The 45,487-nt window shown below is 33.5% G+C and carries 32 protein-coding genes and 2 pseudogenes; all 34 read right to left on the reverse strand.

Translation table 11 applies throughout. The features are described 5' to 3' along the window. Positions 1-377: pseudogene (locus tag HMPREF0631_RS10405) on the reverse strand (transposase); the annotation flags it as partial. Between the two features lie 235 nt (positions 378-612). Then, positions 613-2,361 carry an ABC transporter ATP-binding protein gene (locus HMPREF0631_RS02110; RefSeq protein WP_002843096.1) on the reverse strand — a complete coding sequence of 583 codons (1,749 nt, stop codon included), beginning with the start codon at positions 2,359-2,361 and terminating at the stop codon, positions 613-615. Next, the gene (locus HMPREF0631_RS02115) at positions 2,348-3,025 is read right to left on the reverse strand and encodes an ABC transporter ATP-binding protein (protein ID WP_002843106.1); all 678 of its coding nucleotides are present in this window, start codon (positions 3,023-3,025) and stop codon (positions 2,348-2,350) included. Before HMPREF0631_RS02115 ends, HMPREF0631_RS02110 begins: the two co-directional genes overlap by 14 nt. Positions 3,026-3,086: 61 nt before the next feature. Beyond that, the gene (locus tag HMPREF0631_RS02120) at positions 3,087-4,337 is read right to left on the reverse strand and encodes a radical SAM/SPASM domain-containing protein (protein ID WP_002843111.1); all 1,251 of its coding nucleotides are present in this window, start codon (positions 4,335-4,337) and stop codon (positions 3,087-3,089) included. A 176-nt stretch (positions 4,338-4,513) separates the two neighbouring features. Beyond that, the gene (locus HMPREF0631_RS02125; RefSeq protein ID WP_002843141.1) at positions 4,514-5,515 is read right to left on the reverse strand and encodes a radical SAM/SPASM domain-containing protein; all 1,002 of its coding nucleotides are present in this window, start codon (positions 5,513-5,515) and stop codon (positions 4,514-4,516) included. A gap of 1 nt (position 5,516) precedes the next feature. Next, entirely contained in the window at positions 5,517-6,749 is a 1,233-nt protein-coding gene (locus tag HMPREF0631_RS09550) for a radical SAM/SPASM domain-containing protein (RefSeq protein ID WP_002843116.1), read from the reverse strand. Further along, positions 6,749-7,459 (reverse strand): S8/S53 family peptidase, encoded by a 711-nt coding sequence (locus HMPREF0631_RS02135; RefSeq protein ID WP_002843136.1) that lies wholly within the window; start codon positions 7,457-7,459, stop codon positions 6,749-6,751. The genes HMPREF0631_RS09550 and HMPREF0631_RS02135 overlap by 1 nt, the downstream gene beginning before the upstream one ends. A 69-nt stretch (positions 7,460-7,528) precedes the next feature. Continuing rightward, positions 7,529-9,961 carry an FtsX-like permease family protein gene (locus HMPREF0631_RS02140; protein ID WP_002843117.1) on the reverse strand — a complete coding sequence of 811 codons (2,433 nt, stop codon included), beginning with the start codon at positions 9,959-9,961 and terminating at the stop codon, positions 7,529-7,531. 73 nt (positions 9,962-10,034) lie between these two features. Continuing rightward, a complete protein-coding gene (locus tag HMPREF0631_RS02145) occupies positions 10,035-10,232 on the reverse strand; it encodes a hypothetical protein (RefSeq protein WP_002843110.1) in 198 nt (65 codons plus the stop codon). Positions 10,233-10,698: 466 nt separating this feature from the next. After that, a pseudogene (locus HMPREF0631_RS09625) lies at positions 10,699-11,267 on the reverse strand (transposase family protein). Between the two features lie 65 nt (positions 11,268-11,332). Beyond that, positions 11,333-11,707 carry a RidA family protein gene (locus HMPREF0631_RS02155; protein WP_002843139.1) on the reverse strand — a complete coding sequence of 125 codons (375 nt, stop codon included), beginning with the start codon at positions 11,705-11,707 and terminating at the stop codon, positions 11,333-11,335. 116 nt (positions 11,708-11,823) lie between these two features. Next, positions 11,824-13,041, reverse strand: a complete 1,218-nt coding sequence (gene ilvA, locus HMPREF0631_RS02160; RefSeq protein WP_002843127.1) for a threonine ammonia-lyase — start codon at positions 13,039-13,041, stop codon at positions 11,824-11,826. Between the two features lie 303 nt (positions 13,042-13,344). Then, on the reverse strand, positions 13,345-13,749 hold the full coding sequence (locus HMPREF0631_RS02165) for a YhbY family RNA-binding protein (RefSeq protein WP_002843098.1): 405 nt from the start codon (positions 13,747-13,749) through the stop codon (positions 13,345-13,347). 114 nt (positions 13,750-13,863) lie between these two features. Continuing rightward, positions 13,864-15,144, reverse strand: a complete 1,281-nt coding sequence (gene obgE / locus HMPREF0631_RS02170) for a GTPase ObgE (RefSeq protein WP_002843122.1) — start codon at positions 15,142-15,144, stop codon at positions 13,864-13,866. A 123-nt stretch (positions 15,145-15,267) separates the two neighbouring features. Further along, positions 15,268-15,558 carry a 50S ribosomal protein L27 gene (gene rpmA / locus HMPREF0631_RS02175; RefSeq protein WP_002843119.1) on the reverse strand — a complete coding sequence of 97 codons (291 nt, stop codon included), beginning with the start codon at positions 15,556-15,558 and terminating at the stop codon, positions 15,268-15,270. Positions 15,559-15,571: 13 nt separating this feature from the next. After that, on the reverse strand, positions 15,572-15,889 hold the full coding sequence (locus tag HMPREF0631_RS02180; RefSeq protein ID WP_002843094.1) for a ribosomal-processing cysteine protease Prp: 318 nt from the start codon (positions 15,887-15,889) through the stop codon (positions 15,572-15,574). A gap of 8 nt (positions 15,890-15,897) precedes the next feature. After that, positions 15,898-16,206, reverse strand: coding sequence for a 50S ribosomal protein L21 (gene rplU, locus HMPREF0631_RS02185; RefSeq protein ID WP_002843130.1), 309 nt, complete (start codon positions 16,204-16,206; stop codon positions 15,898-15,900). A 161-nt stretch (positions 16,207-16,367) separates the two neighbouring features. Continuing rightward, positions 16,368-17,237 carry a sigma-70 family RNA polymerase sigma factor gene (locus HMPREF0631_RS02190; protein ID WP_002843118.1) on the reverse strand — a complete coding sequence of 290 codons (870 nt, stop codon included), beginning with the start codon at positions 17,235-17,237 and terminating at the stop codon, positions 16,368-16,370. 503 nt (positions 17,238-17,740) lie between these two features. Further along, on the reverse strand, positions 17,741-20,128 hold the full coding sequence (locus tag HMPREF0631_RS02195; protein WP_002843123.1) for a heavy metal translocating P-type ATPase: 2,388 nt from the start codon (positions 20,126-20,128) through the stop codon (positions 17,741-17,743). Between the two features lie 205 nt (positions 20,129-20,333). Further along, on the reverse strand, positions 20,334-20,735 hold the full coding sequence (locus HMPREF0631_RS02200; protein ID WP_002843146.1) for an ArsR/SmtB family transcription factor: 402 nt from the start codon (positions 20,733-20,735) through the stop codon (positions 20,334-20,336). A 155-nt stretch (positions 20,736-20,890) separates the two neighbouring features. Further along, positions 20,891-22,657, reverse strand: a complete 1,767-nt coding sequence (locus tag HMPREF0631_RS02205) for an ABC transporter ATP-binding protein (RefSeq protein ID WP_002843115.1) — start codon at positions 22,655-22,657, stop codon at positions 20,891-20,893. Next, positions 22,650-23,414 (reverse strand): TatD family hydrolase, encoded by a 765-nt coding sequence (locus tag HMPREF0631_RS02210; RefSeq protein WP_002843124.1) that lies wholly within the window; start codon positions 23,412-23,414, stop codon positions 22,650-22,652. The genes HMPREF0631_RS02205 and HMPREF0631_RS02210 overlap by 8 nt, the downstream gene beginning before the upstream one ends. A 109-nt stretch (positions 23,415-23,523) precedes the next feature. Continuing rightward, the gene (locus HMPREF0631_RS02215) at positions 23,524-24,036 is read right to left on the reverse strand and encodes a transcription repressor NadR (protein ID WP_002843134.1); all 513 of its coding nucleotides are present in this window, start codon (positions 24,034-24,036) and stop codon (positions 23,524-23,526) included. A gap of 161 nt (positions 24,037-24,197) precedes the next feature. Beyond that, complete coding sequence (mscL, locus tag HMPREF0631_RS02220) at positions 24,198-24,602, reverse strand: large conductance mechanosensitive channel protein MscL (protein WP_002843137.1); 405 nt, start codon at positions 24,600-24,602, stop codon at positions 24,198-24,200. 121 nt (positions 24,603-24,723) lie between these two features. Next, positions 24,724-26,505 (reverse strand): vWA domain-containing protein, encoded by a 1,782-nt coding sequence (locus tag HMPREF0631_RS02225; protein ID WP_002843114.1) that lies wholly within the window; start codon positions 26,503-26,505, stop codon positions 24,724-24,726. Between the two features lie 14 nt (positions 26,506-26,519). Beyond that, positions 26,520-27,431 (reverse strand): AAA family ATPase, encoded by a 912-nt coding sequence (locus HMPREF0631_RS02230; RefSeq protein ID WP_002843108.1) that lies wholly within the window; start codon positions 27,429-27,431, stop codon positions 26,520-26,522. A 183-nt stretch (positions 27,432-27,614) separates the two neighbouring features. Beyond that, positions 27,615-30,338 carry an SbcC/MukB-like Walker B domain-containing protein gene (locus tag HMPREF0631_RS02235; protein WP_002843125.1) on the reverse strand — a complete coding sequence of 908 codons (2,724 nt, stop codon included), beginning with the start codon at positions 30,336-30,338 and terminating at the stop codon, positions 27,615-27,617. Beyond that, positions 30,325-31,545: a metallophosphoesterase family protein gene (locus HMPREF0631_RS02240; protein WP_002843135.1), complete on the reverse strand. Its 1,221-nt coding sequence runs from the start codon at positions 31,543-31,545 to the stop codon at positions 30,325-30,327. The genes HMPREF0631_RS02235 and HMPREF0631_RS02240 overlap by 14 nt, the downstream gene beginning before the upstream one ends. Positions 31,546-31,560: 15 nt before the next feature. Then, positions 31,561-35,688 carry a UvrD-helicase domain-containing protein gene (locus tag HMPREF0631_RS02245; protein WP_002843138.1) on the reverse strand — a complete coding sequence of 1,376 codons (4,128 nt, stop codon included), beginning with the start codon at positions 35,686-35,688 and terminating at the stop codon, positions 31,561-31,563. Beyond that, positions 35,678-39,100 (reverse strand): PD-(D/E)XK nuclease family protein, encoded by a 3,423-nt coding sequence (locus HMPREF0631_RS02250; protein ID WP_002843128.1) that lies wholly within the window; start codon positions 39,098-39,100, stop codon positions 35,678-35,680. The genes HMPREF0631_RS02245 and HMPREF0631_RS02250 overlap by 11 nt, the downstream gene beginning before the upstream one ends. Before the next feature lie 129 nt (positions 39,101-39,229). After that, positions 39,230-39,952 carry a PD-(D/E)XK nuclease family protein gene (locus HMPREF0631_RS02255; protein ID WP_002843143.1) on the reverse strand — a complete coding sequence of 241 codons (723 nt, stop codon included), beginning with the start codon at positions 39,950-39,952 and terminating at the stop codon, positions 39,230-39,232. Then, complete coding sequence (locus tag HMPREF0631_RS02260) at positions 39,952-42,243, reverse strand: ATP-dependent helicase (RefSeq protein ID WP_002843145.1); 2,292 nt, start codon at positions 42,241-42,243, stop codon at positions 39,952-39,954. The genes HMPREF0631_RS02255 and HMPREF0631_RS02260 overlap by 1 nt, the downstream gene beginning before the upstream one ends. 12 nt (positions 42,244-42,255) lie before the next feature. After that, the gene (locus tag HMPREF0631_RS02265) at positions 42,256-43,923 is read right to left on the reverse strand and encodes a hypothetical protein (RefSeq protein WP_002843120.1); all 1,668 of its coding nucleotides are present in this window, start codon (positions 43,921-43,923) and stop codon (positions 42,256-42,258) included. Positions 43,924-44,174: 251 nt separating this feature from the next. Further along, on the reverse strand, positions 44,175-45,290 hold the full coding sequence (locus HMPREF0631_RS02270) for a cation diffusion facilitator family transporter (RefSeq protein WP_002843140.1): 1,116 nt from the start codon (positions 45,288-45,290) through the stop codon (positions 44,175-44,177). Positions 45,291-45,487: the final 197 nt, after the last annotated feature.

The following is a 45,487-nucleotide window of genomic DNA, read 5'->3' on the forward strand; positions in this document are numbered from 1 at the left end:
TACAGTGTCTATTTCCCAATGTCCAAATTCTTTTCTGTGCTCTATATGTTTTGGTCTTTGAGATATGATTTCTCTACAAACTTGATAAAATCTATACATTCTAATACCTTGAACTTCTTTTTTGAATTTTTTCTGTTTTTTTCATACTGTCTTTGTCCCGCATCGGGGTAGTACACTATGACCTTGTGTCCATTTCTTATTTGTTCTACCCTGCCACGTTTAAGCTCATTGTAAATAGTGGTTCTTGACCTTTTTAGGTGCCTAGCAATAGAAGATATTGAGCAACCTAATTTGATCATGGCATAAATTTCTCCTCTTTCATACTCACTTAGGTGTTTAAAGTTTCTCTTTTTTGTGTTAAAATTAAGTTGATTCATTGTGGACCCCTGTATGTATTTGTGTTGTGACTTATATTTTAACACAGGATTCGCAATGAATCATTTTTTATTTAGTTGTACAAATTGATTATACAATCAACCATAAATAAAATTTCATCTATCTTCTAAAATATGAGGGTTGGAATTTATCCATACTCTCCTTAGAACTAATAGCTTAAAAATTTCCGTATACTTAATTATCAATATATAACTCATATATTAATTGAATATCCGATTATTCATTGTAATATAACTTTTTGTATTGGTCTGAGTGCCTCAACAAATTTTTATGATTTCCCTTATCTATGACCTTACCATCTTTTAGGACGTAAATATTATCTACATCCCTGATTGTAGATAATCTATGAGCAATTATTACTACAATCTTATTATTCAAATATCCTTTTAAATTTTTTATTATATTGCTTTGTGATATGTTATCTAGTGCTGATGTAGCTTCATCCAAAACAATAATGTCACTATCATTAAGTATTGTCCTAGCAATTGCAATCCTCTGTTTTTGCCCTCCAGATATTTTAACTCCCCTTTCACCAATTTTCGTATTTATACCCTCCTTTAAACTAGATATATACTCGCTTAGACCTACCTTATCACAAATCAACTGTAATTGTTCATCACTTATCTTTTCTCCTAGGCAAATGTTTTCTTTAATTGTTGCATCAAATATTATACAGTCTTGAGTTACTATAGATATGTGTTTTCTTAGTGAATTTAAATTTACGCTTTTTATATTATTTCCATCGATAAGTATATTTCCTGAGTCAACATCCCAAAGTCTATAAAGCAAATTTATAATTGTTGATTTTCCACATCCACTATTTCCAACTAAAGCACATACACTGTCTTTACTAAAAACTAAATTAAGATTTTTTAGAACATATTCATCTTTTCTTTCGTGGCTGGTATAACTAAAACTAACATTATTAAACTCAATTTTTTCTATATTGTCTTTATTTAATATTATAGAGTCTTTAATATCTGTTATTTCACTTTTTTCATCTAATAGACTATACACTCTATCTACAGATACTTTTGCTTGCTGAATTCTATTATTTGCATTTACAATACTCATGCATGGTCCTAACAGCATCGCACTATAACTCTGAAATGCCAACAAAGTTCCTAATGTTAAATTTCCACTTATAATCTTATATCCACCATATCCATATAGTATCATTGTTATTGCTGAATTTATAGCTATTGCTACAGAAATATTACCACTATATAACATATCTGTCTTAATATTTTTATATATCATCTTACGTTCTCTTTTTATATAATCTGAGATAAAAAATTTTCTAGATTTTGATATAACTACACTCATAATGTTTAGCACATATTCTTGTACAACATTAGTAATTTCTCCATACTCCTTTCTTATTTTTGTTATATTTGCATGTATTTTCTTAGTAAAAATTCTCTGCAATAAGAATAATAATAGTTGTAATACTACAACCAACAAAAATAAGTCTAACTGTAGGCGAATCATAAAATATAATGCTGCTATGGCTGTAAAAAAATCTTTCACTAAAGAAAACACTAACTCTGCATCCAGACGTTCTATTGCATCTATATCCGACTGTATAATAGAAAGTACATTCCCTGTTTTTTTGTTTGTGTAATAATTTCCCGATAAATCAGATATATGTTTTAGTATCTTAAGCCTAATTTTTATTGCAATAGAGTTTCTCATCAGCGAATAAATATAATTAAGTATAAACTCAATCAAAATTGACATTAGTTGGATCAGAAAATATATTACAACAAACCTTAACAATATATTTATATCTTTCTCCATAATACCCTTGTCAATTATTTTCTTTAGTAAGAGTGGAAGATACAAATCAAATACTGTAACTAATATCACAAATATCGCAGATATACATATCTTCTTTTTATTATTTTTACACACATATTTTAAGAATTTTTTAATGTTATTAATATTTTTATCATTTTTTTTCATCACTTATTATTTTCCCATCACTTATAGTAATAAGCCTATCCGCCTGCCTTGCTATATTTTCATCATGAGTTATCATAAGTAGGGTCTGGTTTAGGTCCTTTACAGTAGACCTAAGCATACTCATTACCTCTTCAGTAGTCTTACTATCAAGGTTTCCTGTAGGCTCGTCTGCGAATATTATAGCAGGCTTGTTGGATAGGGCCCTTGCAATTGCCACCCTTTGCTGCTGACCACCCGATAATTCATTAGGGAACTTCTTTAGCTGGTCTTCTAGGCCAACCTTTTTTACTATAGACATAATATATTCCTTGTCTTCCTTCTTTCCATCTAACTGGATTGGTAGGATTATATTATCATAAACATTAAGGACTGGTATTAGGTTAAAGCTTTGGAATATAAATCCAAATTCTTGTCTTCTTATTTTAGATAACTCATCATCACTCAGTGTATAAATATCATTCTCTCCTAGATACACATTTCCAAATGTTGGTTTATCAAGGCCAGCCATACAGTGAAGTAATGTTGATTTTCCACTACCCGATGTACCTACAATTGAAGTAAACTTTCCACATTCAATTTCTAAAGAAATATCGTCAACCGCCTTTACTATACAATCGTCTTTGCCATAATATTTTTTTATGTTATTTGCTAATAATTTTTTCATAGTTTATTCCTCGTTCAAATATTAAAAATTTCAATACTTTTATAATTCAACAATACAAGCATTATTCAATTCCAAAAATCAATTTCATTTTATTACAATTATGTTCAAAAACTTCTTTATTTTCCCTTAATTTATCAACTATTGCAATACAATTAAAACAAAAAATAGATCTATTACATTTTTTGCATTTTTTCTGATTTGTAATCATTAATGCTTCTAATCTATCAAATATTTCATGTTTTTTATTGATGAATATTTCTATAATTTTTTCATTGGAGATAGAAGTTATATTACCAAATTTGTATTCTTCTTTTGCAAGCAATGGACATGGAAAAAGATCTCCCTTATTATCTATAAATACTTGGTTATATCCTGCCATACAATTAATTGATTTGTATTCATATATTTGATCAATCAAATTAATATCATCATAATAAATAGTGTCTAAATCATTGTTTAAATATTTCTTTTTGACATTATTCCCACGACCTAAAGACATAAATTGCTTAATATTAGGATTAACATCTATTTTTTTGCATAAATCTATAAATTTTTGTTCACTTTCCCTATTAAATTTTCCAATAACAGTTGATAAACTAATAGGAATATATTTTTCTTCCCTTAATAGGTTTATCCCTCTGATAACTGACTCATATACACCCTTACCTCTTATTTGTGAACATGTATTATCGTTATGTCCATCAAGTGAAATATCTATCCCATCAAAATAGTTTACTATCTTTTTTGAATTGAACTTATCTATTAATGTACCATTTGTAGAAAGACTCAATTTCGTATTAAATTCTTTTTTTATGCATTCACATATTTCAAATAAATTATCTTTCACTAAAGGTTCTCCACCAGAAATAACAATTTGCTTTGGTTTCAATATTTTAATCTTTTTAATTGTATCAGTATTAATAAAATCTTCTTCCTCTATATTATTGCTTGAAGAATCCATGCAACAATAGTCACACATCAAGTTACAACGATTAGTAATTTGTATAATCAATTTTTCCAAATTATAATTGCCTTTACAAATTTTATCGCCATTTTTTTTATGCAAATCTAACATTCCATGTAATTTCAATATTTCAATATATTTATAGTATATTTTTTTTTCATCTTCGAATATAAAATTATCTCCGATATATTCAACCGAAAAATTTTTTAACTCTTTATTAAACACAACTTTTTCAAATAATATTTTTGGCAATTCAACCCAATTATTCACACCTTTTCTTGTCAAATATACTTTTTTTTCATCTACAGAATAATACAATTCTTTGTTTGGTGGTATATAGTATTCCATCACAACCTCCTCATATGATGTTATTTAATAATGCATTTATCTTTCTAATTATTAATTTTATAGATTTTATTATCCTTACATAAGATAACTATTTATATTTTCAACTTATAAATTATAGAAAAATTAGTATAATGGCACTATATTCCATAAATTTAATTTCTAGTAATTTTTAAAGACTAATCTAATAATCTTGATGAAATCATATTTGTCAACAAACAAAACGATTTACAATATTCTGTATAAGAATTATTAACAGTAAAATTAATCAACTTACATCTTTGTCCACTGCATATTTCTTGCCCTGCACAAAGTTCACACTTCATAAATTCTTTACTTCTATTCATATGAAAATTGTTCATACGTGTTATAATCGCTTTATAATTATACTTAAAAATATTGCCTAATCTAAATTGTTTTTTATTTGTGACAAATATGCATGGAAAAATATCACCATTTGCGGTTACCGTAAATGACGTCAATCCACCAAAACAATCGCCTTGTTTTTTTATAATATAAGATTTATCAACAATAGATATATTAATATCTAGATTATTACTAATATTTATAAGCTCATCATATAAGTTTTCAACCTTATCTATAAAGTTGTTCCATTCTTTTTCATATATATCAAATGTAAGGGAAAAAATTTTAACCCCTAAACTGTATAGCTTTTTTATTCCTTTTGTTATTCCATTTATATTAAATCTATTGATCGTCATTCTACATCTCACTGTAACTCCATCATCTAAATACTTTTTATAATTTTTTAATACTATATTATAACTTCCCTCCCCATTAGCAAATTTTCTACATGCATTGTGAGTATTTTCATCTCCATCAAAACTAATAGATAAGTTTATATTTTTTTTTAGTATATAATCAGATATTTCTCTACTATAAATACTTCCATTCGTTGTCATATCAAAAAATACTTTTCTATCATTGAATTCACTCTCAATCTTATTTACTAATTCTTTTAAAATTGTAAATTTTAGTAAAGGCTCTCCCCCATGCAAATTTATTTTTAATACTTCATCGTCAACAAGTATCTCTTTTAAAAATGATATTAAGGCTTCTATTTTATTACTATTAAAAGAACTTTTATCTTTTAATAAACCTTCATAACAATAACTACATTTCATATTACATCTATTTGTAATGAAAACTGAAATTAACATATTAAATCGCTCTCCACACTATTTTATTTAACGGATTTTTCATTCTATCACACCATAGATTGATTTTATCACTTTTTTTTGCAACTTCAAAAATAGCAGGACAAGACCAACAAAATACATTGACGTCACATTTTTCACATTTTGTACCCTTAAAAGTGATGATTTTTTCAAATTCGTCCATTTTTTGAATATTAAAAATAATATCACTACTTGCTTTTATATCTCTTATATTAAACATTTTATAAAGATCGATGGTAGAGTATTTATGGCAAGGATATGCATCTCCACTTTCATCTATAAATAACATGTTTTTATAAATTCCACATGCACATGAACTAATTTTCCTGGAATCTATTATATCATCCTGACAATATATTTGAGTTGTATATAAAGGTAGCGTGTATTTTTGTTTATAAAAATCATTATAATTAGTATTCCCTCTTCCTATAAATTCAAAAGATCTGCATAATGGTGTAGTTTTTAGCTTTTTATTAAGCTTAAGGAAATCATCCTTCATAGCTTTATTTTTTTCACCAAATACCATTGATAATCCTATACTTTCATATCCATTTTTTTGTAATAAATCAATTTTTTCCAGTACTTTTTCAAAAACTCCTTCTCCTCTTATTTTTGAACATGATTCTTCATCAACTCCATCAATGCTAATTTCTACCTTATCGTACATTTTTATAAAATTTATATTGTTCTCATCTATTAATAGAGAATTTGTAGATAAAATAATAGTAGAATATTTAAATTTTTTTCTCAAATATTCAGTTATATAATTAAAATCTTTTTTCATGAGTGGTTCTCCTCCTGTAATTATCAACTTATTAACCTTTATTTCTTTAAGTTTATCTATAAAATCTAAAATACTATATAAGCCCAACTCTTCTTTTACTTTTTCTCCTGAATTTGTAATACAATGTGAACATCTCAAATTACAGGCATTTGTTAATTTTAGATATATTGTATCAATCATATTTTCAGCATGTAAACTTTTTTCATAAATATATTCTATTTTTTTTAATATATCCAAAACCTCTCCAACATATGTACGATCGTCTTTTTTAAAAAACTCTAAAAATTCATTTATAGTTAAACCAATCTCGCTTGCATATATTATTTGTTCTAATAACGATTTAGAAATAAATACATGCTTTCTTGAATTATATACATAGATATATGCAATATCATTCTTATATCTAATAATAACTTTTTTATTGAGTTTCATTAAAAAAACACCCCCTCTTTTTCTAGTTTATTTTCTATACTTTGTATATTTATTGTATTTATATTTGCATCTTTTATAGCATTTAAAAATATTGATAGTAAAACAATAGCACCTCTACTATTTTTTCTAAAAACCATTTCCTTATTTTTAAATATAAAAGTTTGACTTTTATTTGACACTTTAAATTGTATTTTTTTATCGCTATCATACTTAAATTCAGTATCATTTGATATTTCATTATCAGCTCTGACACCATATACATTTTCTAAGCATGCAGGAAAACAATCTTTTCCTACTATATCTTTGGGGTATTTATTAGAATCAGAACTTATAAATATAATATTTTTTTCTCTGAATTTCTTTGCTAGATCATAAAAATTTAATTTTACATTATAATTGAACGTTGAACTCATAGAAACAATTATATTAATATCTAAATCAAGTATTTTATCTAATACTTCTACCATATTTGTGGATGATACTATCCCTTTTTCTCCATAAATATTAATCGGTATAACACATACATCATCTTTTTTTAATAAAAGCTCATTAAGTTGTTTAATTGCAATAGTTCCATGTCCATTAATGTCACTCAAATTATAAAATGAGCTATCATCAAATGGCCTTGTTGTTTTCATTACAAATTTCATTCTTTTAACTTCTTCATCAAAAAAATCAACACCAGTATCTATAATAGCAACTAATAACATTACACCTCTCCTAAATCATATATTAATAATTTATTTAACTACATATTATTTATTTTAATGTATAATATTCTACTCTTCAATCCTCTTTTTTAAAACCACAATAAAAACCAAAACAAACAATACACTTACATATAATGTTGCTAATGATACCGTCTCAAAACTAAATATCATTTTATATCCGTCACCAAGATATTTTATATTAACTAAGTAGTCATGAATTGATTTATACGATACTATTCCAAACATTATTGCCCCTGAAAATATCGCCCAGAATACACTCTCCTTGATATACATAAGTATCATATTCTTTTTCGATAGACCAATATGCCTCATTATAGTATTTTCTCTTTTTCTTTGTTCAAAAATCATATTTAAGCTTGTATATATTGTTATTATTGACAGCACTGAAATATAAATAATATTTACAATAATTTTTTTCATTAATAATCTATGCTCATATTGATCAATATGCTTAAATTCGGTTTCGGATATAATTTTGTAGTTATTCTTTCCTAACACTTTATCCATATATGCTCTTAGATTTTTACTATTGCCATTATAATTGAAATTTATTTCATCAGCACCTCCATATCCTACTAATTTCTTAAAATTATCTGTATCAGTGATTATTTCAGGAAGTAGCAACTGTGAAACTACTTTTCTTGACCATTTTGAATCATCAATAAATCCACCAACAATAATTTTTTTCGTTTTGTAGGCTTCTCTTCCATTGGAGTATTGGGCAACTTTGATCTTTATTACATCTCCAACTTTTATATTTTTCATAGTTGGTATCATCTTCGTTTCTAATTTATTATAGACCTTCGATCTAAGATAGGCTACCGGGTATTCTAAAGTCGATTTAAATTTATTATTTGTTATAAATCCATTTCTTATTAGGAAGTCATCATCTACTCCTGTGATAACTGTTTCTATTTCTCTACCATTTAAATCTCTATTGTTTAAAAAGTATTCATTGAACATCTTTCCATTACTGATAAAATAGGCCCCTTTACTAGATTTAGTAACAATATTATTAATTCTATTATCATCTCTAAACCTACCTATATTTCTATCATTCAAGTTGGATTTTGGTCTATAAATATTACTTGAGTTTGTAAGGTTATATTCTCTTCCCATAAAAAAATTTACTGAAGAATCAACATTCTTATCAAAATAATCTCTATTAATATTAATTACATATCTAGACAGTGATAAGCTCAACATAATAACCGGTACCATCAAATATATAGCATTTTTTTGTATATTTATTAATAATAGTTTCTTATGTATTTTTGTAGTTGGTCTTAGTAAGATTCTATTGATTTCTTTTCTTCTATGATTATAGTTGGTTAAATCGACTACACTTAAATTATTTATCACATAAAATTCATATAAGAAAACAATTGCAAAAGGTATAATCGAAATAACAAAGGAAATTATGTAGGTTCTATAATCCATATGTATGCTTTTATCCATTAGTCTAAATAGATCGTCAGAAAACAAGGTGAAGTTTACTTTTTTCATATAAATTAACGATGCATAATATGATAAAATAAAGCTAATAATATTACTAATTAATATAATTAGTACATTTTCTAAACCAAAGATAAAAAATACTTTTTTCTTACTTGAGCCTACAACCCTAAGAAGGGCAGCATCTGCAAATACATCTCTAGATGCAATAAACAAGAAAACTAACGGAAATAGTATACCTGCTAAAATTAAATTTTTTATTTCTGGTGAAGCAATAAAAAATTGCTTATATGTATTTTCCGTATTTGTTAATATTTTATTATATGTGACTAGATTTTGAGGTAAGTTTAATTCTGTATTTAATCCATAAGATTCACCCTCTGGATCCTTAAATCCAGTCTTAAAACTAATATATGCGTTAAATTTGTCTGGAATTATATTTTTAAAACCATCTCCCATTTTAATGTATAATTGATCCATCCCCCTCATCTCAGTTGACTTAATCTTATTATATACAATGCCAGTTATTTTGATCTTTTTTGAAATATACCTAATTTTATTGATTCCATTTTCTTCATAATTTACTTTTACAACTCCATCGATATAGTCTCCGATTTTATGATTTCCAGTCCCATCTAACAATATGGCTTCCTCGTCATTAAATGGTAATCTCCCCAAAATCAGCTTGAGCTTGCTAATTTCATTCACCTTTTCGTTATACTCTTCTAAAAGTAATATCTTACCATTGTTCTCAATGAATTTTCCTATATTTTTTGTTTGATATACCTTATCTACACGTTTACTATTTTTTATATTATCTAGTGTTGTTTTATCTATATTATTTGCTACAGCTCCATAGAGTGCTGAATTTTCATCGATAAATTTCTTTGAATTTATCATTTGACTTTTAGTAGCAATAGATATTGAAACTAAACTTACCAGTGAAAATACTATGATTATACTCAAATATATAACCCTTCTTACGTGACTTTTTATATATTTCAACCCCAAAATATACATATTCATAAAATCATCTCCTATTAACTAACTGTTCATAAAACATAATAGGTGGTAAAAACCACCTATTATGTTGACTATTTTAATACTTATCAGTGCCATATGGACATCTTCTAACAATAGGGCCACATGCGGTACAATCCACGTCGCAGTCAACTCCGTGCCTTCTCCTATAGTCTCTCCAAACATAATAGCATGGATCTCCATTTATCTGCATATCTTCTATTGGTAATTCCTTTTCTAAAATACCCAACCTTATTTTTTTCTTATCATTTTTCATTGCATGTTCCTCCTTTTGGTTTTTTATTTTTATATTAATATATTAATATTACAACTAAATTATATGTCTATTATACAAGTATTTATAACACGCATAATATTTCTTATCTCGTGCTTTACGTCTTCTGATAGTGAATTTACACCACCTAAAACACAACTATTTTCTGCACTAAGTCTTTTGATTTCATCGCTTGTATTACTTGGTAGTTCCTCTTTATTTACACACAAAATCTATGTATCTAAATTTATGGTTGTTAGGTGAGCTATTAAATCAAATATTTTTTATGTTTTAATATCCTCCATAATTTTATTATTATTATTTGTTATATATAATATTTTAATATATTGTTGTATTTTTTGTCAAAATTGTCAAAAAATACCCTAAAAATGACATAAAAAACATATACTAATTTAAGCTCTATATCAAATAACGTTGGTGATACTTTAAGTTAATAATATTTATTAAATTATGTAGTAAACTTATAGCTCTGGATGTTGCCCTTTTGTATTTTATACCTTTCCATTAGCATTATCCTTACCTTAAAATTCCTAAAACTTCTATATACGTAGAATACTCTTTTAATCACCTTTATCTTATTGTTTTTACCATTCACCATAGCATTTGTATAGTCATATTTTTAAAGTGCCTATTCTTGTAAATGTCTTTAGTCACATATTCTACCCTTTTTCTGACCTTCAAGGGATAGGAATTAAAATACTCAAATATGAAGCACCCCTTATCTACAATAGGCGTTTTGGCCATAAATGTTGACTCACAATGCTTACAGAAAAATCTCTGCTTTTTAATCATCAATATCATTGGGTTTGTATTAACCCTATAAAAAAGTATTTTTACAGTCTGACTTCCATTTTTAGTTATGTCATAATTTTCATTGACTATACCACACCTAGGGCAGCAAGTCGGCCTATATGAAAACTTTCCCCTTAGGACTGTATATTCTATCCCCTTGATATTTTCTTTTTCGTTACCTAAAATTACTAAATTCTTATCGTTAATTCCCAAGATTTCTGTTATACTAGAAGAGGAAGCATCACTGCTTCCTCAAATATTATCTTTAAAATTGTTATTATAGTTTCAAATTATAAAACTACAAGTACTTCTACTTCTACTCTAGCTCCCTTTGGAAGTTCCTTAACAGCTACGCAAGATCTAGCTGGCTTGTGGTCGCCAAAGTATTCAGCGTATACTTCATTTATAGCACCGAAATCAGCCATATCAACTATAAATACAGTAGTCTTTACAACGTTGCTGAATGTAGCACCAGCTTCTGTTAATACTGCCTTTACGTTTTCTAAAGACTGCTTTGCCTGAGCCTTTATATCTCCCTCTACTATTTCACCAGTTTCTGGTACTAGTGGTATCTGACCTGAACAATATACTACGTTTCCTACCTTTATTGCCTGTGAATATGGTCCAACTGCTGCTGGAGCCTTTGATGTGAATACTACTTCCATTTTAATTCCTCCTATTAATTATTACCTTTTTTTTAGTTATAGAGTCTCATATATAACTCTACATCTCGTATATTATACCATAAATTTGTCATCAATTAGCTAATTTTATATATTTTTTACAGGAATTCTACTCTTATTCCAGCTTCTATAAAGGCTGACTTCATCTTATTTACCATCTCAAATCCCTGTGTCTCTATTGTAGCTTCTACTGTCTGCTGCTTTATATACTTTCCTGATGCAAGCTTATCCTGGTTGATTGTAAGGACATTCCCTCCATACTTAGCAACAATTGACATCATGTTAGCAAGTGAACCTGGAACGTCTGGTAATTCTGCAACTATACTGATTCTTCTTCCCTGCTGCTTTAGGGCCACGCTCATTATTCTATAAAGTGTATTTATGTCTATATTACCACCAGATACTACGCATACTACGTTTTCACCTTCAGCTGGCTGGTATTTTCCAGACAATAAAGCTGCTGTACTTACTGCACCAGCACCCTCTGATACTATCTTCTGATTTTCCATCATATATAATATAGCCTCTGCTACCTCTTCTTCAGTAACAGTAACTACAGAATCAACGTTTTTCTTTATTATATCAAATGTAAGACTTCCTGGAGTTCTAACAGCTATACCATCAGCTATAGTTGTATCGTTAAAAGCTGTTGTCACCTTACCATTAGCCATAGACACCTTCATTGATGGTACGTTACAAGTCTGAACACCAACTACCTTTATATTAGGGTTTAGGGCCTTTAAAGCAGTAGATATACCAGCTATGATACCGCCGCCACCTATTGGCACTAGTACAGTATCAACCTTGCCTTCGCTCTGCTCAAATATTTCTAGACCTATTGTTCCCTGTCCAGCGATTACATACTTATCATCAAATGGATGCAAGAATGTTGCTCCAGTTTCCTTCTGAAGTTTTACTGCCTTTTCATAGGCGTCATCATAGACCTGACCTTCTAGTACTACTTCTGCTCCATAAGACTTAGTAGCTGCTACCTTTGATACTGGTGCATTGGCTGGCATACATATTGTAGCCTTTATGCCTGCATTCTTAGCTCCCATGGCAACACCCTGAGCATGATTGCCAGCAGAAGATGCTATTACTCCACACGCCTTTTCTTCTTCAGTAAGGTGAGCAATCTTGTTGTACGCCCCTCTTAACTTGAATGATCCAGTCCTCTGAAGATTTTCACACTTATAGAAAACTCTAGCTCCTGTCTTTTCAGATAGCCTAACGTTTTCCAATAGATCGGTCTTAAGTGCTACTTCCTTGATAATCTCTCTTGCTTCCTTTACGTCTTCCAATGTTACTCTTTCCATAAGTTTTCTCCTTTTCGAGAGCCTACAAATACCCTCTATCACAAATTAGTTTTTTATAGAGTTCTACAAACACCCCAATCGCAAAGTTTTTCCTATACAAATAAATCATTTATTCAGAAACAATTCTGCCAGTTTGCATAAAATGTTTTTGTAATAGCAAAACCCCACAGTCTTATATTAATACTCTGGGGTCTTTTTTTCAATAGTAATTTTATTATTTTTTTGTCATTCTCTAAAGTTATAATTTTAATATTTATCTGAAAACTGTGACATAAGATTAAATTATAACCCTCTATTGTAGAATTACTTTTTTTTGCTAGGTCTTTTCTTTGACTTTGCTATCAGCTCATTAACTTCTTTTTTGCTTAGTCTCTTTGATACTGGAGTTCTCTTGTCCTTAGCCTTGGCCTGCTCATGACCTGGGAATACTATTACAGGCTTTTCGTTGTTTCTCTTGTATATAGTAAACTTATTACCTATAGCCTGAACAAACTCAGCTCTTATAGCCTCACAAACGTGGTTGGCAGCCTCTTTGGCGTCTATACCACAGTTATCTAGTATTGTAACTTTGACAATCTCTCTAGCCCTTAATTGGTCATCTAACTGGTCCAAAAATTCCTTTGATATACCGTCTTTACCTATCTGGTTAGTTGACTTTATACCATTAGCAAGTGACTTTAAATATGATCTCTTTTTGCCGTTTAACATATTTTTCCTTTCTATATTTCTTTAACATATATCCTGTATGATCTATCATACTTATTCTCGTCTTATCTATACTTGATTTCAATTTATATTAGAGTGGATTTTTCACACTAAATCTTACTCGTAGTATTCAAATTCAAGCTCGTATATCTTGACAGTATCACCTTCATCAATTCCTGCTTTTTTTAACATCTCAAATACGCCCTTAGCCTCCATCTGGTTCTGGAAGTACTGTAGTGATTCCATATCATCGAAGTTAACAGAATACATGATTCTTCTAAGCTCCTTACCTGTCACAACATACACACCATCTTCATCTACATTTACCTTTAGACCTTCTTCTTCAGTTGTATCAAGTTCTGGTCTATATATCTCATCTTCACTTATAAGCTCTATATCCTCTACTTCAGATAGTAGCTGTGTTACCTTGTCTATTACCGAATCAACACCGTCTCTAGTAGCAACAGAAGTCTTAAATACTGGATATCCCTTTTCTTCCATGGTCTTTTTGAAGTTCTCATATACAGAATCGTCATACAGTAGGTCAGACTTGTTGGCAAGTATAACCTGTGGTCTTGTAGACAACTTCTCATTGTACAACTTTAACTCTTCATTTATCTTGTTAAAGTCGTCTATAGGATCTCTACCCTCTATACCTGAGATATCCACTATATGGATTAGGACCTTAGTCCTCTCAACGTGTCTTAAAAAGTCATGACCCAATCCAACACCATCTGCAGCTCCTTCAATTATACCTGGTATATCAGCCATTACAAATGACTCTCCAAACCTAGTCTTTACAACTCCAAGGTTTGGTGTAAGCGTTGTGAAGTGGTAGTTGGCTATCTTGGGCTTGGCTGAAGTTACAACAGATAAGAAGGTTGACTTACCAACATTAGGGAAGCCTACTAGCCCCACATCAGCTATCATCTTAAGTTCTAGGATTATCCATCTTTCTTCTCCATCTGTGCCTGATTTTGCAAATGCAGGCGCCTGTCTTACAGCATTGGCAAAGTTCTGGTTCCCCCTACCGCCAAAGCCACCCTTGGCAACAACAGCAGTATCTCCGTGCTTTTTAAGGTCTGCAATAACTAGTCCTGTAGCCTCATCCTTGACAATAGTACCCTCTGGAACCTTTAGGACCAAGTCTTCACCATTCTTACCCGACCTATGTCTCTTAGCCCCATCTTCACCGTGCTGGGCCGTATACTTCTTCTTGTACTTAAAGTCCATCAAAGTTCTAAGTCCATTGTCAGCTTCGATGATGATAGATGCACCCTTACCACCATCACCACCGTCTGGACCTCCAGCTGGAACATACTTCTCTCTTCTAAATGAGACAGAACCATTTCCACCGTTTCCAGCCTTAACAAATATTCTAGCCTTGTCTATAAACATATTATCCCTCCTTTTCTCATATAATATTCTTACAATATATTTTATCACTTAACCTAGTTATCACACTAGATATTAATTATCTAAAAAATTAGAGCTATCAAACTTGATAGCTCTAAGAATGTATTATTCAGCGATTTCTACTGGATATATACTTACTTTCTTTCTCTTCTTGTCTAATCTTTCAAACTTAACTTTTCCATCAACAAGTGCAAATAAAGTGTCATCTCCACCCTTACCTACATTTGTTCCTGGATGGATCTTAGTTCCTCTCTGTCTAACGATGATAGATCCTGCAGTTACAACCTGACCGTCAAATCTCTTAACACCAAGTCTCTTTGATATAGAATCTCTACCATTCTTAGAAGAACCTACTCCCTTCTTAGATGCAAGAAGCTGTAAATTCATTTTTAACATCTGGAGTCACCCCCTACTTCTCAAATATTTTTATATTCTTTGGATATTCTTTGCGTATTTCATCTAAGGCAAGTCTTAAATGCTGCAAAAGTAGCTGGGCCTTGTCAATGTCTTTTTCCTCGACCATACAGCCGATAGAACCTTCTTTGGCATGGACCTTATTAAAACCAACCTTCTGTAGGCTATCTAATGAGTTGATAACTGCAAGTGTATTGCTAGTCACAGCTGAACAGACTATGTCGTATCCAAATTCGCCATATTCTGCGTGGCCTTTTAACTCAAAGCCCTTGATCTTAAATTCGTCATTATAAAAAAATGTTACTTTAATCATAATAGATATTAAGCGTTTATCTTTTCAATAACTATCTTAGTATATAGCTGACGATGACCGTTCTTTCTTCTATAGTCCTTCTTTGGCTTGTACTTGTAAACGATAACTTTCTTACCCTTACCCTGTTCAACTACTTTAGCCTGAACAGAAGCACCTTCAACTACAGGAGAACCAATCTTTAGTTCGCCGTCATTTACTGCTAATACTTCAGTTAAAGTAACAACATCGCCTTCGTTAGCTTCTAGCTTTTCAACGAAAAGAACATCACCTTCAGAAACCTTATACTGCTTTCCTCCAGTCTTTACTATAGCGTACATATATACACCTCCTTGTTCTTATACTCGCCGGATGAGGTACCAGTAAAACTGAGTTTTGTGCCAAGCACTGCCGAAGCGTGCGGCCACCTTTACCGTGCGGCAATTACTCATATATTATATAAAATATATGTAACAAAGTCAAGACAAAAATTTGAAATATCCTATTTTATGTCCAAGTTTTTTCTTATTTTCTTTATAGCATTTTTCTTTATCTTTCCCACAGCTGTATTTGAGCAACCTAATTCCTGTGCTATGGAAACCTGGGTCCTATCCTTTATATAGAGATTTTCCAAGATATACCTTTCCTTATCTGATAGTTTTTTTATTTGGTTAAGTATCTCCCTGTATAACATCCGTTTTTCAAATTTACTCTCATAGTCTTCTACCAATTGCTTTTTATATTTATATAATATCTGTTCCTCTGCTTCTATTTCACCGTCACAAGTGTAGGTATACATGGCATTCCTTATTTTTACAGCCAAAATACTCTTAGATATCTTTTCCTTGGTAACGTATAGTTTTTCAGAAAGCTCTTCTAAGAGTTCGTCACTTAAATTCCCATCATATTCATATAGAGAACTAGAACACTTGGAATATATTGAACTAGCCTCCCTGGACACCGATAATCCACCGTAGTCCCTAAAATCATTTTTTATACTGTATTTAACATTGTGGGCCAGGTATGTATCAAACTTAATCCCATCCCTAAAATCAAATTTTTTAACAGCATTCAAAAGACCTATCATGCCGGATTGGAACAAGTCTTCTTGGTCTAATCCCCTTTTTTTGTAGGCCATTATCTCATAATCATTTTTTATTATACCCTTTACATACTTGGACTTTTTTTCGATCACCTTGTTCAATGCAACAAGATCCCCCTCTTTTGCACTCTTTACCAATTTCCTATCAGCCAACTCTCTCTTGTCCCCCATGTCACACCCAAGGTCACTCCTTTGGCAATTACAGCAAATCATACTCTTTGATTGACAGGTAAACTTAATAAAATCTTCATCAAATTCTTTCTTAGTCATAATACACCCGACCTCCTTATACAATCTATTATATAAATTCATATTGCCATTTGGGTATACATTTGTAACCGTAATAAAATATTTTTTTATGTTCTAATTTAATAAATACATTTATTAAATTCCCCTAATTTTTTCAATATATCTGCACAAGTTCATATAAAATATAAGGCGTTTTTTTCGCCTATATCCTAATAATAGCACTTCTCAATTAAAATGTTTATAATTTTATATCTAATATTCTATATGGTATAGTCCATAATACAATAATCATATTTATATATTAATTTAATGGATATATATGCCAAAAATAAAATTCAAATAAAATTTCATAACGACCTTCATAAGATTCAAAAAAATAAGTAACATATAAATAAGTAGCATATAGTATATAACCATATGCTACTTATTTGACTAACACTTATTGGATAGTATTACTGATATCCATCATATATCATCTCTAATACCTATTATATATGACCACTAATACCTATCATATATAATCTCTAATACTTATTGTATAACATGACTCTCAATGAGTTTAAAACTGCAAGGACCGCTACTCCCACATCCGCAAAGATAGCCATCCACATATTTGCAATACCAACGCTCGATAGTATTAGTACTGCAAGTTTAATACCTATAGCTAGTACTATATTTTGAATAACAATCCTTGAAGTATACTTTGATATATTTATAGCCTCTTTTATCTTCATTAAGTCATCATTCATTATTACCATATCAGATGCTTCTATAGCTGCATCTGAGCCAAGTCCACCCATTGATATACCTATATCTGCCCTAGCTATTACAGGTGCATCATTAATACCATCTCCAACAAAGGCCAATTTAGCTTCTGACTTAGGGTCATTTTTGTCCAACAAGTCTTCAACTATTGACACCTTCTGGTCTGGCAAAAGATCTGCATAATAATCTGTCATGCCAAGCTTGTCTGAAAAGTCTTTGGCATTTTTTTTGCCATCACCAGTCAGCATGATTAGCTTACTTATGCCTATGTCTTTCAAGCCTTCAATAGCCGACTTAGTCGTATCCTTTAGTTGGTCTGCTATTTCAATTGATCCGTAAAATTCCCCATCAACTCCTATATATACCTTGGTTGCAGGTCCCTCAACAGGAATATAATCAATATTATTGGTTTTCATCAGCCTAGAATTACCAGCCAGTATCCTCGAGCCTTTATATACAAGACTAATGCCACCACTGATTTCCTCGTACTCACTTATGTCTAGCTGATCAATGGATAGCTTCTTGTCCACATTTTTATTGTAGTATTCAATAATAGATTTTGCTATTGGATGGTTTGACCTAAGCTCCGCTATATAGGCACAAGTAAGTATATTTTCAACACCTATCTTATCCTTTATCCTATCTGCTATATTTATCTTACTTACTTCAAACACTCCCTTAGTAAGGGTTCCAGTCTTGTCAAAAACAATTGTGTCAAGCTTTTTTAATATATCTATATAATTACTACCCTTGACCAATATACCCCTGCTAGATAACACGCCTATACCTGAAAAATATGTAAGAGGTATAGATAAAACAAGGGCACATGGGCATGAAACAACCAAGAAGACCAATCCCCTATATAACCATTTAGAAAATTCCTGACCTGTAACAAGAGGAGGAACAATTGCCAATAAAAGAGCCAATACTACTACAATAGGAGTATAGTATTTTGCAAATACAGATATAAAGTTCTCTGTCCTTGCTTTTTTAGAAGATGCGTTCTCAACCATATCCATTATTCTTGAAACAGTTGAATCTTCAAATATCCTTTCAACTTCCAGCTCAACTGCCTTTGTCTTGTTGATAAGACCAGAATTGATTGAATCTCCTTCTTCAAAGTGTCTCAATACAGATTCACCTGTAATTGCAGATGTATCAAACCTACTCTCACCCTTTACTATCTTTCCATCTAGGGCAACCCTGTCTCCTACTCTAACAAGTATCCTATCTCCTACTCTAACGTCGTGAGGATCAACCTCTCGTGTTGTATTCCCATCTACTAGGATGGCCTTGTTTGGCATTATATCCATAAGGGCTTCTATATTCTTTCTCGACTTATTTACTGCCTTGTCCTCAAGGTATTCTCCAACCATAAAGAATATCATAACACCTACAGCCTCTGGATATTCACCTATTAAGACAGCACCTACAGTAGCAACTGTCATTAAGAAGTTTTCATCAAATACCCTACCCTTGACTATGTTCCTAAAAGCCTTAAACAGGACATCCCTACCAGCTATAATATAAGCTGCAAACATCATAATATATACCAGTGGTTCAAATAGACCAAATTTACTACCTATCATAGCCACAATATATAGACCAATTGCAAGGCACATCTCCTGAAAATCATTCATATTGAATAAGCCTGGTCCTAGTCTATCATGACTATGGCTATGTCCATGATTGTGGCTATGTCCATGATTGTGGCTATGCACATGATTGTGGCTATGCACATGACTATGGCTATGTTCTTCTTCATGACTATGGCTATGTTCTTCTTCATGACTATAAGTTCCCTTATTACAAGAGTCCATACAATCACACTCGCAACCAATAGTGCTATTTGAAAAATTTATATGTCTACTATCATCGCCACTTGTATAGGAATAATGTTTACCAAGACTATCTCTAATCTTCATGACACTTATATCCAAACCTGGCTCAGTATCATCAATTATATATATTATGTCATCTATGACCTTATTATAGTCACAAGAGTCTTTAATATTTGCCACCATAATTTTGCTCACCATACTCAGCCTTGCACTATCTATTTCTTCTTTTGCATTTACCTTATCGTTGATTTTGGCTGCACAGTTTGCACAGTTTAAACCCCCGAGCATAATCTCTACTCTCTTCATAAACTACCTCTCACATTTCAATTCTATCTTACACATCTGATACCCTTTACTAGGTACGTCCCATAGAAATTATTTTCGTAATTTCAATTCTATCTTACACATCTGATACCTCGACTAAACTCACTAAATACAAGTAATCTATAATTTCAAACTCACATCTAGTCTACAGTCTTAAACTTAGATTAAAAATTCATTCAAAATAATCCTAATAATACATCTCCTTTATATGGCTTAATCCGAAATCAAATATCTTATTTACATGCTCATCGTCAAGACTATAAAATACTGTCTTGCCCTCTTTTCTAAACTTGACAAGCCTAGCTTGCTTGAGTACCCTCAACTGGTGGGACACAGCAGATTGGGTCATGGATATAGTTTCAGCTATATCACATACACACATCTCGTTTTCAATTAGCGAATATATAATCTTAATCCTAGTCTGGTCACCCAAAACCTTGAATAGGTTTGATAAGTCATCTATCATCTCATCTGATGGCTTGTCCTTTATAGCCTTGTCCACGAGATTTTGGTGAACAATATGGGCCTGGCATGCTTCTATTGTATCGTCTACATCAATCTTTTCTGCCTTATCATTAACTGTTTTCATAGTCATATCCTTTCTAAATCATATGAATGTATGAACTATTGTTCATATATTCATTATACACTAGTTTTTTCCCCTTGTAAATAAAAAAATAAAAAAATCACCCCCGGTAACCTATACCGCGGGGTGATTATATAAAATTATATTACTGTATGCTATTACTGGTCTTCATATAACCTATTGCTATTGCCTGCCCTTGTGTAAAGTTCATAGTAGTAGCCCTTTCTAGACATAAGTTCTTCGTGACTACCCTTTTCTACTATACCATCTTCATTCATTACAACTATTGTATCTGCATTCTGGATAGTTGTAAGTCTATGGGCTATTGTAATTGTAGTTCTTCCCTTTGACAGGATCTCAAGTGATTCTTGAACAATGGCCTCAGAATTATTGTCTAGGGCTGATGTTGCCTCATCTAGTATCAATATCGGTGGGTTCTTTAGGAATACCCTAGCTATAGATACCCTCTGCTTCTGTCCACCTGATAGCATTACGCCTCTTTCTCCAACATATGTATCAAAGCCATTTTCCAAGTCCATAATAAAGTCATATGCACCAGCGAGCCTTGCAGCTTCTTCAACTTCTTCTCTTGTAGCATCTGGCTTACCATACAAGATATTATCATATACAGTACCTGAGAACAGGTATACATCCTGTTGGACAATACCTATATTATTTCTTAGGGAGTTCATAGTAAAGTCCTTTACATTGGTTCCGTCTACCAAAATCTGTCCACCTACAACATCATAGAACCTAGGTATAAGTGTACACACAGTGGTCTTACCAGATCCAGAAGGACCTACCAAGGCAACATTCTTACCTGCTTCAATATCAAGGTTGAACTTTTCTAGTATATAATCTTCTTGATGCTTACTATACTTGAAGTCAACATCCCTAAATTCTATATGCCCCTTTGCCTTTTTTAATTCTATAGCATTAGGCTTGTCAACTATGTCAGGTCTTGTCTCCATTATTTCTGAGAATCTTTCAATACCTGTCATTCCCTTTTGGAACTGCTCAGTAAACTCTATAATTCTCTTAACAGTTACCAACAATGTCGATACATACATTATATAGACTAGCATATCTCCTGGCTCAAGATTGCCATTTATAATCTGGACTCCCCCAAAGACTACCAAGACAAAATACATGACACCATCCACTGCCCTGTTTATAGTATTAAAGCCTGCCATAGACTTGTAGAATAACGCCTTGATTGAAAGGAACTTGTTATTCTCTTTTGTAAACTTTTCACGTTCTACATCTTCGTTTGCAAAACTCTTAACCACCTTGATTCCAAGTAGAGAGTCCTCTATGCTTGAGTTTAAGTTACCGATATGGGCTCTTTGCTTGATTTGGGCATCCCTCATCCTATTCTTAAACTTGCTAGAACATATAAACATAAATGGTATCAATATATAAATCGCTATTGTAAGCGGTACATTTATATTAAGCAGGATAACAAGTGATACAATTATCTTTATAAATCCTATAAAGTACTCCTCTGGACAATGGTGGGCAAACTCTGTAATATCAAATAAATCATTTGTCATCCTTGACATTATCTGGCCAACCTTAGTCTCATTGTAGAACCTATCTGATAGGGTCTGAAGGTGCTTATAAACATCACTTCTCATATCCGTCTCTATCTTGGCTCCCATTATATGACCTATAGATGCCATATAATATACAGCTACTAACTCAACAAGCTTTATAACTATAAATAGTATCGCCAACCTAGCTACTAGGCCCATTGTAAGTAAGTTCTTGTCTTGAATTCCCAGATTGGTCATATACCTTAGAATCAAGGGTAAGACCATCTCTGAAGCAGTAGTTAGTCCTGCACATAATAGGTCTATAAATAATATAGACTTGTACCTTTTAAAATAAGGCATTGCTATCTTTATTAATTTAAGATTACTCATACATTACTCCTTTATATTTTTTTATTAGGTCTTTTGACGTATTTACTATTGTATTTTTAACAAACTCATAGTCCAAAGCCTTAATCTCTGCTATTTTCCTATAGACATCCTCTAAGTTGTCTCTTAGCCTTCTCTTATCAAAATGCTCCTCATCCAACCACCTAAGGGCCTCTATACCATCCGTTTCAAGTAAGAGCTTGTCTAAATCAACATTAGACACAAGTTTTTCAACATCTGGATCAGAAAAAATAGCAGGTCCTATTGTGAAATACACACCTAGATTTCTATAATCCTCTTGGTAGTCGCTGCAACCGTACCAGTGGACTATATATGTTAAATCAAAGTCCTGTATTATCTCCAGTATTTCTCTTTCCATACCCTTGGTATGAAGAACAACTGGTTTATTATATTTTTTAGCAAGTCCTAAACTATACAAGAAAGAAGTTTCTTGGGTCTTTCTATCAAGATCAGTCCAACACGAATCCATACCTATTTCCCCTACTATTGGGGCTTTTCTAATCAAGTCTTCATACTTGTTTGAGAAATTGTATAAGATACGATCTGCATCGTGTGGATGTAGACCTATGCTATACAAGACCTCTGAACTATCATAGGATGTTTCATTTATAAAACTGCTATAGTCTAAGAACTCACCTAAAGACCTACAGTTTACAAGGGGAACTATTCCCTGACTCAGGTATGTTTCAAGTTCTTCTATATCTTTTATATGACTGTGCAAATCGTATATTGTATCCAAGATCAACCCCACCTTTCTCTTAGTGAATTGTAAATAATTAATCGTATGAAAATATAGCTAAGATTCAATCTATCATATGTCTTTTTGTATTTTGCGAGAACAAATTAAATTATTCCGATATAAATTTCTCTTCCTTTAACCTTTTTAATACATAGTCTATAGCTTCCTGTGAATCCGCCTCTAGTGTATGGTAGTGCTCATGGTTTGTTATAGTACTCAGCGACATATCATTAGCATTTTTAAAGCTCTCTACAAACTCATCCACTTCTCTTCTATTTGATAAGTCTAAACTTGCACTTATGCTTCCATAGATCTTGTGGTCTACAACAACATCAACTATCCTAGTTCCACCATCAACCATAATATATAATTCTTCTCTCAACCTTGAAAAATCATGCCTTACCTTTACAGTCTTCCTAAAAACACCATCATCCTTTTTCAATAGGTAACCCCTATTTGTAGCGACTATTTCTGTACCACTAGCCCTCATCAGGGCTATGTCTCCTACTATTATTTGTCTACTAACCTCACATGCCCTTGCCAATGAAGTAGCTGAATGTGGTTTAGTTGATTTTGCTAGAGTATTAAGGATATAATTTCTTCTTTCTTCAGAATTTAACATATTGTCACCTCATCTTATATTTAATATATACATAACAAGGGGTAGCTACTACTTACAAAAGCAGATCTGCCACCCCTTAGAAAATTCAAATTATATTTCGCTTATATAACATACGAATATTTATGGCTATAAAATGAGATACCACTAACAAATCCTATAATTTATTTTGTAGTTATATCCTTAGCCAACAAGTCTCTTATTTCTCTCAACATCTCTAACTGTGGATCAATAGCTGGAGCTACCTCTTCAGCCTCTTCCTGCTTCTTGAACTTCTTAACAGCTGAGTTTATTAACTTAATAAAGACAAATATTGCAAATGCTATTATTATGAAGTTGATAATGGCCTGTAAAAATGCACCATAACCCAACTTTGCAGTTCCTACCTTGACTGATAAACCTGCGATATCTATACCTCCAAGTATTATACCGACAAGTGGCATAATTACATCATTTACTAAAGATGTAACTATTGCTCCAAAAGAGCCACCTATAACAACACCTATTGCCAAATCAAGCACATTGCCCTTCATAGCAAACTCTTTAAACTCTTTTAGAAAATTCTTCATAAAATACCTTCTTTCAAAATAATTTGTGTAATATAAATTTCATTAATATAGTAAAATAACTTACATACTATTTACATATATACCAAATTAGTAATAATTTAAACGTATTTTTTGAATTTCCTTAAATAAGTAGTTGTTCTAGATAGAAACCTATAATTTTTGAAAATCTCTCTAAATTTCTAATGTAGGCAAAATCCTTACCATATATTCTTTTTTCTGATTCTAAATCTTCGTCCCCTCCTGTGAACACTCCCAAGACATGCTTGTCTCTTAGTTTCATATTAAAAATTTCTTGGGCAGTATCCTTGATGGCCTCTTCACCTTCATAGTCCTCACCATCTATGTTCATAAATGACCTAGATCCGAGGTCTATTTTGTTGTTGGGGCGACCATCACTAAGTATTATCAATACCTTTTTGTCAGTATCTAGCCTATCCATATCGCTGGATATGACTTTTATAGCTAGTCCATCTCTATTGCTACCAGCACCCTTAAATGAAAAAATTTTATTATTTACAGTCTCAGGATCCATATAGTCCCTGTATTTTTTCATTATGGTATAATTGAAAAAGTTGCAAAAAGAAAATACCCTTGTTGGAACCTTTAGCTCCGTAAGCGCCTGTGTTATAACATAGGCCTGTGAAGATACATATTCCTCCCTTTCAAGCTGGGATGCTGAAGAATCAAGTAGTATATCAACACTTATGGATACTTTTTCTTGCTTGTTATTCTTTAAAAATATATTTTCATCTCCTAAATGAGTATGTCTCCATATCTTAGAGACCTGTAGCTGTCCCGACTTTGACATACTAAAGTCATCCTCATCATCCAGGATCAGCCTTTTCTTCAAGATATTTTTCAATTCATTGATAGCTTTACGAAAAATCAACTCATTTTCCTTGTAGTAGTCCATATTTATCTGACGTTGGTCTTCAAGTTGCCTTGCAAAGTACTTATCGTAGTTTCCCTCATAAAAACTACCATCTGTAAAGTGTATTTTTATACCCTTGTGTATACCTACACACAGGTCTTTTTCAAGGCTCTCAGTTACGTACAGGGGATAGAGGCTAGACCCAAACCTGGTCTCTATCATGGCCTTTATCTTCTCATTGGACTTGACTATACTGGACTTGGCACTTGATTCCAACCTCTCGTCCATTATTTCAACATCTTGGTCTATATCCCTTGTAAACTCAGCCGACTCTACACTTAAAATCCTGTCATTATCATTTAAGTTTTTCAGGTTCTTCTTTCTAGCCTTAAAGGTAAGTCTGGCCTTTGTTTCTTTATTAGGCTTATCTTTTTCCTTGTCTTTTCTATCTATTAAGTTGGCTTCTAAGAGCTTTTGCCTTTCTTCATTTATGTCTTTTCTATCATTTATAAAAAAGAACTTTAAAAAGGCCCCTGTAAGATAATTTATTAGCTCTTCAGTAGTCCTCGCTGTATTTCTAAACCTCATATATACTATGAGATCATCGACAACCGGCCTAGTCTTGACATATTTGCCATCCAACCTTGCATAGTAGGTATATGTCAATTCTTCCTCAACAGTAAGATCTTGTCTATCCTTGTACCTTTTTATTATTTTGTCTATAAAATATTTTCTATAGTCTCTTGCTCCTGGTCTAAGCTTTGACAAGTCACTATAAAAACAATCATCTAGGTATATTTCTATAAGCTTTAAAAACTCATTTTTCAGGTCAGTCTTGTCTATATGTACAGCTATAAAGTCCATAAAACTATCTATATCAACAACCTTGTAGACATATCCAAGCACCATCATCTTGTAATAGTCCATGTCGAAGTCCCTGTATTCATCAAATAACTTGATAGTCGGTAGGTAGTTATAGTCTTCTGATACGGTCCAGACAATATTTTCTTTTCTGATTTTTTGATTGTCCATTACATCAACTCCTACTAACCTACAAATATATCCTTTGATTCTAGCTTGTCCTCAAACAATGAATTTATAATATCTGTAACTATCTCCTTCTCATAGATATCAAAGGTCTTATTGACAAGCCCCATATTAAGGGCCTCTTTTATATCAAGCCCCTTCTTCATGATGTCTATGCTGGCAAATAAGCCTCTAAGGTCAACAGTCTTTGAAGATATCTCTGCATTTAGGGACTTGTTCTGTAGGTCCATAAATAGCTGAACAAATAGATCCCTATAACCATCCTTTAGGGCAAATTCATTCTTTAATATCATGTCAAAGTTCTCCCTGGTGATTGTAGGCATATCTACGACCATAAACCTAGATACTAAAGCCTCATTTAACTCCTTAGTACCTATATAGCCATAATTCATAGTACCTATAAACCTAGTAGCATCATCAAGCACTATCTTGTCATAGCCTGGTAGATCAATAGTCCTTCTGTAGTCAAGAGCTGAATATATAACTGCTAGAGAGTCGTTCTTTGCCATATTTATTTCATCAAAAACAGCAAAACCGCCCTCTGTAGCAGCCCTGTATACAGGCCCCTGTCTTAGGACTACTTCATTGTTTACAAAAGTATCAGTCCCCAAAAGACTTGATGCATCAGTCGTTATATTCATAGATACATTCCAAAGTGGTCTGGCAAACATCATTGCTAGATTTTCAGCCAAGACATTCTTACCTGTAGCCTTTGGACCACTCAGTAGTATATGGTAACCTGCAAGTAGGGCCCCTATAGACTTGGCAAGTACATCCTTACCATAATATTTATATTTCGGATTAGGTATCCTATCCTTAACTTCTTCATTTATCTTATAAAATTCTCTAAATTTCTCAAGTTCAAGTACCAGCTTATCTGGTACACCTTGTTCTAATAAAAATTCCTTCACTATTATCCCCTCAATCTTCATTTTTTATACAATAGCATATTACCCATCTTGCTGTGTTAATAAGCATTTTCATTAGTACTTTTAATCAACCAACCTATTGTAACATTAGATTTGCCAGTTGTAAACAATTCCACCCATATAGGATAAGGGATAATGAATGTGTAGCCTTATTTTTATACTCTTTTAACTTAATTCTATCCTACACTTGGAGCTAGCATCCTTCTCATCTAGGCTAACAACCAGCTTCATAGGTACTCTTGACTTTAACTCTTCAACATGGGATATAATGCCCACACTTAGGTTGTTGCTGTGGAGTTTTTCAAGACTTGTCATAACAGTATCCAAAAGTTCGCTATCTAGTGATCCAAATCCTTCATCCAAGAAGAAAAACTCTAATGGTGCGCTACCCTTTAGTTGGATTTGTGATGAAAGGGCTAGGGCTAGAGCCAGTGATACTAAGAAGGTTTCTCCCCCTGATAGGGTGTCTGATGACCTTCTCATTCCCCCGTTGAAGTTATCTCTGATGACAAACATATAGTCTGAATTTATTTCAATTGCATACCTTCCAGAAGTTATCCAGTCTAGTCTTTGTGAAGCGTCTAAGACTATGTTCTTTAGGTATATCTGTGAAAGGTACTCTACAAACTTATTGCCCTTTAATAATTTTTCAAGGTCTTTTACATCGTTCATCTTGAGTGAGTATACTTTTAGGTCCTTTTTCAATTGATTTACTAGGACCAGCCTCTCCTCTGTATCTTTTATCTTGATAGATAGGCCTGTTTCTTTTTCTTTTAGGGTCTCTAATTCATCCTGCACCTTGTTGTATTCAGCTTCTTTTTCTATTAGGTCTTCTTTATCTAGCTTGTTTTCCCCAATTTTTATCCTAAGCTCTCCTATTTTTAGGTCTAGCTGGGTCTTTTTAGTCTTGTGGTCTTCTATTTCTAGCTTGATTGCCCTGATCTTGTCTAGGTCTGTATATTCCCTTTTCAGCTTTGTAATATCAACCTGGTCAGGATCTCCTATTAGGACCTCTAGACCTAGTTTTCCTATTCTCAAATTAAGACCTGAGTACAGGACATCCATCTGGTCTGTTTTTTCTACTATCAATTTATCATAATCCTGATTCTGTTGATATTTGAAATTTATATCTGTAACTATCCTAGTTGATTCTAGTTTGTAGTCTGATATTATCTTGTCTACTTGTGATTTTTCCTTCATCAAGTCCATGTAAGCCCTGTTCTTACCCTCTATAATATTTCTTTGGTCCTTGATATAGACTTCTAGTTCATATATTTCTTTTTGGTAGCCTTCTATATCTAGGTCCATTAGGTCTTTACTTAAGTTTTCCAATGTAGACTCTAACTTTTCTTTTCTTGAAGAGTAGGACTCTAGTAATCCTGTATTTTTACTGATTAAATGCCATAGGTCATCACATTGCTTTTTCTTTTTTTCTAGGTTTTCTTGGTAGTAACTCTCTTCTTGTGACATATCATGGTCTATCCTAATTTGGCTAGGACTTTTAACCTCACTACCACATAGGGGACACTCACACTTGCCTTCATGGATAGAATCCAGCCATTCCTTTTTGAGGTCTTCTGCCATAGTCCTTAGTTTTGACTCCCTATTCAAGTCTTCAAACTCCCTTAACCTTGTCTCTTCAAGTTCTAGCCTAGCCTTGTCTTGCTTTATGGAATCTTTAGTATCCATTATTTTTTGACCTATAGACTTCAATTCATCAAGGGTCTCATTTAGGCTTTTTTGTTCTTGGATATTCTTTTGTAAAATTAGCTTTTTATTGTTTAAGTCATCGTTTAACCTATTTAATTGACCGCTATCCATAGTTTTTATAGACTCTGTTTTAGAAATTTTTGCATTGATTGTATCTAAGTCTTTAATTAGGTCTTCAAGCTTGCTTGCTATTGATTTTTGGCCACTCTCAAGGTCTGCTATCAGGTCTTTATTTTTAGCCAATTCTTTCCTAGCCCTATCAATATCTCTTTTTGTTGACCTGTATTCAAGTAGGTCTGGCATTATGCTTGTAACACTCATTGATATCTCAACTTTTTCTTCAAGTCCACCTATATAAGAATCCCTCTCCATCAAGGTCCTAGCTGTTTCCTCTAGCTTGTTCAGGCTTATCAAGTCACTTTCTAACTCTTTAAGGTCTTGAACTTGCTTTTTAAGTAGCTCAAAGCTCTTCTGACTAGAATCTTTCTTATTTATGAGTTCTTTTAGTTCTTCCCTTAGCTCACTTAGGACTTCCTTGCTGATATTTTCGTGTTGGGTCATTATAGCCTCAATACTTGTAATCTTGCTATCGAGGTCCTTTTTCTCCCTGGCAAGTTTTATACTCAGGCTGCTACCATATTCCTCTAGGCCAAATATCCTCTCAAGCATATTTCTCCTGTCCTTGCCACCTAGACTCAAAAATTCACTGAACTTTCCTTGGGGTAGGACAACTGATTTAAGAAAGTCGCCTTCTTCAAGTCCTAGTATAGATTTTATGCTCGTATTGACCTCTCCAACCTTGTCAGCTATAACTTGGTATTCACCAGATGAATCCTTGACCATCAACCTAACTGAATCACTGACGGAACTGAACTTGTCCTTGGATTCCTTCTTCTTAAATCTCCTGGTAATTTTGTAGTACCTTCTACTCTGGCCCATACCTAGCTCAAATTCAAAGTCTACAAGGGCCTTTTGCGAATTAGAATTTATAAAGTCCTTGCTTGACCTAGCTATATTACCGTAAAGGGCAAGGGTGATTGCATCTAGTATTGTAGATTTTCCGCTACCGGTATTGCCGAATATACCAAATAATCCCCTAGAAGTGAGTTCCTCAAAGTCTATAAGCTGTTTTTTTGAATAGCTATTTATGCCGTCTATCTCCAACCTAATTGGCTTCATGGTCTTCCTCCCTTCCAAGCAAGCTAGAAAACAAGTCCACAAGACTCGCTCTAGGTTCCAACCCCTCATTTTCTTTTTTATAAAAGTCTACAAAATAGTCATTAATCCTAGACCTATCAAGGTCTATCAACTTCTCTTCTTCCTGGTCTATTTGAGATTTTATTATAGGTTTTATCTCTATTATATTCTTCATAAGTGACTTCATAGCCTTTATGGTATCCTGACTAATGGACTCCTCAGTCTCTATTTCAAAATATGAGAACACATCCTGGTCTTTCTTTTCTTGACATATGTCAAGGGCGTGGCTCACAGATTTTGCCCTGTATACCTCAATATTCTTGTAGTTGTTGATATATACCCTATCGACCTCTGCCTCTGATCCAGCCTCAATATCAACTATATATACAGATTTTGCAGAATCCCTCTCAGACTTGGAATACTGGATGGGACTGCCTGAATAGTAGGCATTGTAGGTCTTTGACATCCTCTGTGGCTTGTGGATATGACCAAGGGCAGTATACTGTGACTCCCTTGGTAGCTGGTCCTTTTCAACTAATAGACCACCCCCAAGCTCTATCCTCCTCTCAGAATCAGTTATAGAGCTGCCCACCACAAATATATGGGACATAGCAATATTTATCTCACCATCCCTGTAATTTTCCTCTAGGCTCCTAAACAAGTGGCCGACCTTATTTGAGTAAGAAGTCTGCATATCCTCCTTGTCCAGATAATTCTCAAATGCATGGTTGAGCCTCGACTCACTAGGATAGGGAATACTTATTATATTGGCTATCTCGTCCCTTATTTTTATCTTTGTAAATCCCTCTTTTGCCTCTAGTATCTCAAATCCGTCATATACAGCCTCACTTGCCTTTGACATTGGGTAGCCCAGTATCACAATCCCCATTCTAGCCGCCATTGAATTGATGGCTTCAAGCCTATCTGGATTGTCGTGGTTACCTGCTATTACCATAACACATCTCTTGCCATTTTCAGCCAGCTTAACCAAGGTATCGTAGAACAAGTTCTCAGCCCTAGCTGGTGGGTTGTAGGTATCGTATACATCTCCAGCCAAAAGAACTAGGTCTATATCTCTTTTTCTCACTATATCGACTAGGTCTAGGCAAAATTTTTCCTGTTCCTCAATCCTTGAAAAACCCTCCAAACTCTTTCCCAAGTGCCAGTCTGATGTATGTAAAATCTTCATATTACCTCCTCTATCCTAACATTCAAGTAGCCTGCCAGCACTGAACATATATAGGTACTTTTTGACAACCTTCTTACCAGATATATCTTCTATGGCCCTCTTGTATAGGTCAAGTTGGACCTTGTATCTATCTATTAAGTCTTGGTCTGACCTATCACCAACATAATCTGTCTTGTAATCTAATAGGATTATATCTCCATCTTTGTTCTCATAGAACAAGTCAATTATTCCGACCATCATCATGGATTCGTCATCCATTATCCCCTGGTCCTTGTATATATCCTTCATCTTGATATTATAATTGATAGCAGTTTCCTTGTATAGGTCACCCCTCTTGTCAGCCTCTAATATGTCTAGGTATATATTTGACCTTATAAATCTCACTATCCATGATACATTTACCGTATCTGCCTCTTGTCTTAAAAGGATATTCTTGTCCACCATGGAGTCAATCTGCCTGACAATCTCTTCTCTTATAGGTCTATCATTTTCATTGCTAAGACCAATCATATCTAGACTCATCTGCTGGTAGGCTACTAGGTCTTCAAATGCCTTAAAATCTATCAACTGCATCACAAGGTGGAATATTGTACCCCTCTCATTTGCCTTGTAGTCGTGCTTTATAGGTTCACTCGCTGATGATTTACTATCATGAATAAAACTAGGAGACTTAAGATCATTTGATGGGATAGTCTTGTATAGTTTGTCGTGCATTTGGTCATTTTCCTCCTGGGCCATGAGCTTCTTGATATCCGTAACAGATATACTAGAAGGCTTGGAAGCACTAGACTTGAACCTATAGTCAAAATTCAGTATCTCATTTATCATGTCCTTGTCTAGTGGTCTCTTATCATCTTGTGATTTTTCACAAGACATTAATTTTTTATCGTCTATTAAATCTGCATGATCTATTAATATTTTATCGTCTATTAATTCTACATGATCTATTAATTCTTTACCATATTTTGTTTTTTTAATCTCTACTGAATCAAGATTTTCCATTTCTATAACTTCCAAATCTTTTAACTTATCCAGGTATTTTTTAGAAACATCATACTTGTCGGTAAATTTTATAATCCATTTACAATCCTTATAGCCCTGGTACTTGGCCACACAAGACCTAACATCTAAGCAGTCTTGTCTTTTTTCAAGATTTACAATAGTAGGCATTATCCAGTCCATATAGGTCATTGATTTAAGTATGGAGCCAGGGTCTATATTTCCGTCCAAGTCTCTATAGGTATTTTTCCAAGCTTCAAGATTCTTGTCTATGTCCTTTAGGCAGCCTGTAAATATTAGTTTTTCCTTGGCCCTAGTCATGGCAACATAGAGCATCCTCATCTCTTCTGACTTTACTGCCCTTTGCTTGGCCTTTTTTAATATAGTCATAGCAGTCGTATTGTAGAATATTTTTTTGTTTATATCTATATACTTTGGTCCATAGCCTAGTTTGTGGTCAAGATCAACCACACTAGTATCTCCCCTTAGGTTAAAATTCTTATCCATATTTGCAACTATTACAATTGGAAATTCCAAGCCCTTAGACTTATGTATGGTCATTATCCTCACAAGGTCAGCATCTTCTGAAAGTAGACTTGCCTCTTTAGGTTCACTTGAAGTCATCTTGAGCCTCTCTATATAGTGAAGGAAATTAAATAGCCCTTTGTGTGAGCCTGCCTCGTATTTTTTTGCTTTTTCATGGAGCAAAATAAGGTTGGCCTGTCTTTTTTCTCCCATAGCTAGACCTTCAAGATACCTGTAATATCCAGTATCCTTGTATAACTTCCACATAAATTGGTCTATAGGCAGTAAAAAAGCATCCTGCCTGTATTTTTCTAGCCTATCTAAAAACTCAGTCAGCTTAACTACTAGGTCCTTGTCATCGCTAGTCTCTATAAATGTCTTGATAGCTTGATAATAGCTAGACTCCTTATCAGCCAGCCTAATCCTAGCTAGTTCTTGGTCTGTATAGTTGAAAATAGGAGACCTCATAGTAGCTATCAGGGCTATATCTTGGATAGGATTGTCTATTACCTTCAGTAGATTTATAATTGTTGTAACCTCTATTGTAGAAAAATATCCTCCACCTGACTCACTATAGGCTGGTATGTCCCTCTTTATCAGCATATCCTCGAGTATATTGGCCCTGTTTTTTGTAGACCTAAATAAAACAACTATGTCCTTGTACTTAACAGGCCTATAATCATCTGTCTCATTGTCATAGACCATATATCTAGATTTTTCAGGACTTGGGTTTACTATATCATCTATGATATTGGCTATTTCCATGGCTTCAAACCTAAATTTTTCCATATCCTTTATATCTTCTATATCCTGCTCATCTAGACCCTTTGTCTTAATATCCAGCAGACTTTGACCTAGATCTTTGCTATCTATATCTTTAGTATCAAGTATATGAACTTCTACAGGACCTCCTACATGGCTATTTTCAATATTATTTTCCTTAAAGGTTGCACCTGGATTTAGCCTTTCTTCATCTGTATAGTCTATATCCCCTGTCTTTGATGTCATTATCTCCTTAAAGACATGGTTGGATGCTTCAAGGATTTCTTTTCTACTCCTGAAGTTTTTGTAAAGTAAGATTTTTCTATCCCTCATACTTGGTGGTTGGCTTTCCATTTTTAAACCTGTCTGAACACTACTATCTTTTGATCCTGTTTGAACACTATCTTTTGACCCTGTTTGAACATCATCTTCATAGATATCGTAGGTCTTATACTTGCCCATAAATATCTCTGGCATGGCCTGTCTGAACATATATATACTCTGCTTGACATCACCCACCATAAACCTATTTGGTATATCCTTTCTTGATACCATATCAAGTATTGTCTCTTGGACTAGGTTGCTATCCTGGTATTCATCGGTAAAAATTTCTTGATACCTCTCTTGGTAGGACCTCGCTATATCCGAAGCTACTATTCTTCCGTCATCGTCTGTGCTTGTAAGTATATCAAGGGCAAAGTGTTCAACATCAGAAAACTCGACTATGGATTTTTGTAGTTTTTTTCCCTTGTAATATGCCCTAAATTCCCTAACAAGGTCTGATAAGGCCCTCATATGTGGATATACTAGTTCATTTTCCCTTTCGATAACCTTCTTATCGATCCTAAGATCGTCAAGAATAGATTTTACAGATTTTTTGATAGCGTCAAATGTATCCTTCAGGGTCTTGTAGTCTTCTTTGTATTCTTTCTTTATCTTGGGTGCAATACCACTTGTATTTACATAGGAAGTCTTTAGCATATTCATAATAGAGCCTAAGGCTTCATCCACCTTGCTACTAGGGTCACTAGCCTTATTTTTATATTCTAAATACTCTCCCATTTTTTGAATCATAACTTCAATTTTAGACCTATAGTCAGCCATAAAATCATAGTGCTTTTCATATCCTGGAATCTCAGCTAGGTCTCTTAGGACTTCTCTTAATTGTAGATTCAAGCTATTAAGTCCTATACTAGCTTCCTCAATCTGAGGTATTATCATTGAATCTATATAGTCATCCTTGTTCGGACTTACTGGATTAAATCTTTCTGCAGCCTCATCAAGCCACAAGTCTGGGTAGGGGGTTGAATCAACAAAATTACTAATTGTAAACACCAGGTCTATCAGATTATTATCATTTGTCCTTGTATTATAAGTATCTACAAGATTCAGGAATTTTTCATCAGCTTCTTGGTATTTTTTCTCAAAAAAATCCTCTATAGTCTCATTTCTCAAAATCTCTATCTCTGCTGTATCGCCTATTCTAACAGAAGGGTCTAGGTCAATAACATGGAAGTTAGTCCTCATAACACTATTGCAAAATGAGTCTATTGTCGTTATGTCTGCCTTGTTAAGTAACATCCTCTGCCTCTGAAGTCTCGTGTTATCCGGGTCTAAGGCAAGTTCTTTTTCTATAGCAAGACCAACCCTTTCTCGCATTTCCCTTGCAGCAGCCTTGGTAAAGGTAACCACCAACAACCTATCTATATCCACTGGATTTACAGGGTCTAGTATCAGCCTTATTATTCTCTCTATCAATACCGCAGTCTTACCAGATCCAGCAGCTGCTGCAACTAGTAAATTGGCATTTCTATGCCTTATTACTGACTCCTGGTCCTTGGTCCACTTATTTGCCATTGTCCTCGTCCTTCTTTCTATTATTAAAATTGTATAGGGTCATCCTATTTATTATATCCTCTTCTTTTCTTATCCTCCTATATTCGTCCTCTTCAAACTGACATATAGCCCTGTACTCACAGTAGTCACAGCCAGTCCTAGCATCAGACTTGTAGGGTCTTACATCTATATTTCCCTTGTATATTTGGCCTGCAATCTCTTCAGACTTCTTTACTACATACCTAGATATAATGTCAAACTCTTTCTCATCATAACCCTTCATTTTTTTTGGAAAGCTTCCATTAGTATTTAATTTAATAGGCAGTATATCTGATTTCATACCGGTATTATCTTCAAATCCCGTATCCATAATCTTGTATATATCAACATCCTTGACTACTATACCCATCAGCTTATTTTCCCTTAATATTTCAGGGGCTTCACTCGCTACCAAATCATCTAAATCACCTATATCAGACAGCTTTACTTGTGGACTCTTTACCCTGCTATAGAGTAGGGCCGCCGGTTTTAACTTTATTCCTGGTCTAGTAAACTCTGACCTTTTTGAATAAAGGATGGCATTCATATACATAAATAGCTGTAGCTGTAGACCTGCCTCAACCATCTCTAAATCGATATCATGGCTGGACAACTTGTAGTCAACTATACTTATATATTCTGTATTGGTTTCTTGGTCAATATAGCTATCGACCCTGTCTATCTTACCATTGACAAGACCCTCCCTAGCCCCATCAATATTGAGCCTGATAGGTTCAAGTTCAGACTTTATTCCAAAAGTAACTTCTAACCCCTTAGGTCTTAGCTTGCCACCCCTGACCTGCTTGCCTATTGCATCTATGGAATCCACTAGGGTCCTATTTAGCCTTCTTACCATATACCTGTATTTTTCGGATGTATTGAGTATATAGCTAGACCTAGCATCTAGTATTCTAGCCCCCAAAACTTCCACCTCTCTATTGATATATGATAGGTCAACATCAGCCCAACTGATATCATTGGACCTAATCCTCCTAAGAAATAGTTCCAAGACCTTGTGGTAGTAATTACCGGCATCCATAGGACTAAATTCATACACATCCCTCGGCCTTGCCCTTAGTCCATACCTAGCAAAATACGAATAAGGACATGAGGAGAACTTCTCCAATTTGGAAACACTAAATATAGGTGTCCCGTATATAAGGTCGGCTATATCGATGCTTATTTTCGGTGTCTTATCTTGACTGAAATCTATCTCCCTATCTCCAAGCTTAAATCCAATATCGTAGACCTGGTCAGATAGGTCCTCTTCACTTATCTGAGGAAATATCTTCCTTATCTTGTTCACAAGGCTAGATGCCATCATACTATTACCTTCTACGTCTCCCTTTGGATAGGTAATATAGAGCCTTTCTCTAGCTGTAGACATGGCCCTATAGACAAGAAATTCCTCATCATACATCTTGCTGACAATATCAGAGTCGAACTTCACACCCTTCTCAAGTAGGTTGGACTTGTCCATCTCAGTTATAAGACTTGTGTCGCTCACCATCTTAGGGAATACACCCTCATTTGTCCCAATCAAAATTAGGACCCTAGTATCCGGATTTTTCATCCTGTCTACACCAGTTATAAATACCTGGTCTCTTGAAGGAGGAATAATCCCCAGCTCATGACCTTGGAATTGAAGGTCCAAGAACTTGATATACCTCTCTATACCTATTACTTCATCACCCATAAATTCAACCATCTCATCTAGAACATCTACAAATATATTCCATGCCTGAGAATACTCCCTAGCCCTGTAGTTGTCTTCTTTTCTTTCAAAAGTTTCAACTAGGTCTACTATTTTCTTGTCTAGGCCTATATCTAAGGTAAATTCATACAGGTAACTTGATATATCCCTTAGGGTGTTTTTTCCCTTTAGCTTTTCATTTAACCTTATTATAGGCTCCATAACAAGGTCCTTTATCTTGTTTATCCTATCCTGTACTTCAATATCTACAGGATTATCTTCTACACTATGGACTACAGGAAGGTCCCATCTATCCTCAAACCACTTCTTGCCCCTGATTCCATTTGCTAAAACATAGTTTTCTAACAAGGCTATATCATCGCCATCTAGGTCCAAAATTCCTGATTTTAGGTAGGTAAACATGGACTTGTATGAGTAGTTTGTATTTTTCATATCTAAAATCGACAGTATAAAGACTAATACAGGGTTGGACTGGGCACTTATCTTGTCATCCAAAAAGTAGTTTATCTTGTAATCATCAAAAATAGACTTGGTAATATGGGCATAAGAATCAATATCTCTTGTAGCCACCATAATTTGCCCAAACCTATAGCCCTTGTTTTTTACAAGATCAAGTATTACTGAAGCTATATATTCAACTTCCCTGTGCCTGTTTTCAAAGGAGCTTATTTTAATACCGAACTTGTCTATACTTAATTCGTCATCGTTTGAATTATCTATATTTAATTTGTTATTGCCAAACTCTTCTATACTTAATTCGTCATTGCTTGACTTGATAGTATCCCCTGTATATATCTTTGGATTGAAAAACCTTATTTCACTCTCTAAAAACCTAAGTTCATCTTTTTTATAGTATTCCTCATCATCAACCCTGATATCCTCAAGCCTCTTGACCTTATTGTCTATGCAAAACTTATTTATCTTCATGATAGTAGAGTTTGTCTTAGCAAATACCCCCCTATAAGAATTTATATTCCTCATATCTGTCATAAGGGAAATATATATTTTTTTTGATAAGAGTATCAATTTTTCTATTACTAGGTACTGAACAGGTGTAAAACCTGTAAATTCATCTATAAATATACTGGCACCATCAAGCGGTTCATAGGATCCTATCAATCTTGAAAACAATACAGTACCATCCTCTGAATCCATATATTTATCCTGCATTAGGTCCTCGTAGGCTCCGTATATCCTTGATATATCATCCAACTTACTGGCCAATGCCCTATCATCCACCTTACTTGATAGGCTATTTATATAGTCTACATCCATGTCATTTTGCTTAAACTCAATCACAAGATCGAGTAACTTGGCTACAAGTCCCAAGTCATTTAGGGATGGTCTGAAGGTCTTTAGATCTTTCTCAGACTTTTCTAGAGCCCTGTATACTAGCATGGTCCTAGCAGATCTGGATATCTTTTTTTCCTTTAGACCAGACACATTTGTAAATACTATATTGCTAAGTGTAGAAAAGCTGACTACCCTTATCCTAAAATTTGGGTCATCTTGACTAAGTAGTCTTTGGCTCAACTTCTTTTCCATCTCATATGTGTACTTTTCCGGTACCAATATATATATCGGTTTTTTTGATTTGGATTTAGCCTCTTCAAAGGCTAGGTCTAAGACCTTTTTGGTTCTATCAGCGGGCATCCTACCCCATATAAATCCAAGTGCCATACCTATCTCCTATCTATAATCTTATTTATAATCTTATTTATAATCTTATTTATAATATCATTTATAATATCATTTATAATTCAGAATATAATTTAACCTAGAAATTGTATTTTAATATATAGTTTCTATCTATAATATATAATTACTATACGATTCTTCATCTCTTATCTCTTCAATCATGCTCCATATCTTTTCATGATTTTTTTGATGCAGGTCTTCTGTATATACCAACTTGATATTATTGTCATAAGTCGGTTGGTAGTAGTGCATGGCCATATTAGAAAAATCAATCTCACGTCCTAGGGTCTCCTTACACACATACATATATACACAGGTCTGCATCTTTGTCTGGGCATCTATCTGACTCATTCTCTTTCTTTCAGTCTTCCAGTCCCATATATCTATCTTATATAGTTTATTGTCCTTGTATATCTCAACCAAGAGGTCTAGCATTATCACTATCTGACCCTTGTACTCTATTTCAAGCTCCGGCCTAAAAATTACATCCTTGCCAAAGTGCCTTTGGTAGGCATTTTTTATCTTCCTAATTTTTTCAAGCTTTGGGTAGTCCTCAAGTGATTTGGCTAGTGGATCTCCCTTTAATAGGGGCAGGTCCATAAATATTCTCTGACATAATAGGTGAAAGTCCCTACCATAGGACATATTCTCCTCGTACAACCTGTCCTTTTCACTCGAATCTGTCCAAAACACTCCATTTATATACTTCTCTACAAACTCATCCCTATTCCTAATCCAGGTATTTAGCATATTCTGACTAAAGGTAAGGTGGTCGAGCCTATATTTCAATTGGTCTCTTGATATAGATATCTTATTTTGCCCCAAAATAGTCATTACTTACCTCCCTTAATCCTATTATCAGATATGTATTTTGATAAAATATCAAAAAAATATGAGTTCTTTTTCTTAAAATAGTAGTTCATGGACTCATTGAACTTAGACCTTGAGTTGAGGATCACAAGACCTCTTTTGGCCCTAGTAATGGCAACATACAAGAGCCTAGTCCTCTCACCTATAATCTCCGTCTTCAATTCCTTCTCATAATAGCCTATTTTCTTGCAAGACTTATTGACTATATCATCAATTTCCTTATTGACAAAGGCCTCAGGATACTTAAATCCTTCTCTCAGGTACTTTCTATCAATCCTGAAGTAGTCATTTACACTAGATGGGAAATCATTTGAACTCACACCACATACTATGACCAAGTCCCACTCCATGCCCTTTGACTTGTGCATTGTAGATATACTAATACTTCCAGCTTCGACCTCATGCTCACCTATATCGTATATACTTGCCACCAAGGTCTCAAATATCCTAGTGTTCCTAGGTGCCATTGCTATTGATATCCTGTTTAAGTCTGCTGATTCATATGTTTTTAACTTGCTTAAGTAAAAGGCCAGATAGTCTATAAGGCTTTTCTCTTGGCTGCTAATATTTAGGCTATCACCTATCAACTTTATAAGGCCGTATATATCTACCTTTGAATATTCCAAGACAGACCTTATTCTAGCCCTATCTTCTGCTAATTTTTTTACAAAAGGCTTTTCTATTAAGTTCTCCAAGAGCTGCTTGGCCCTTGTAGCTAGGTCATCAAAATAGAGGTCATCATAAAAATACCTCTCAGTATCTATTTTATCAAATAATTTTTCTAGCCTCTCATGCTCAATATCAGATAGCTCATATGTATCCGCCCTATCTATGTAGGCTTCAAATAACATCTGCTTGAATATATCATAGTCGCTAGGGTCTATTATAAAGTCTACAACTTGCTTTATCTTATATATTATCTTCATATTTTCTTGGGAATCATTGCCTATTTTTTCATAGGGGATATCCTCAGAGTCCAACTTCTTGGCCAGGTCATTGACATCAAAATTTGAAAAATATAGGACCCCTATTGAATAATTTGGAAACTTTTCCCTTGTGTACTTGATAGTTGATACTACATATGCCATCTCCTGGTTAAAATCATCAAGGCTCTTAGAATTTATGCTATAGGACCTTGTTACAGGATTTTCCTTATAGCCCTTGTCCTTTTCAACTTCTTCTATATAGATTTCTTCAAGCCCACCATAGTAGTCCTTGGTCATATCCGATTTAACTATTTCAACTAGCTTGTTGGCTGTATTTATGATGTCTTTTGAACTTCGACCAGCCATATTCATTGTATAGGACTTGTCTGCCCTCTTACAAAAATCCACAAAAAATTTAGGGTTGGACCCAGCAAAGGTAGTCGTGATACTCTGGTTTACATCACCTACTCTTACTAGGTTCATTTTTGCACTGACCATATCATTTTCTGATATAGACCTACTCACATTTCTTGATATTATCTCTATTATCTTGCCTTGAATCTCATTGGAGTCCTGGCACTCATCCTCAAATACATAGGCATACCTCTCTTGGTAGTAGGCAGCAACCTCTGAATCAGACTCAAGTATCTTATAGGCCATGACCAATATATCATCATAGTCTATATAGGCGTTACTCCTTAGTTTTTCCTGGTATAGGTTAAATATAGGCGATATAATTGTCATTATTCCCTTGTAATCAGGCTCATTGACTATATTCTTAAGGTCAATATCGTCAATACCAGAATACTTTAGGAGTTTGATAGAATTTAAAACCATAAAGGTAAATTCCTTATACCACCTGTCTACCTTGTCCTCATTATTTCTAAAGCCCTTTTCCATAAAGCTCAATATCTTATTAGAATTATTATCCCGACTCTCATATTCTTCAATGGCAGAATTTATCAAAAGTGACTTTTTATAGTCATCTATAATTTCCGTTTCCTCACTTACAAAGGCTATATCCGTATTTTCCTTTATTATTTTCATGGCTAAAGAATGGATAGTCATTACCTCAAACCTAGACTTTGGAAGGTCTTTGTCAGAAAGTATCCCCCTTATCCTAGACTTGAAGTTATTTACGGCACTATTCATATAGGTAAGAACCAGTATTTTCCCGTCCCTATTTTCATTTTCCATATCTTCAATTAACTGGGCTACCAAGTTGGTTATTATAAAGGTCTTGCCCGCTCCCGGAACAGCCTGTATACCCATTGAACCAGACTTGTACCTCATTATCTTCTTTTGGTCTTTTCTATAGTTAATAGACATATTCTACCCCCACTAAAAAATCCTGTCCATAAGTTTTTTATAAAACATATTCTCTTGCTCATACCCATTTATGGCAGTATCCGAAGTCATAATATATACGTTTTTGTACTTTGAAAGAACTCTATCTATTTCTAGGTCTATAGAATACTCCATAAGGTCCTTGTAAAACAAGCTTATATTGTCTTTTGTGATATTAGACAATATAGAATCATCAAAAAATCCAATCTGGCTATAAATTGAATCCTCTAAAACTGGATCATATCTCTTAGAGCTTGCGTCGAATACTATTAGGTGGTTCCTTTTAGTGTCAAGACTCTTTAAATCTTCTTTTGTCATAAGCAATATAGATGGCATCGCCATATTTTCTAGTTTTACCTTGCTAGAAGAATAATAGGAAATAGCCTGCCTCATATAATTATACTTGGACTCGTCATCTACCAAATCTCCAAGCTCCTCAATCAGGTCTGTCATCTTGGCTACCATACTTATAGACTCAGGTGTTTGATTTACATACTTTTTATAGAAATTCTTTACAAACTCCGAGTCAGACATCCTATACTCATAGCTAAACTCAGCCTCAGCTATACTTTCTTCAATCCTATCTATGCTTATAAGACTTGGATCATCACCGTCATCTATGCTATCTAGGTCCAATACAGGTGACATATTATTCCTTATGTTGTTTCTTACTTCTTTTAGGTATTTTTCCATATTTTTCCTAAGGTCTATATAGTTCTTGTCCTTGTAGACCACAGTCAATAGTTCAATCTTTTCTTCATCAGATAAGATATACTCACAGTCCTTGTAAATAGCTAGTGCTGCTAGGCATACCACAGCTTCCAGGTTTGAACCAAAATTTTTGGATACTGCTATTGGTCTAATGTCTAAGGTTGGACTAATGTCTATATCCATAGATATTATATCCTCATTAAGACTTGGAACCACTATAGCTATATCATCCTGACTTATACCCTTGTCATTTTTTAGGCTATAAATCAAGTTGATCAGGCCATTTTTCATATCTTGATAACTAGAGTAGTCATGGTTTTGAATGATATTCCTAGTCTTACCTTCAATCCTATCATCTTTATTTATTTTATTACTTCTAAATTTTTCAGATATAGAATTATCACTCACTATATTTTTACCTATAGCCTTCAAATTGTCCGGATAATTCGCACTATCCAAAAGTCCACAAAAATTCTCATATATCATAGGTCTGTCATAAATATTATTTTTATTTAGGATAGACCTGTACTCTATAATTAAATTGTTTAGGTCGTTGTAGGTCTGGTCAGTTTTTTTCCCTCTTTTGAACCTAGCAATTCTTTTTGATATAGCATCAACTGGTATCTGATTTTGAACTGACATTTCCATTATTTTATAGGCAGTTCTTGCAATACTTATACTAGTAGAATTAATTGTATTAAAGTAGGCATCAAATACCCTCCTATCATCAATAATCTTCTTTAGTAGGCAAAGAGAACCATCAAGAGATATCACTTTAGGTCTTATACCATCACCTACAAGAGGCCAGTAGATGTCCACTTGATCAATTATATAAGAATCATAGGATGAAAATACCACCGACATAGACCAGTCGCATGACCTTTGTGAGTAATACTTTTCCCTTTCTATTAAACTTTCGATATTTTTCTTATATAGGTTAATATTTTTCATATCTATTGTCCTCTCTTTGCTACTTGTGTTGCTTATATTATATCATATACTTCTATTATTATTTTACATATAGTATCTTGATTTATCTTATCGACTTTTCTAAAATAAAAAAGACGATAAAATTTTACTTGTATCGTCTTTTTTGAGTATATAATTGTATATAACTTAAAAATTCTTTTTTAATTATAACTTAAAAATTCTTTTTTTCATCATAACTGTTAAATTGGTCGCTTTTAAACTGTTTTTTCGTATTAATCAGTTGTATCAAGATCTAGGGTTATCCTAACCTCATAATCCCTGTATTTTTCCATGACCCTAATCTTCATCTCTTCAAGTATTTCTTCCTTGTTGACACAGTCAAAGTCCATTATTAGGTCAAAGTTTATTACCTTGTTTTCGCTATCTAAATGAAAACCATGCATCTGGAGAATATGTTCTCTAGACATAACCATCTTGGTAATGCTGTGCTTGATCTCTTGAGCCATATCATCAGTTGTATTTATAGAATATATACCTATAGCCGCCATCAATATTCCGTACTCGTTCAATATCCTATCTGCTATTTTTCTCTCTATATCATCTATCATACCAGCATTCCAATAATCAGGTATCTCGATATGGGCAGATCCAATTACCATCTCTGGACCATAGTTATTTATTATAAGGTCATATACACCTTCAACACCTTCAAATTCCATTATTGTACGCTTAATTGAGTCAGTAAGTTCTCTTTCAGGTCTTTCTCCAACAATATTACTAGATGCCTCCATTATAGAATCTACACCAGCTTTTATAACTACAAAAGATATACCTAAGGCTAGCCATGATTCTATACCCACACCTCTGAACATATATATTAGACCAGCAATTATTGTCGCTGTAGATATAACTGCATCCATCTTCGCATCGACACCCGAAGCCTTTAAGGAATCAGAGTTCAGTTCAATACCCTTTTTTTGAGTATAATTTCCCAGGAATATCTTTACAACTACAGCCAACAACATTATACCTAAAATCATATTTGTATAGCTAGGCTTTATAGGATTTATTATCTTCTTTACAGACTCTATACTAGCTGCAACACCAGCATATAAGACTATTACTGCAACTACCATACCTGCTATATATTCTATTCTTCCATGACCCATAGGATGCTTTTTATCTGGTTTCCTATTTGCTATCAAGGTCCCTATAATTGTAACTACAGATGAAAGTGAATCAGTTAGGTTGTTGATACCGTCCATAGTAATAGCTATAGATCCGGATATAAATCCAAGCCCAACCTTAGTTCCCGATAGTATTAGATTTGCTATTATACCTATTATACCTGTTTTTATTATTTGCCTTTGACGACTTTCTATTTCCATTGCTTACTACCACCCCTATATATTTTTTCATTCCTTTAATTTTACACTTTTTAGATTTAATTTACAAGAATATTATCCCCATTATAGGCTTTGTTTACATACATTTAACATATCTTGTATGATTAAAAATACCCTTTCAAATATATCAAATAATATTAACTATGTAAAAAAGAGTCTAGACAAAATCTAGACTCTAA

Source organism: Peptostreptococcus anaerobius 653-L (genome assembly GCF_000178095.1).
In the GTDB taxonomy this organism is placed as follows: domain Bacteria; phylum Bacillota; class Clostridia; order Peptostreptococcales; family Peptostreptococcaceae; genus Peptostreptococcus; species Peptostreptococcus anaerobius.

Excerpts from the sequence above, each read along its gene's own strand:
- HMPREF0631_RS02110 (WP_002843096.1), bottom strand. The coding sequence starts at position 2,361 with ATGAAAAAAAATGATAAAAATATTAATAACATTAAAAAATTCTTAAAA.
- HMPREF0631_RS02115 (WP_002843106.1), bottom strand. The coding sequence starts at position 3,025 with ATGAAAAAATTATTAGCAAATAACATAAAAAAATATTATGGCAAAGAC.
- HMPREF0631_RS02120 (WP_002843111.1), bottom strand. The coding sequence starts at position 4,337 with ATGGAATACTATATACCACCAAACAAAGAATTGTATTATTCTGTAGAT.
- HMPREF0631_RS02125 (WP_002843141.1), bottom strand. The coding sequence starts at position 5,515 with ATGTTAATTTCAGTTTTCATTACAAATAGATGTAATATGAAATGTAGT.
- HMPREF0631_RS09550 (WP_002843116.1), bottom strand. The coding sequence starts at position 6,749 with ATGAAACTCAATAAAAAAGTTATTATTAGATATAAGAATGATATTGCA.
- HMPREF0631_RS02135 (WP_002843136.1), bottom strand. The coding sequence starts at position 7,459 with ATGTTATTAGTTGCTATTATAGATACTGGTGTTGATTTTTTTGATGAA.
- HMPREF0631_RS02140 (WP_002843117.1), bottom strand. The coding sequence starts at position 9,961 with ATGAATATGTATATTTTGGGGTTGAAATATATAAAAAGTCACGTAAGA.
- HMPREF0631_RS02145 (WP_002843110.1), bottom strand. The coding sequence starts at position 10,232 with ATGAAAAATGATAAGAAAAAAATAAGGTTGGGTATTTTAGAAAAGGAA.
- HMPREF0631_RS02155 (WP_002843139.1), bottom strand. The coding sequence starts at position 11,707 with ATGGAAGTAGTATTCACATCAAAGGCTCCAGCAGCAGTTGGACCATAT.
- ilvA (WP_002843127.1), bottom strand. The coding sequence starts at position 13,041 with ATGGAAAGAGTAACATTGGAAGACGTAAAGGAAGCAAGAGAGATTATC.
- HMPREF0631_RS02165 (WP_002843098.1), bottom strand. The coding sequence starts at position 13,749 with ATGTTAAACGGCAAAAAGAGATCATATTTAAAGTCACTTGCTAATGGT.
- obgE (WP_002843122.1), bottom strand. The coding sequence starts at position 15,144 with ATGTTTATAGACAAGGCTAGAATATTTGTTAAGGCTGGAAACGGTGGA.
- rpmA (WP_002843119.1), bottom strand. The coding sequence starts at position 15,558 with ATGTTAAAAATGAATTTACAGCTTCTTGCATCTAAGAAGGGAGTAGGT.
- HMPREF0631_RS02180 (WP_002843094.1), bottom strand. The coding sequence starts at position 15,889 with ATGATTAAAGTAACATTTTTTTATAATGACGAATTTAAGATCAAGGGC.
- rplU (WP_002843130.1), bottom strand. The coding sequence starts at position 16,206 with ATGTACGCTATAGTAAAGACTGGAGGAAAGCAGTATAAGGTTTCTGAA.
- HMPREF0631_RS02190 (WP_002843118.1), bottom strand. The coding sequence starts at position 17,237 with ATGACTAAGAAAGAATTTGATGAAGATTTTATTAAGTTTACCTGTCAA.
- HMPREF0631_RS02195 (WP_002843123.1), bottom strand. The coding sequence starts at position 20,128 with ATGAAGAGAGTAGAGATTATGCTCGGGGGTTTAAACTGTGCAAACTGT.
- HMPREF0631_RS02200 (WP_002843146.1), bottom strand. The coding sequence starts at position 20,735 with ATGAAAACAGTTAATGATAAGGCAGAAAAGATTGATGTAGACGATACA.
- HMPREF0631_RS02205 (WP_002843115.1), bottom strand. The coding sequence starts at position 22,657 with ATGAGTAATCTTAAATTAATAAAGATAGCAATGCCTTATTTTAAAAGG.
- HMPREF0631_RS02215 (WP_002843134.1), bottom strand. The coding sequence starts at position 24,036 with ATGTTAAATTCTGAAGAAAGAAGAAATTATATCCTTAATACTCTAGCA.
- mscL (WP_002843137.1), bottom strand. The coding sequence starts at position 24,602 with ATGAAGAATTTTCTAAAAGAGTTTAAAGAGTTTGCTATGAAGGGCAAT.
- HMPREF0631_RS02225 (WP_002843114.1), bottom strand. The coding sequence starts at position 26,505 with ATGGACAATCAAAAAATCAGAAAAGAAAATATTGTCTGGACCGTATCA.
- HMPREF0631_RS02235 (WP_002843125.1), bottom strand. The coding sequence starts at position 30,338 with ATGAAGCCAATTAGGTTGGAGATAGACGGCATAAATAGCTATTCAAAA.
- HMPREF0631_RS02240 (WP_002843135.1), bottom strand. The coding sequence starts at position 31,545 with ATGAAGATTTTACATACATCAGACTGGCACTTGGGAAAGAGTTTGGAG.
- HMPREF0631_RS02245 (WP_002843138.1), bottom strand. The coding sequence starts at position 35,688 with ATGGCAAATAAGTGGACCAAGGACCAGGAGTCAGTAATAAGGCATAGA.
- HMPREF0631_RS02250 (WP_002843128.1), bottom strand. The coding sequence starts at position 39,100 with ATGGCACTTGGATTTATATGGGGTAGGATGCCCGCTGATAGAACCAAA.
- HMPREF0631_RS02255 (WP_002843143.1), bottom strand. The coding sequence starts at position 39,952 with ATGACTATTTTGGGGCAAAATAAGATATCTATATCAAGAGACCAATTG.
- HMPREF0631_RS02260 (WP_002843145.1), bottom strand. The coding sequence starts at position 42,243 with ATGTCTATTAACTATAGAAAAGACCAAAAGAAGATAATGAGGTACAAG.
- HMPREF0631_RS02265 (WP_002843120.1), bottom strand. The coding sequence starts at position 43,923 with ATGAAAAATATTAACCTATATAAGAAAAATATCGAAAGTTTAATAGAA.
- HMPREF0631_RS02270 (WP_002843140.1), bottom strand. The coding sequence starts at position 45,290 with ATGGAAATAGAAAGTCGTCAAAGGCAAATAATAAAAACAGGTATAATA.